We start from the raw sequence: 57,671 nt of genomic DNA, 5'->3' as shown, positions 1-57,671 counted from the left end.
CCCCCGTGGCTTCCAGGTGCAAAGTTCGGTTACGCTTAATTTGTTTGGATCTATTTAATGGATTCGCCCCATTTTAGTGCAAAATAAGGGGCCGGTCGCTTTTGCTGTAGTCTCAGTACTTTCCTATGAAGACCCAGAGAGTGTGACAGCAAAAAAAAGAGAAGTTGTCCTAACTATGCAAATTATATCGCATATAGGGGTGAGCAACCCAAAAAGCTGTGCGCGTATCGCACATCAGGGCGTCCCACACAGCTACCCCCTATTTTGCACAAGACCGTACAAAACTATGCGAACACACGGACAACAGATGATACGACTTTCACTCGCAACCCTTGCTTTGGCACTTGTATTCACGGGATGCGACCTCTTTGGGTCGAGCGACGACGATCCCGAAGCCAGTGAGGTAATTGTCATAGGAACAGAGGTCGATGCTGACTTTCTAAACACTGGGCGCTTTGGACTTTCGGCTACGCCACTTGATGTAGAAGGATCTGCAATCCTGAACGAGAACATTCAGGCTGAAGTCGAACTGCGTCCCGCATCCAACCAGGCTTCGGTTGAATTGGAACAGAGCATCGACATCGTCGCCAGCGTTGAGGTAGAACGGGTACGTCGCCCTTCGGGCAACGACCTGGTCGTTCCGGTCAATCTCGACGGAAGCGGTAGCATGTCGTGGACAGATCCCGACCGCAACCGTGTAGAGGCTGCAAAGGCGTTTTACGACGAACTGGAAACCATTAATGTCCCGTTTGAATCGGGGGTGTACGAGTTTCCGGGTTTCAACCAGGCTCCTGACTTCTCCTTCACGCGGGTCTACCAGGATCTAACGAATGATGTTGATGCCCTTCGCAATGCCGTTGACGATGCAAGAGCCTCGGGAGGCACTCCCATGTGGGAGTCGCTTGCTGAGTTGCTCATCTACTCCGAAGATCAGCGTCCCAATAACCAGTTTGAGAAAGCCATTGTGCTGCTTGGCGATGGTGCTCCTAACGGAGGCCTCGTGCCGCGCGACAGCGTTTGCAACGACGCGAACCGCAAAAACTCGCCGATCTTCGGCGTTGGGTTTGGCCCGGCCTCCGACGTGTCAAACTCGGCAAACAGCAGCGCCGTGGAGAACATGCGCTACATTTCTGACTGCACGGGCGGTACATACATCGGAGTGCCCGACGACGACGTAGAGTCGGCCTTTGCAGGCGCGTTCACAGGTTTTGCAACGGGTACGTCGCAAGGATCACTGTCTTTTGCAGTGCAGGTTGAGTCGGGCCTCGATGAGATCCGTAACCAGGGCATTCAGCGCCTGGAAGGCACCCTGCGTATTACTTCGGGCGGATCAACAGTAGAAGGCCCCTTCCTCTTTGGAGTGCCGGAACCTTCTGCCTCGGGTACCTTCATTCTTCGTTAAGGCGTAGCACCGCCTTCATGGCGAAGCCTTGCGTGGCGAAGCCTTGCGTGTACCTGGATTGGCTACAAAAAAGAGCAGCCGAGGTCTTCCATATTGGAAGCAACTCGGCTGCTCTTTTTGTTTGCTTCTGTATGTGAGGGTGTTATTCGCCGTCAACAAGCCACAGGTCGATCTCACGCTTATCTATATTGGCGCTTACAATGCGAACATGTACCGTGTCGCCCGGTCGGTAGGTCGTTCCCTTGTTCTTGCCACGCATGGTGTACGTGTCTTCATCGTAAACGTAGTAATCATCATCCATGTCGCGGACGTGAGCGAGGCCCTCAACGAGCAGGTCGTTCAATTCAACGAACACGCCAAACTTCGTGACGCCACTGACGACGCCCTCGAAGGTATCACCAATGTGAGCCTGTGCATACTCCACCTGCTTGAGCTTCACCGATTCGCGCTCGGCCTGTTCAGCGTCACGTTCTTTTTCGGAGCAGTACTCGCAGTGGTCATCCAACGCACCTACGTCTACAGCCGACCCGCCGCTGAGATACCGTTTCAAGAGGCGATGTACGATCAGGTCGGGATACCGCCGAATTGGACTGGTAAAGTGAGTGTAGTAAGAAAAGTTGAGTCCGAAGTGACCGATATTCTTCGTGGAATAGACGGCTTTAGACATCGCCCGGAGCGCAGCCCGCGTAATCACGACCTGTTCGGGTTCGTCTTTGATTTCATCGATAAGGGCGCCCAGGTCGCCGGGCGTCACGTTGCCGTCAGTCAAGGGGAGTTCATGGCCAAAGACCTCCACGTATGAAGAAAGCTTTTGGATGCGCTCCGAATCAGGCGTGTCGTGCACCCGGTACACGAATGGTTTAGGATCGTCGGTATCGGCGACGTGACGTGCAGCGGTGCGGTTGGCAAGGAGCATAAACTCCTCAACAAGCCGATTCGCAGGCATCCGCTCCTTAACTACGATGTCAACGGGATGGCCTTTATCGTCAAGCATGACCTTTACCTCATCGGTGCCAAAGTCAATGCCTCCCTCGCTCATGCGATTCTTAGTAAGGATGGACGAGAGCGAGTAGGCTCGTTTTACCGGCAGCGCTACATCGTCTTCTGCATTGTCGCCGTTAATGAACGCCTGGGCTTCGTCGTACGTCAGGCGCCGCTTCGAGTGGATAACCGTTTCACTGAACTCGTAGTCCACAACCTTACCTTGCGTATCAATCTCCATGATGCAGGAGAACGCGAGGGTATCTTCGTGCGGACGAAGCGAACAGACTTGGTTCGACAGCTTTTCGGGAAGCATCGGTATGGTGCGGTCAACCAGATATACGCTGGTTGCGCGGGTAATCGCTTCTTCGTCGATTGCTGTATCCGGCTTTACATAGTGGCTCACATCAGCGATGTGGACGCCCACTTCCCAGGTTCCATTCTGGGTTTTCTCGATATGGATTGCGTCATCGAAATCCTTAGCATCCTCAGGATCGATCGTGAAGATTTGCTTCTCGCGCAGGTCAAGGCGCCTGTCAATCTCCTTTTCCGGGATTGAGGTTGAGATCGCATCGGCCTCACGCTGTACCGGATCGGGAAAGTCGGTACGCACGTCCATGCTCATAGCCAGCGACAGCACCTGCACGTTGGGGTCATCCGCTGCACCCAGCACGTTCAGGATGCGCCCCTCTGGCGAAGCCCGTCGGTCGGTGAATCGGTCGATTGAGACCACAACCTTATCACCGTTCGAGGCGCCGTTGTAGGCATCTTTGGGCACAAACACATCCTGCAGGATGCGGTTGTCATCGGGCTGCACGATAGCATGAGAGCCCTGCGGACGGAACGTACCGACTACGCGGGTGCGTCGCCGTTCTTCTACTTCAAGAACCTCGCATTCTCGTTTCTTGTCGGGCTTCGACTGTGCACCTACGGCTACGCGTACGAGGTCGCCGTGAAGTGCCGTACCCATGTTGGATTCGCGAATGAAGTATTCTTCGCCGGTGTCGGCATCTTCGACGAAACCGAAGCCACGCGGGTGAGCGCTGAGAATGCCGATTGTACCGCGCTCGATCTTCTTATGATGGAACCTTTCCCCATCGCGCTCAATCAACTCGGCTTCGACAAGCCGTTCGAGCGTGCGTCCAAATTGGAGAAAGCGCTGGTTATCATCAAGCTCCAGCTCCTGAGCGATCTCATGGTCGCGAAAAGAGGTATCGGAGTGCTCCTCTAAAAAAGAGAGGATCGCCTGGCGCATGGGGGAGGGAGAAACAGAAGTAGACAATAGAGTACAGGGTGCTATGACAAAAACGATAACAAGGGGCAGGCAATCGGCATACAGAGACGACGCGCTGTGTGGCGTTGCTCGAAGCTATGCGCCTGCTAAAAAGACAGTAGTTTACAGAAAGTAGCAGTTTACGGGTCGACGCCCGAGTCCTCGACCTCCTCAAAAGTAATGACAGGCTCAGAGGAAACGTCGGGCGGGTCGAGTACAGGAGGCGGGTCGGCTGGGGATTCGGAGCGTCCCGTTACACGGCGCCAGAGCGACCCCCAGGTGTTGAACTGCGTTTGGTAAAATAGCCCGATTCCCGTCGTGCTGGTCAGCGTCTGACCGCGGGTAAGGTCGTCGCCTGCGCGACGATAGAAGACTTCCATAGACACCTGGCTGCTCAATCGAACCTCAACAGCGAACTCGCCCTGTGGACCAGCTTGTTGGGTACGCAGTTCATCATTACTTGTATACACGCCTTCGCCGCGAATGATTAGCCGTTCATCTAAAAGGCGTAAGGCCACCCCGTAAATGATGTCAAGGTCGTCTGTTGTTTCGCCCTGCACTCCCACATTAATGTCCACATTGGGCAGTGCTTCGCTCAAATACCGGTTGAGCTGGCTGGAGACAAGCTGTGACACGCTGTTGAAGGCAAGCTGTCCGCCGGTATCAGCCAGGCGACCTGGCTCCCCAGACTCCGACCCCGTACCTGCGATGTTCTCTGTGGTAAGGAGAAACGTGTTCGTGAGCAGCACGCTGGTCGCAAACTCCGTCATGCGATCCTCCTGGTTCAGCAGCGCGTCAAAGGTCTGCGCCCCGATGCGCTGGTCTCGCTGGTCGCGGTCGAGCGAAAGGCTGAGAGCAACCTCGGGCGTCTCCACCCGTCCGGTGATGTCAAGATCGATCACCACAGGAATGCGTGCGCTGCGTTCCGAAAAGCCGGGAAGGCCTGCCGGAGAGGCGCGGGTACGGAATGCTGCTTCAATATCAAGTTCGGCGTTTATCGGATCCCCATCCCACGAAAGCGAGCCCTGGTTGATGCTAAAGCGTCGCACAAATACTTCGCCAGCGGTAAAGAGGTAGGTGCCACCTACCACGTCGAGCGATCCAAATATTGAGAACTCTCCGTCTTCGCGCTGTAGCTGGACGCGCCCGGTGCCCTCGGTGGTGATCACGTCTCCGACGAGCGCGTCGAACACGATATGCAGGCGCCCTCCACGCGTAGCCTGAATGTTCAGGTCGATCTCCATTCCATCCAAGAACGAGGCCTCGCCCTCTGGGCGGTCGGCGAAGATGTTCGCACGGCGCGTTAGCTGCTCCCAGTCGAGCATCTGACTCGTAGAGTCTGCGTAGATCAGAAATCCGCTTGTCGGGTCGCCCTCGCCCTCCGTAACGGGGATGTACACCTCAGTATCAGAAGAGGTGCGGGCATCGTCAGATATAAGGCGTGTGTTCGACAGGGGGCCCTGCAACTGAAGCGGTCCGGAGGCGCGTATAAAACCGTAAAACGGCAGGTCGTCGGCGCGTGCTACGTCCATGATCGTCAGCTCATCGACCGTGCTCCGTAGGTCAAAAGAGAAAAACTGATAGTCGTTGAAAAGCACGCTCCCACCGATTTCAGCACGCCCCTCGTCCCGGTCTTCAAGTATCGCATCGTTGAGGTGAATGCCCGCCCGGTCGACCGATACCGGGCCGGCAAGCGTATAGGCCAGGTTGAACCGGGGGATGGTAAACGAGCCATCGACTTCCATGTCGGCGTCGAAGACGGGTCGCTCCCAGCGCCCGGTAATCGAGGACGATCCACGCGTGTATCCTTTAATGTCGCGCATCACATCACCAAAGACGAAGTCGAAGAAGAACAGGTCGGCCCGCTCCACGTCGAGTTGTAGGTCGATCCATTCGTCTTCTTCCCATGCAGGGGCGTCCTGCGATACACGCAGCCGTCCGGCGAGCGCAAGCTGGTTTTCGACGATCTGCTGGATGCCACCAGGAACGAGTGCCTGTCGGGCATCGGCGGGGACCTCAACGTCGGGGGTAGGGGCCAGGGCCAGGTCGAGCTCAAGGTCGGGAGCACCTATAACGTAATGAGCGCCCACGGTCAGGTCACCCAGCAAGCGCCGATCAAACGACCATTCGTCGACGCGCAGGTCCCCGCCTCCGACAGGGGTACGCCATGTGCCGCTGAGTTGCAGGTTGCCGTTCACGAGTCCCCCCAGCGGCTGTGACCATCCGGCCAGCTGCGAGAGGGGGAGCAGCTGTACGTTATAAAACTCGACGTTGAGGGCATCCTCCTCCTCAGGCGAGAATGCTCCGTCAATCACGATAGACTGGGTGGCGTCGTCGCCGGCAAGCGGAGCGTCGCTGGTCAGCTCCAGCGGGGCCCCCACAACACGGTTGCTGTAGAGCGTCCACGAGCTGGGGCGAACCGAGCGCCACTGGTGGTCACCCGCCTCGGCGCTGATATACTGCACAACCAGTTCGTTGCGCGTGTCGAAGGCACGCAGGTCGATCTCAGCCTGAATAGGACCGGTCTGTCCGCGCTCAACTGTTTCAAATAAGACGGAGCCCCGTCGCTCCTCGTAGCTGCCCCGCACGAGCGGTTCAAAAAGCGACGCAACCGGTGTGTCGATCTGATCGGCATAGCTGTTCACGAAGATCGAGAGGCGGTCAGGAAGACGGTCCGCATCGTCGGCGCCAACGCGCAGTTCGACATCGAGGTTGTCAGCACGTACCGAACCTGCGCGTAGCGCATCGGTGTTTAGCCGGGTCGTGCTGTTCATGGAGTCGGGCGCCGCATACACATTGGCCTGTAGATGCGTGTCACCGGCTACCTGGGGCAGCGCCGGCATCCACGCGTGTAACACGTCGGGGCGGTGGATGCGCAAGGTGCCACTGAACGAAAACGGACCGTCGGCTGCACCGGGAGGACGCCACATCGGGGCCGCAGGCTGCGCGGCTTCGACCGCAGATTCGACCGCAGCATCTATCTCACCAGGCGCGGTACCCTCTACGGCGTGCTCATACGCGATCGTCTCCGCCACGGCGCGTACCCATGCCGGGAGTAGCGAGGCACGGGGCCGGGTCCAGCCTGACCCACCGGCCGAAACGGAAAGCACATCGCCGCCGATAACGAGACGAGGCCCCCCCGCTTGCTGCCCCGTTTCGGGGTCGAGGGCTACATGCATCGTATGAGAGGGAATCGTGCGAGGTGCAGCCTCGGGCTGGTCTTCCGTGGGGTAGGGACGGACCGCCGACGTATCTACGTTAACCGACAGTGTGCCTTGTTCGATCGCATCGATACGTGTGCGTGCCTGCAGGTCGATCGTACCCGTGAGGGTCGTTTCTTGCCAGGGTCCCGCCCAGGGGCTCACGTCGAAGCGGCGGGTTTCGATCGAGGTCTCGATTTCAGTGATGCCGTCTTGGGGAACTATGCGCCACTCGGCGATCAACTCCTGGCCAGTGGCCTGGGTGAGCGCCGCCGTTCCCTGAAGCGTTCCTCGGCTGAAGCCTAACGTGCCGCTAAGCGCATCCACCGCGCCTCCAGCAAGGACGGAGGGAGACAATTCCACCTCCGCACGTGCCGTCGCTGAAGAGCGCGACGTGCCGGAGCCCTCCAGGTCGAGCGTGCCGGTAAGGCGCGTAATATCGGGTACGGTGCCGGGGGCAATCTCGTGAAGAGCCAGGTCGGTGGCCGTCAGCGTACCATCGTAAGCCAGGGGCGCGTCGGTGGCCCAGTCGACATTCATCGCAGCCACAACGTCGCCTGCCGCCGAGGTTATGTCAAGTTCGGTCTGCCCCGAGGCCGAAGCCGCCCGCCAGGCAGCCAACTGGTCTACCGTTTCGGCAGCGCGTACCTGTCCCTGCACATACACCTCGCCCGATAGCGGAAGCGCAGCGGGGCCGTTTTCTGGAAGGGGATCTGCCGACCAGGACTGCGCAACGGCCTGTGTCAGGTTCTCGACACGGAGGGCGGCCTCTACGTCCAGGTCGTGGGGAAACCCGAGTGCGGTGCCTTCAACAGAGAGGGTGGTGCCTCCTTGCTGCACACGCATCGTTTCGACGATGAGTGATGAGAGCGGGCCTCGCACAGCAGCATCGAGCGTTACGGGCTCCTGGTTCGGGACACGCGGGAAGACGGCCCCCCACTCGCCAAAGTCGAGCGGGCCGGCCTGCACGGCGGCTGAGAAGGGCTGATCGGCGTCTGCGCCCCGCTCCCACGTGCCCTCTACGCGAAGCTCCGAGCGGTCGGTCGTCAGAACCGTTGGGTCGAGTGCCCAGCCTGCATCGGTGCGAGACAGGCGCCCGGCAAAGCGTTCGACCGTGAGGTCAGTGTCGGGGTGATGCAGGCGCTCCAGTTCAATGTCGGCATAGCGCCCCGCGTCGCTCCACTGCAGGTTCAGGGCGGCGTCGGGGAGGTGGAACGTGCTGTTCCAGAAGTCGGTGAGCCAGCCGCTTGCGATGGCATCCGGCACCGTGCCTTCATTCCGTGTCGTGATGTGCGTATCGTGCAGGTGGATGCGAGGCATCAGCAGGTTGAGCGACGAGCCGTCTGCAGACCCCGATTCGGCATCGCGCTCGCGACGGTCCGTTTCCGGATCGGCAGGAGCGAAGGCGCGCGTCAGTGAGATGCCGTGCTCAGTGCGAACGGCTACCGCGTGGGTTGTGTGCACGTCGATACGCTGCAGCGCAAGCGTGCGGTTGAGCAGTGCCGACCAGGTGGGACGCAGCACAATCGAGTCGGCCCGCGCAACGACATGCCCTTCTGGGCTGCGCACCTGCACGTCGCTTGCGAAGAGGGTCTGCACGAAGTTGCCATCGAGCCGGTCGATGTGGAGGCTCCCTGCAAACTGTGCGTTAAACTGCCGCTCCAACTGCATGCGTACGCCATCCCGCCCGACCTCTGTGCGGGTCAGTCCAAAGAACACGACGATCCCCAGCAGGATCAGGGACAGCACGGCGGTAACCACCAGGCGGAACCAGGAAGACGAACGATCGCTGCTCACACACGAAGCCAGGTTAGAACGGGTATGCTTGGAGTAGCATACACGTCACATTCGGCATTTGGATTCGTCAGGATCTGCAGAGATACGGGCTTTGGTGCCTTATGCAAGCGATTGTTGCACGAAATCCCAGGCGCGCTTTACAGCAGGCTTTGCGCAGTCGTCGGCCACATATGGGTCGGCCAGTGCCTTCAGAAGCACGAAGCGGATGCGCCCGTCTTTGGTTTTTTTATCGTGGCGCATGGCCGTCCACAGCGCGTCGAAGTCGAGGTGCGACACATCAGGGAGAGGCAGGCGGGTAAGCAGCGTATCGAGGCGTTCGCGGTCGAGGGCATCGCTATGACGCTGCCACGACAGATAGAGTGCGGCCCGCATCCCGATAGCAACGGCTTCGCCGTGCGCAACGGTGCCGTACCCGGCGACCTGTTCGATGGCGTGGGCAAAAGTATGCCCGAAGTTGAGGTAGGCGCGCTTGCCGGCTTCGCGCTCATCGTGGCCAACGACCCGTGCTTTCACGGCCATGGCCTGTCGAATAGCCGGCACTGTTGCTTCCAGGCTATGGTGCCCAAGAATATCGACCAGGTGCTCATCCAGATAGGCAACGAGTGCGGCATCGGCAATGAGACCATGCTTGATCGTTTCTGCCATGCCGTTAATCCACTCGCGAGCTGGCAGCGTGAGCAGCGTTTCGGGGTCTACGAGCACGCCATGGGGCTGGTAGAAGCTACCAATCAAGTTCTTGCCGACGGCGTGGTTGATTCCGGTCTTCCCGCCGATTGAGCTGTCGACCTGTGCAAGCAGCGAAGTCGGCAGATGCACGAGCGGAACGCCGCGCAGAAGCGTGGCTGCTGCGAATCCCCCTAAATCGCCAACAACGCCGCCGCCAAGTGTGCAGACAGGGGTGCTGCGTTCAAGGCCAATGGGCAGCAGCGCGTCGTAGAGCATCTCCAGCCGTTCCAGCGACTTGCTTGACTCGCCGGGTGGAACGACCACCACATGGGGCACCCATTCGTCTGCTTCAAACGCATGCACGAGTGGACTGCGGTAATGAGCCGCCACATTCTCGTCGGTGACAATGACGACGTCGGGGCCGTGCAAGCCGAGGGTACGTAGGTGAGCGGGCACGTCGGCCAGCGAGACGAAGTCGATGTCGTACGTACGTGAGTCCGCCGGCACGGTGAGCGAGTCAGGGTGCAGATCTGAGGATGATGTGGGCATAGCGCGGAGACAGGTGGATAGAAGAGCGGGGAGACAGAGTACCCTTGAAATAGAAAACGCCTCGTGCTGCCCAAAAGAGCAGCGCGAGGCGTGTGGCGGTCCGGACGGGACTCGAACCCGCGACCTCTGCCGTGACAGGGCAGCATTCTAACCAACTGAACTACCGGACCGTGCTGAAGCGTATCCAGAAAAGGATATCTACGGGGCTTTGTTCCAGGCTGCGAATCTAAGTTTCAGGGAAGGGCACGCAGCGAGTAACGCAGCGCTCATGCAAAGCGATCGTTTTGCCAGGTCTGCTTTACTTAGGTCGTGTCTGAGGTAGTATCTGAAAAGCAAGCGCGCATCTCGCGGAGCGTGTTCAGACGCTGCTCAGTCAAACACCCAGGCGCAGCCCGGATATGACTGCCCCTCGTGCGTCAGCGCTGCGGTTGCCGGAAAGATATCGCCACGCATGGAGTCGTGGCACGGGGTGGGTTCAACCGTGAGCGTTACGGGCGCCCCATCTACAGTGAAGCGATAGCGCGTGGCACCATTGAGCGATTCTGCATCAGGAGCGGGTCCTGCATGCTCGGTCATGCCATAGTTGAGCAGCGTCATGAGCGAGTCACCGTGTGTCAGTGTCACCATCCAGCCGGGTTCGTTGCCAGCGGCACGCACGTCAACGCCGGCGTCTTTGGCATCGGCCCAGGGTCCTTCGGGAGTGCGCTCTGAGCAGCTGTCGTAAGACGCGTCATCTACAACCAGCCGAGCTTCATCTTCGCGGCTCCAGTAGGTTACGGATGGACCGTCGTAACGCGCTCCCGAAGCGGACTCGACCAGGGTGGCTACCCGCGTTTCGCCGGGCAGATGCAGTTGCACGCGGTTATCGGCTTCGCGGGTCACTGCAAACGACATATCGATGGTGCAGGTGTACATGCGGGGCGTGTCGAAGGCGGTAGCTTCGGCGTCTCGGGCGGACTCACTGCACTGCGTCCAGCCAGCTGTTGCAAGCAGGGCCCCGATAAAAACGAGCGCGATGCGGAGCGTCATAGTGTGTTGTGGGGTGTGTTGTAGGGGCGGGTGATGTGGAAACGGGCTGTGGGATGACTGCAGGCGTACCACGAGGCAGACGAAACCGGCGTGTTCTCAGCGTCCGCGTCCTGACTCGATTCAGCCCAACGTATTTGCCCAACCTACTCTTGCCACACATAGTCAAACAGGAGCACCGCGGCCGTGATCGTTGCGCCGGCAAAGCCAACCAGGGTGAGCAGCTCGTCCTGGGCGGTTATCCAGGTGCCGCCCGTAAGCGCAACGCGCGTCGCTTCCACAACAGAGAGCAGAAGGGGCATCAGCACGGGCAGCAGGAGCACGGGCAGCAGCGGGCCCCTCTGCGTTGCTTGGGCAATGAGGGCGCCCAGCAGCGTGGTAGCCCCCGAAAGCCCCAGCGCGCCCAGCACCAGCGTCACAAAAAGCAGTCCGGGTTCTTGCACCGATACGTTGAGCACGAAGATGAAGAGCAGCACCGCGACGGTGTTCAGGCCAAACACAAGTAATAGTGTAAACAGAAGCTTTCCGGCAAAGACCATGCTTCCGCGCACATGCAGCTGAAGAAGCAAAAGCGTACCCGACTCGGCTTCGCTCACGAACGTACGCCCCAGTCCGATAGATGCAGAGAAAAGAATTACGATCCACAGCAGGGCCGACTGTACGGGAGGACGCAGCGTCTCCTGTCCGACGGCAAAGAGCACGAGCGCCAGCGTCGAGAGTACAAACAGTCCCAACACGTTCAACGCTACGCGCTGCCGCAGCTCAATCTGTACGTCCTTTTGGAATACCGCCCAGGTACCAGCCAGCCAATCCGTCATGCAAAGATGCGTTGTTTGGTGATGTATTGTTTGGTGCGTTTGCCAGGTTCACGGCTTGGGGCGGAGCGAGCCAGGTTCAACATAACCCCTGCTGCATCGTATAGCACGAGCACTACATGGCGCGGTGCCTGTATCAGCTATGCGTATTACCTTATGCGTTGCCTGTGATACTACACCGATGCCCCATGCTTACGTTGCGCCTATTCACCATCTTCGATTCTGTATGACCTCCGATACTTGTCTCGGCACCCTGCTTGGCACCGCTGTGGGCGACGCACTCGGCATGCCTGTAGAAGGCCTCAGCCATCAGAACATTCGCACCTACTATAAAGGGATCAAAGAGTACCGCGACGATGATAAGCGGGGCGACTTCGATGCCGGACAGTGGACCGACGATACGCAGTTTACGTTTGCGGTAGCGCGAGTGGTGGCGACGGCAGCTCCCGCGCAGTGGCCCGCTGAAGTGGCTATGGAGTACACCTCCCTTCAAGATAAGGCGCGGCGCTGGGGGCCCACGACCCGGGCTGCCATTGAGCGCCTGGCGACCGGCACGCCTCCGCTTGAAGCCGGTAGCGCCGAGCGACCTACCGACGGCGCCGCCATGCGCGCGGCCCCGCTTGGCCTCTGGTGGGCGGCTACCGATGCTGATCGTAACGCGGCCTTCTCTGCCATCTCCAACATCCTGCGCGTCACGCACGCGCACCCTGCGGCGCTGGCCGCCGGGTGGGGACAGGCTGCTGCTACACGCTACTGCGCCACCCGCGCCACCCATCCGTTGGAGGACTTCGACTCTGCTGACTTCTGGTCGCATCTGGTGGATGCGACCGCCTGGGGGGAGTCGCAGCTGGGCAGCGATACCCGCGTGTCTGATCGGCTCAAGCGGCTCAGCAACCAGCTTCACGAATTTCCGCTTGACCTGCGCGATGAGTGCAACGGTGCAGGCATTGCAGCCGATGAGGCGTGGCCTTTTGCAGCGGCCATGGTCGCACGGGCTCCCGAACTGCTCGAAAACACGCTGCTTTCGGGCATCAACGTGGGGGGCGATGCCGATACGACCGGTGCTATGATGGGTGCTCTGCTTGGCACCTTGCACGGGTGGAATGCGTTTCCCGATGAGTGGAAAAACGGACTCGAAGCCACCGATCACCTCCGCCAGCAAGCCCAGACCTTCGCCAAAAGCATCTTGCGTTCTGCGTCTGCAGTCTGACTCGCACCTGTCGCCCACGCTCCGCATCCCCCTGCCCCTACCTTTGTATGCCTACAACTGATCATGCCGACCTGCGCAGCCTCCGCAACGCCTTCGTGCGTCCCGGCCCCGACGATGCAGTAGAGCTGCGTGCTTTTACGCACGGGCTCATGCCGAAGCGCGTGCCCGATATGCTGCAGCGCTTTGCTGAAGACTGGAGCCAGCGCGGCGTGGACGCTTGGAACGCGGTGCCAAATCATTGGCAGCCCGACGACCCAGAGCCCGACGATGTGGGGTGGTGGGCCCTCCCAATGTTTCTGGGGGATGCGTTCATTGCGCCGCTGCTGGGGGCGCCGCACGGCACCTGCATCATGCAGCCCCACGTGCATTGGACGATGCAGTGCCTGCTCTCTGCGCCTGAAGTCATCGGGCGCGGAAGCGAGGTGGTGTTGGTTGACAGCGCGTTTCCGTCGGTGCGGCACAGCGTACATCGGTGGCAGGCGCTCAACGGACTCGAACCGTCGGTTGTCACGCGTCCAGGAAGCGGGCATGTGGAGGTTGAGCATGTCATCGACCGCATGGGGGCCGACACGGCGATGGTGGTGCTGAGTCATGTAGGCTTTACGACCGGACAACGCATTCCCGACCATGCGCTCCGTGCCGTGGCCGACGCCGCGCATGCGCACGACGCGCTCTTCGTGATCGACGGCTATCACAGCGCCTGCACCTTCCCGATCGACGTTGTAGCGCTCGGGGCCGATGTCTACATGGGCGGACTGCTCAAGGAAGGCTGCGGGTCGTCGGGTAACGGGTTTGTGTATCTCCGTGAGGGCCTCGACCTGACGCCCCGCCTTACGGGCTGGTTTGGGAATGCCGAGCCGTTTGCGTTTCACGATACGCCGTCGCCGCATCCCGACGTGCGGCGACGCTTCCTGGGCGGTACCACCGCTGTGGCGTCGCTTTACCACGCGGTGGAAGGGGTGCGCCTGCTGCTCGATGCAGGGCTCGATACCGTGCATGCCCACACGCAGCGCCTGAGCCAGATCGTGGTTGACCGGGCTGGCGCGGCTCCGTTTTCTATGCGCTCGCCCCACCATGCCGACGAGCGCAGCGCGCTGCTTGTGCTGGAGGTCCCCGACGCTTACCAGCTCTGTGAGTATCTGAAGACCCGCCGCATCTACACCGATAGCCGTAAGAACCGGTTTATTCGCATGGCGCCGTTTGTGTGGAATACAGCTTCGGAAATGCACCACGCCCTCGATGTGCTCACAGATGCGATCGAGAGCAAGGCCTACTGCGACTTCACGCCCGAACCCGCCGGACCGGTTACATAACCGGCGTCTGTGCGGTTAGCGTCTCCTCACACAGCCGGAGTCCTCACTTCAGGATTTGCCTTCCTCTTCCGGGGTTTCTTGAGGCTGTTGCGAAGGGGGCTGTGTAGAGAGTTCCTCGCTGGGTTTTTCAGAGGGATGCGTGGGCGTCCAGTTGAACAGCGCGGCCATGGCCTCGAACAGCTCCGGATGTTGGCGCTTCATGGCATTGGGCTCTTCAAAGAAGTGCTCGACAGCTACAGCGAAAAACTCTGACGGTGCGGTGGCAGCATACGGGTCGAGCATCGAGGTGCCCTGTTCCACCTTGCGCATCTCCGTGCGGATGAGCGACTGCCAGGCCTCGGCCGAGCGGCCGTCTACAAACGAGGGCACCCCATCGGGGCCGGTATTGTCAAAGTCGAACAGGTGGGCCAGCTCGTGCAGCACTACATTGTTGCCATCGCCGGGGTGCATCCAGCTGGCCCGCACCGAGGGGGCAGACATGATGAGGGGGCCCTGCTCGTGAGCCATGCCGTCGTATCCAGCATCGCGCCCCCCACCGTACTCGTCGTCGAAGTGGGCCGGGTAGAAGAGAATCGAGCGCGTGCCCGGAAGCTCCCAGTCGGGGTGGCCGTGCAGCAGCAGAGCTGCTCCGGCAGCCACACTCAGGCAGAGCTCCTCGGTCGCAGATACGCCCCGGATGCCCTCAAAGTCGAACTCCTCCCTCAGAAAGCGCACGTCCTGCTCGAAGCGGGCTTTGCCCTCGGTATCGAGCGCTGCGTAGGGCGGTACATGGCGCTGCATCCAGCGGCGCCACGATTCGGGTACGCCCTGCCGTGCCCAGCGCCAGCGCCTATAGGGTGTGCGCAGGCTTACGTACAGCACGACCCCCGCCGCCACGCCCCCAACCAGCGCGCCCCATGGGTGCACCTGCGCCCCGATCGCAGCCAGACCGCCGCCCAGAATAAGCGCCAGTCCAGCCGCTGTCCAGATCGTTGAGGAGCGAATAATGCGCATAAGAGATATAGTGTGGCACAAAGATCGCGGGCACATTCTATACGGCGGGACAGTCGCATTATTCCCGCGGTCCCTGCCTGCCCGACTGCCTGCTCGAAGACGCGTCGTTGCAGCACACCCAGCAACATGGTGCTCCCAGAATGATCCTTGTTTGCAAGATTTGTTTACAAGAAAAGACAGAAGCGGCGTATGTAGACGAAGAACAGATGAGCGCGCCCTTCAGAACGGTACAGGAAAGAACAATCAAGAACGTGCCGTGTACATGACTGCTGCAATGTAGCCATTGACAAGATCGTCACATCCACCCACACCGAACCGACAGTTAACGTATGGGCGTCATGAATAAGCTCCGGGAAAACACCGGAGTCATCCTTTGGATACTCGTTATTTCGTTTGGCGTCATCTGGACGCTGCAAGACTCCGACGTGTTTAACACGGTTGGGCAGCCTACGGGCAACATTGCGGTGGTGAACGGTGCTGACATCACGTACCAGGAGTTCCAGCAGGCCGTAGAACAACAGATGCAGCAGGTGCGCCAGCAGGTGCAGGGCGATGTCACGCCGCAGATGCAAGACATCGTGCGTGAGCAGACCTACACGCAGCTGGTTAACGCACAGCTCATCCAGCAAGAGATGGATCGTCTGGGCATCCAGGTAACCGATGAGGAGGTCATGGACATGGTCTATGGCGATAATCCGCATCCGGTTATTCAGCAGCAGTTTGCTGACGAGACCGGCCAGGTCGATCAGCAATTGATCGCGAACCTGGCGCGGAATCCTGAGCTGCGTGAGAGCTGGCTGCAGCTGGAGCAGTTCCTGCGCGACGAACGGCGCGAGAACAAGATGAATACGCTCCTGCAGTCAACGGTGCACGTGTCGAACCGCGACGTGGAAGACGTCCACTTCCGCCAGAATGCCCGTGCCGACGTGCGGTACGTGGCGTTGAACTACGCATCGGTAAGCCGCGACCAGGTTGATCTGTCGGAGTCGGAGCTGCGCGACTATTACAATGCAAATCGTGAAGACTTTAGCCGCGAGCGCACCTACGAGGTGCAGTATGCTACGCTTCTGAAAGAGCCAACCGCTGAAGACTCGGTTGCAGTCGTCCAAGATCTGGAAGATCTGCGCGCCGGGCTTGAGGCGGCCGACGACGTGGAGTCGTTTCTGCAGCGTAACGGATCAGCAGTGCCGTATAACGACAGCTTCGTGACCGAAGAAGAGCTGAGTGCGCCGCTTGCCGAGGCCGTATTTGAAGACCTGACCCCTGGGCGCGTAACGGATCCGGTTTTTGCCGACGGATTCGCGCAGATGGCTCGCATCATGGATGCGCGCCCCGAAGAAGGTGAGGTGCAGCTTGCGATTATGGCACTGAACGTGCGCCCGAGCCTCGCCACGCTGCGTGAGTACGAGGACCGGATGGACGACGTTGCGTTCTACTCAGATTCGGGAGACTTCGAGGAAGAGGCCGCCCGTCAGAACGTGCCGGTGCAGCGCATGACCGTTGAAGATGGGGACGATACGTTCCCCGAGGTTGGACAGAGCCGGGCGTTGCGCGACTTCCTGAGCGCAGCCAGCCGCGGTGATATTAGCGAAGTGATTGAGCTCGACAACCAGTTTATTGTGGCACGCCTTGCATCGGTCCAGCAGGCAGGATACCGCGACTTTGAGGACGTGCGCAGCCAGATTGAGCCGCGCGTGCTTCGTGAGAAGCGCCAGGCCGTACAGGTTGAGCGCATGCAAGATGCCTTGCGCGGGGCCGCCTCGCTTGAGGAACTCGCTGAGTCGCTCGGCACGCAGCTACGCACCCGCTCGGTGTCGTTCGAAGACGATGTGATCCCAGGACTTGGACGCGACCCGATGTTTACGGGAACGGTCTTCGGCCTGGAAGAAGGCGAGCGCTCAGACGTGGTAGGCGGCGCCAACGCGGCCTACGTGGTTGAAGTTGGATCGTGGGATCGCCCCGGTGAGCTCAGCAGCAGCGAGCGCGAGCAGCTCCACCAGCAGCTCCTGGCTCAGCGCCAGCAACGTGTTGTAGAACAGTGGATCGAGTCGCTCCGCGATGCAGCTGATATCCGCGACAATCGCGGGCAGTACTTCTGATCGCTCTCCCATACAAAACCTATTTAGCGCAGCACGCACGGCCACACCGTACGCATTGCGCGTGAACACAGGCAGCTCCTCGATTGACTGAGGGGCTGCTTTTTTATTGGTTTCGTGGTTGGAAGCTCTCGGCGCAAAACCTAAAGTCCATCCGTCTTGCCACTCGTGACGATGATGTTTATCCGTCAGACATTGCACTTCGGCTGAATCTGCCTGTGGGCTGTTCTGGTACATATCCCGTGTTCGTTGGAATACATAGCGTAAGGCGTTTCAAAAGAAGCAATGACCCACGTTGTCTGGTACAAGCGCGACCTGCGGGTGCGCGACCATCGTCCGCTTATCGAAGCGGCGGCGCGCGGGCCCGTGCTGCCGCTGTACGTGGCCGAACCGGGCATTGCGGCGGCGGACGACTTCTTGCCGCGCCATTGGACGCTGATTCGTGAGGCCCTCCGGGCGCTACGCCGGTCGCTGTCGCAGCGCGGGCAGCCGCTCGTTGTGCGGTGCGGGCGTCTTCCTGATGTGTTCGAGCAGCTCCGGCAGCAGATCGGGGCGTTCCACCTCTGGGCCCATCAGGAAACGGGCAATCGACGTACCTTCAACCGCGACCTGCGGGTGCGCAGGTGGGCGAAGGCGCACCGCATCCCTCTGACCGAATATCCCTGCCGCGGCGTGGTGCGCGGGTTGCGCGATCGCGACACGTGGTCGGACCGGTGGGAGACCTACATGCGCCGCATGCCGCGGCCTGCTCCCGACACGCTACGGGCGGCTCCTGGCGACCTGGATCCCGGACGGCTTCCGACGCACCGCGAGATGGGGCTGGCGCCGTGCACAGCTGCCGTGCAGGCGCTGAGCGAGGACCACGCGCACCGCCTGCTGCACTCGTTTCTCCACGAGCGCGGACAGCGCTACCGCCGGCGCATGTCAAGTCCGCTTACCGGCGCGCGGAGCTGCTCGCGCCTCTCGGTGCACCTTGCGTATGGCACGCTGAGCATCCGGCAGACGGTACACGCCCTGCGCGAGCGCCAGATGGAGCTGGAGGGGGCCACGTTTTCGGGGGCGGCAGCATGGCGCAAGTCGTTGTCGTCGTTCGACAGCCGACTGCACTGGCACGGCCATTTTATGCAGAAGCTGGAAGATGCGCCACGAATCGAGCATGAGAGCTACATCCCAGCCTTTGACGCGCTACGTGCCGACGATTTCGACGTTGCGCTGTACCACGCCTGGAAGCACGGACAGACGGGATTCCCCATGGTGGACGCGTGCATGCGGTGTCTGCAACGCACCGGCTGGCTTAACTTTCGGATGCGTGCGATGCTCTGTTCGTTTGCCGCCTACGACTGCTGGCTCGACTGGCGCCGGTTTGCGCCCTACTACGGCGGACTCATGGCTGACTATGAGCCGGGCATCCACTACCCGCAGGTGCAGATGCAGGCGGGCACAACGGGTATCAACCGGCTACGTATCTACAACCCGGTGAAGCAGGGGCAGGAGCACGACCCCGAGGCGGTCTTTATCCGCCGCTGGGTACCGGAGCTGGCTTCTATCGACAACAATGCGCTGGTGCACGCGCCCTGGGAGATGTCTGCTTTTGAGCAGCAGGCCTATGGTTGCGTGCTCGGGCGCGACTACCCCGAGCGGGTGGTCGACCACCTGAAGGCGTACCACTATGCCCGCGAGCAGATCGAGACGCTACGCGAGGAGCCGCACATTCAGGAGCAGGCCGACCGGATTGTAGCCCAGCACGGAAGCCGGCGACGTCGCTAATCCGTCCTACCCACCCATATCCAGATCCGGTGCCCTGCCAAAAAGCGATACCGCGGTGCTGCAACCGAATGAGGGGATTAGAGGGGATTACGCCTCGCCTGCAGCCCACTCTGTTACGACGTTGATCTCGTTGTGCAGGGTGCGGTGCACAGGGCACTTGTTGGCAATCTCAAAGAGCCGTTCGCGCTGCTCTTTTGAGAGGTCGCCTGTTACGGTGAGGGCACGCGTAAAGCGGTCTACCTTGCCGTTCTCCGACTCGCAATCGGCACAGTCCTTTGCGTGGATTTTGTTGTGGCGTACTGCCACGTGCGCATCCTCGAGCGGCCAGCCTTTTCGGCGGGCGTACATCTGCAGCGTCATCGTGGTACAGGCGGCGAGGCCGGCGCTCAAAAACTCGTACGGGGTAGGTCCGGTATCGTCGCCCCCGACCGAAGCGGGTTCATCGCCCACGAGTGCGTGCTGGCGCGCCTGCATGGGCGTGCGATAGCCCTCGGGACCGGTAACGGCGGTTACGCCCTCTTCGGGCGCCTCGGGGGTGTCATCGGGGGCATTGGTGGGCGACGTGGCATCGAGGTAGCGTACGGCCCAGGCCGTAAGCACATGCGCTACGTAGGTTGCGTCGTTCGGATCGCTCAGCAGGTGGTCGGCCTGGTCGAGCGAGATGTAGCTCTTGGGGTGCTTGGCGGCTTTGTAGATAGCAGCGGCGTTTTCAACGCCCACGATCGCATCAGTAGGACTATGGAAGATGAGTAGAGGGCGCCCCAGATTGCCGATCGTGCTGCTCATCTGCTGCGCTTCCAGGTCGTCCAGAAACTGCTTCTTGATGGTGAACGACCGTCCGGCCAAGGTAACAGACGCCTCGCCCTGTTCGGTGATCGTGTCGATGTGGTCGTCGAGCAGGTGGGTCACATGATCGGGCTCGGCGGGGGCTCCGATGGTAGCAATGGCCTGCGCAGAAGGAATGTCATGCGCCGCCTGCAGCACCGCTGCACCGCCCAGCGAGTGTCCCACGAGAAGCGCCGGCGCCTCGTATCCCTCTTCCAAAAACCGGGCGGCAGCCACCAGGTCCTGGGCATTCGACGAAAAGTTGGTGTCGGCGAAGTCCCCCTGACTCTCCCCGAGCCCGGTGAAGTCAAAGCGCAGTACGGCAAAGCCCCGGTCGCACAGCGCCTTGCTGATGGTGCGCGCTGCGCGCAGGTCTTTTGAGCACGTAAAGCAGTGTGCAAAGAGCGCATACGCGGTGGGCGCGCCGCTCGGCGTGTCAAGTCGAGCGGCCAGTTCGTCGCCACGATCGTTCGTGAAGGTCAGTCGTTCGGTAGCCATAGCGTAGAGAAGGCAGGAAAGAGGAAAGTAGGATGCGAAGATCTACAGCGCTGCTGGTAGTACAGGCACACCGCCACCGGATACGTTGTGGGGCGGTGCCGGCTGTTACGACCTGCTTGCGACCGGGCGCGCAAGCGTCATGGGAAGCTATCACAGGGAGCTATTCGATCGTTTCGAAGCGGGTGTACGGGTGCAGCACTTTGGGCAGGGCGATAGTGCCGGCTTCGGTCTGATACTGTTCGATAAGCGCTGCCAGCACGCGGGGGAGCGCGAGTCCGCTCCCGTTCAGGGTATGCACGAGCTGTGGCTTCGCATCGGGCTCGGGGCGGTAGCGGATCTGCATGCGGCGGGCCTGAAACGCTTCAAAGTTTGAGATCGACGACACCTCCAGCCAGCGCTCCTGTCCGGCGCTCCACACCTCCAGGTCGTACTTCTTGGCCTGCGTAAAGCCCATGTCACCAGTGCACATAAGCAGGCGTCGGTATGGCAGTCCCAGCGCCTGGAGCAGCCCTTCGGCGTCGGCACACATCGCCTCCAGCGCGCGGTAGCTTTCGTCGGGCGGTACAAACTGCACGAGCTCAACCTTGTCGAACTGGTGCATGCGGTTGAGTCCGCGCACGTGGGCGCCGTACGACCCCGCTTCACGGCGAAAGCACGGCGTATAGGCGCAGTACTTTCGGGGCAGATCCTCGCTCGACAGAATCTCGTCGCGGTGCATGTTCGTGACAGGCACCTCGGCGGTCGGAATCGGGAAGAAACCTTCGCGTGGGATCTCGTACATCAGGTCCTCCTTGTCAGGCAGCTGTCCGGTGCCACGCGCGCTGTCTTCGTTGATGAAGAGCGGCGGCTGCACTTCGGTGTATCCATTTTCGTGAGCCTGATCCAGAAAGAACTGGGTGAGCGCGCGCTGCAGCCGGGCGCCCTTGCCGACGTAGATCGGAAAGCCCGCGCCCGTCACTTTGGCGCCGCGCTCAAAGTCGACAATCCCAAGCGCCTCGATCAGCTCCCAGTGGGGCTGGGCCTCAAAGTCGAACGTCGGCTTTTCGCCGACCTCTTCCTCGACCTCGTTGTCGTCTTCGGCGGCGCCGACCGGCACGCTCCGATGGGGAATATTCGGAAGCTGGAGCAGCATGCGCCGGGTGAGTGTCTCCTTTTCGCGCACCTGGTCGTCGAGCGTACTGATTTTTTCCTTCAGCGCGCTGGTTTCGTCGATGCGCTCCTGGGCTTCTTCTTGCTTGCCCTCCCGCATCAGCGCACCAATCTGCTTCGAGACGCGGTTCGAGCGCGCCTGTGCCTCCTGCAGCTCCGTAATCAGCGTGCGGCGCTCTTCGTCGACCTCCAGCAGCGCGTCGACCTGCTCGGGACGCTCTTCGCCTTTGGCGCGGATGGCTTCGCGCACGCGGTTCGGGTGGGCACGGACAAAATCAAGGTCAAGCATAAGGGATGCGGGTCGGGGTTCGCGAAATAGCAAGTAGACAGCAAAACCAAAAAGGCGTAGTCAGGCGGATGTGCTACGCATCCCTAAGAACGCCAATACGATGCGAAAAGGCAGCCTATCGCTGTTAAGAAGCTGTTTGGATGCGTGGCAAGAACGTGCAGAGACAGAGGCTACGATGCAACTCCAAGCTCCTCGCCGACTGAACGGAGTGCGGTACGCAGCGGCGTGGGCCGATAGCCCAGTTCAGTTTCTGCTTTCAGGGTGATAAACCCCGTGCGCGGCGGACGCGGCACGGCATCTTCGAAGAAGTCGCTGGTGACGGGGGTGATCAGGCGGGCGTCGTAGTCGCACACCTCGGCGACGGTGGTTGCCAGATCGTAAATCGACACGAGTTCGCGTCCGGATACGTGGTACACGCCGGTCTTCTCAAGGTGCAGCACGCGCTCAATCCCGCGAGCCAGGTCGTTCACGTAGGTGGGCGTGCGCCACTGGTCGGTGACGATGTGTACGGGTTCGCCTGCTTCCAGCTGCTGCATCAGCCACGTGACAATGGTGCCGCGTCCGAGGCTCGTGCCTGTGCCGTATACCAGCACGGTGCGCACGATGGCCCACTTGGCGATGCCAGATGCCCGCACGGCGTTCTCGCCAGCCAGCTTCGAGCGCCCGTAGTAGTTAACCGGATTCGGGCGGGCGTCTTCCCTGTAGGGGCCGTCTTCACCGTCGAACACAAAATCGGTGGATACCTGCACCAGACGCGTGCCGTGGCGCCGGCAGGCGTCGGCGAGGTACTCTACGGCAGTGGCGTTGGTAGCCCAGCAGGCATCTTTGTCTTCCGCACATCCGTCGACATCCGTCATGGCGGCACAGTTGACGAGCACGTTGGGTGTGAAGTCGTCGAAGAGGGCATCGATATCGCCGGTGCGGGTAATGTCGAGGGGGGCATATCCACACGAGCCGGTGTCAAAGCGGGGCGCGTCGTCGCGGGCAGTGGCCAGCACGTCGTACTCAGGAAGCTGGCTCAGGCGCTTCGTGAGCGCCTGCCCGAGCAGTCCGTTGGCGCCTGTGATAAGTACGCGGTTGTACAGCATAGCGATAGACGTACAGTCAAGGAGTTGCGGGCACGCATCCCAGAAAGCATACGGAATGCGTGTTCAACCGTTTGGAGGACAGGGGGGCGTTAAGAACCTGGAAACGTCAGAACCGGATGTAATAGCGGAGTCCGACGCTTCCGCCAAGTACAGGTTGCAGGGAAGGTAACGCTTCTATGCGGGGGCTGGCATGCAGGTAGATCTCTATACGCTCCGTATAGAAATTGAGTCCGACGCGTGCGCCAAGGCCGGTAACGACCCGCGAGCGGGCATCCAGGTCGCGGAGCCCGGCAAATGCGCTGGGTCCGATAAACCACCAGAGCGGTGCTTCGGGCAACGGGCGTTCACGGAGTAGGTGTCCGTGAAAGACGGTCTGGTCGCGGAAGTTCGTGTCGAGGCTAAGCACGCCGGCCCAGAGGCCGGGCACGTAGGTTTTGGCCGTGAAGCCACCGGGCTGTCCGGCCTGTGCACCTATGCCAATGGAGCCGGGCGCGCGCTGCGCCAGGAGCGGAGCGGCGAGAAAGGCAAGGCTGCTGCTGAGAAGCAACGTCATCAGAAAGATCCGCATGGCACGGCTCTGTGCTACTCAGTGTCTCGGTTGGCGGTGCCCACCGCGTTAAGCATGTCGGCCTGCAGGTGGTTGGCCTCGTCGAGCGAAAGGCGACCGGCGAGCACCAGGCGCACATCCCGGCGCTTGCCTGCCGCCTTAAAGCGGGCTTCCTGTTCGGGCGTTTCGGCGACCACCTGCGGCACCTCAATGGGATGGCCGTCTTCGCTTAGCGCAACGAATGTATAGAAGGCGCGGTTGCATTTGCGTCGAGTAGCATCGCGCGGGTTTTCGGCCCACACGTTCAGTTCTACCTCCATCGACGTGCGAAACGCCCGATTTACCTGGCTTTCGACCACCACGACGTTCCCCTCACGGATGGGTCGCTGAAACTCGACGTTGTCGACCGAGGCGGTGACGCACACGCGACGGGCATGGCGCTGGGCTGAGATGGCCGCGCACTTATCCATCAGATGCAGCAGGCGTCCGCCCATCATGTTACCCAGCCCATTGGTGTCGTTGGGCAAAACGATCTCGGTCATGGTGCAGTGCGAGTTCGCAACGGTGTGATTGGCCGACATGGCGTTGGGGCGTTAAGGGGAAATATGTGAGCTGTTGCATGGTGGGCGCCTGGCAAAGCAGGTGGCGCATGCGAAGGGCATCCGCAGCGTTCTGTGCCGCCCGCATCGCGCTATCTGCTGGTGTAAACGTATATAGCGCACAATCAGGCACTGTTTTTGTCTTAAAGACACAACAGAAAACAGCCGCCTTCCGCGGTGTGCGAAAGACGGCTGTTCGGAAAGCGGTGGGGGAGGGATTCGAACCCCCGGTACCCGTGAGGGTACTCCGGTTTTCGAGACCGGTGCGTTCAACCAGGCTCCGCCACCCCACCGGAGCATGTCTAAATGTTCGATCATGCTGTACCTGTGCTCTCAGGCGACGTTCCTGCATCATGCTCAAATTACGATGAACGGCGATCGCAACAGATAACGGCTTGGGCGCTTGCCCCGTAGCTAATGGAGTAAATTCGGCTACCGCGTAGGTCCGTGCGTCCATCCGTCTCTGACTCCTGTGATCTCCTACATCTAACCAATGCGATAAATAGCATCCCCTACAACGGTGAGAGGCTTACATAGGTATCCAGATTGAGTAGAATATACCGAACCCGGAGCAGTCGGTGTAATAGTTTGTCGCCCCTTTTTATTCTTGGTGCTTTTGTAGCGCTTTGTTCATCGATGTGTGAAAAGTGCAACGTTTTTTTGTCAGTACCTGTATGTCTTATGTATTCGACTTTCGGCCGGCTCGTTGGCGCTGTTCTTCTTGTGCTCCCCCTGCTTCTCTTCATGGGGTGTGATGGAGACACCGGGGTAAGCGACCCCGAAACGGATCCGGGTCCGCAAACCGGAACGGTAATCGGTGTGGTGACAGCCGCCGATGGCGAGACGCCTATCCAGGGGGTTACCGTCGGACTGGCGACGGACGAGGCGGCAGATGCTGCACAGTCCGGGAATGCTCTGCGTCCTCTTAATACAGTGCTCAGCCCCGTCTTCGCAGTACAGACCGACGGCCCGACGACGACAACCGACGCAGACGGAGCCTTTACGCTTGAGGATGTACCGACGGGAGAGCAGACGCTCATCGCGAAGCGGGGTGTCTTCGAGGCTACGTTTACCGTAACCGTCCCCCTCAACGACGTGATTGCCGTCGATGAGGTCGATCTCGACAGCGTACAGCCTCTCGGCTATGTACCCGGCGAATACGATAGCATCGAAGACGTCGTGCTCGGGCTGGGCAATGAGGATGTCGATGAGCTGAGTCCGGAGAGCCTGGGCGATGCAGATCTTCTTGGCGACTATGCCATGGTTTTTGTTAACTGTGGGAGCGATTCGTTTACCGAGGAACGGGCCGCTGTGCTGGCCGACTATGTAAACCAGGGCGGCACGCTCTATATCTCAGATCTCGAAGCGCCGTACGTGGAAGCGCTCTTTCCCGACGAGATCTCGTTCACGAACGACTCGTTTGCCGAAGAGCTTGAGGGACGCGTAACTGCGCAGTCGCTTCGCGACTGGATTCGGCGTGGGGAACTTACAATCACCTACGATGCCCCAAGCTGGAGCCGCATCACCAACCTGGAGGGCGACGCGGAGGTGCTCGTCCACGGACAGCCCTCGCAGCTCGAGGAGGGCAACGAGCCCCTCGCCATTACGTTCAGCCTCGGCAGTGGACGCGTGGTCTACACCACATTTCACAATACCGTAGGACTGAACATAGAGCAAGAGAGCGTGCTTCGTTACTACATCTACCTGGATAGTTAAAGCTTGCTTTGAGCAGTTCGCGGTTGCGTGTCACGTGCTTCCGCACCAGTTAACGCGGTGTGCAAGTTTTCCATTATCCTTTTGGGCGCATATCCCCCTTTGTGGCTACGCGACATTTCCCCCTTCGCGAAGGGGGAAATCCCGAACAGCGTGAGGGAATGGGGGATGTGAGGACCGCGCATTCTGCGACAAGGCGGTGATCAACAAAGGAGGAAGGAAACCTGCACATGCCGTCAGTTAAGACAAATGACTCAAACAAAAAGCGGCTGCCTCACAGTGTTGAGGCAGCCGTTTTGGTATGGTTCGTTTAGAAGAGGCATACATTGTACCCGATCACGGAAGCTAAAGCGACAGGTCTTGTAAAACGCTTTCGCTGAATTGTCCCACCTTCAACCGATTGGGTACTTCTGCGTCGGGATCTTGAAAATACATTTTCCGAGTTTCGGGGTGAATGCCAAACAATCGGGGCGTATCGATCCATTCGAAAAGTACATCCCCATCCAGGTTTACGGCAGCGAGCCGCCAGTTCGTAACAGAGCCGTCTTCACCGAACTCTTCAAGATCATTGTATTGGAGAAGAAGAACATCATCCGTCAGCCAAAAAACATCCGTAACAAAAGAATGCTCTAACATAAAACCGAACCATTCCTCGCGGGAAGATAATTGATCGGGTTTGGGATTTCTAAAGGTTTGGAGCGGAAAGTCAAGTCGTTCTACGAGTTCTCCGTCTATGTCGTAGATAAACAGTGAAGGAAGCACCCTAAAAGTGGCAGCAATGCGATCATTTCGGATGTCAACATTCGATATTTCCCCGAGCGTAAAAAGCAGACCGCCGTATTCGCCAAGAGGAATGGGGTGCGGAAAAAAGCTCTGTTTCACCTCCCCATCCTCTACACTGAAGCGATGAAGCAATGGGCTTGCACCGCCGCCTTCAACCTGGGCTGCACCGACCATTAGCACATCATCGGTACCTGGCAGAAGCGCTACCTCATGCGTTCCCGCTGGTGCTACTACGCGCGTATGCCGATTTAAAAAAGTACCATCCTGATCAAAAAGGCTGAGATTCCCAGTTAGTGCATCCGGCACAACGTAGGATCCACTCGAAAGTTGGATAGCTGGGGCTGGGAACCGTAGTGCACCAGGCGCTTCGCCGCCCGGCTCGCCCATTTGCATCAGCAGAGTACCGTCCAAGTCATAGATGCGGATCTGTGATTCATCGGCAACAATGAGCCGATCGCCGTCTACACGGATCTTGGGATTGACGACAAAAGCATCTTCCGTCTCTTCAATTTCTATGGTGTGCTCCCACTCAAAGGCACGTTGAGGTTCATCCGTGTCCTAAGCATAAAGGATGCCACTACCAAGAAAAAATATAAGTATGAATACGCGCACTACTTTATTCATTTTGGTTATAGTATAAAGTTAGCTTAATCATTTGAACGTAAGGTAGCCGTGGCCGACCAGGACCACGGCTACCTCAAAGCGAGCAATAATTCAAGAATTATGAGAGCTTTACGCCCGCCACGATGGATCTTCTTGTTCACTCGGTCCACTGCCACCCGATCCTGGGCACGAGCCCAGGCAACACATATCTGTTGCACAGGCCATACTAAAACACGTCATAGTATTCCCAATCACACCAAGTTGATATCTACAGGTGTCTACGTTGACTACGTTAGTTTCCAAGCTACATACTTGATCCTTATCTTCACCAAACTCAACTACTGAAGGATTGACGTTTTCAAGAACGATGACGGTATGACTGGCCTCGGACGGATTAACGATCTCTTCTTCACTACTTGCAAACCCTAAAAGACATATCGAACAAATTATTACCAATGAGAGATTTACTACAGCTGAAGTTTTCATAGGTTTGAGGTTGTCTTCGTTGGAATTGAATTATTGACATTATATGAAACAGAGGGGGGGGTGAAAGGCGATAATGTAAACTAAATGTTACGATCTATGATCAGAAAGTCTTTCATTCGTAGGAGACAATTTAATTGAAAGTACCCCAAACGGACCTGCTATTCAACATGTAAAGCCCCCTTAAGATTATCAGAACCGGGATGTATCGCACATCCGTAGAGGTAGAGCCGTTGGATTTCAACGGCTACCAAAAATCATCACAAAACCGATATCAATTCGGCACCACGCACCGTCAATTCCGAAAAGAGGACGCGCCACATATCGATCGCAACACAAAAAACAAGAGCAACGCATGGCACTATTCAAAGGCACCTACCGGATTGAATCGGCCCGGCACCCGACGTGGGATTATCGATCGCCCGGATGGTATTTCGTCACGATATGCACGCACCAGCGCACCCTTTTTTTCGGGACGATCCAGAAGGGCATCATGGGGTTATCGGAGGCGGGGTGTGTCGTTGCCGAAGAATGGCAACGGACCCCACAGGTACGCCCGTATGTGATGTTAGATGCATGGGTGGTCATGCCCAATCATTTTCACGGGTTGATCGGTATTCGGTCGGATTCGCCCGGTGTTTCACCCAATGTAGAGACGCCACGGCGAGGCGTCTCTACCGACAAAACTCCAACCCTGCATGCCCATTCGTTGGGCGCAATCATTGGCCAAATTAAATCCGCCTGCACCAAACGCATCCGGCGGGCTGGGCAACCCGATTTCGCATGGCAATCCCGGTATCACGACCGCATTGTACGTAACGAACGCGAATTCCACGCCATCCGCCAGTACATCGTAAACAACCCGGCGCAATGGACCCAGGACCGGTTGTATTCGCCCTGAATCGAGAATGCTACGGCTACGGGACAATCCCCTAAATGAGAGGCGGCATCACGCAGGCGAACCTGGGAACGAAAAAGGTCGTTGGAAACTAACTGACAATCAAATTCAACCATGCATGGCTGTGTCCATCTTCACATAAAGGGCACTCGCAGAGGTCTTGGTTCGGATTCTCCGTTCTTCCACAACCATCTTCAACATCATGGCGCATGACCGCATCACCAAAGATCCGGATGTGATGTTCGGGAAGCCTGTCATTAAGGGCACCCGGATTCCCGTGGAGCACGTTCTTCGCAAATTGGGAGCGGGGCAGACCGTCGCATCGATTCTCGAGGACCATCCTCATCTGGCGCAAGAAGATATTTTTGCCGCCGTCCGCTTCGCAGCAGATTATGTGGCAGATGAGACGGTAGTCCCTGTTGCGGAAGAGTCGCCATGAAGCTACTGGCACATGAATGCTGCGATGCCGGACTTGTTAAAGCCCTTCGCGATGAAGGTTACGACGTGACGTACGTCCTGGAATCCATGCGTGGGGCCTCTGACATCGAAGTGCTCCAACAAGCATGGAATGAGAAACGCATCCTGCTAACGGAGGATAAAGATTTTGGGACACTTGTCTACCGATTGGGTCGTCCCATGCAGGGAATTATCCTGTTGCGCTTTGCCCCAGAGGAGCGGGCGCTCAAAATATCTCAGCTACGAGCGCTGCTCAGCCGCGACCCTGAACGCCTAAGCGCATCTTTCGTGGTATTGGACGCCGAGAAAGCACGCATCCGCCCGCTGACCTGAACACAGATCACCCCACGCGCCCCCGCACCCAATCGGCTACCCCGTCAAGCGCAGCGGTGAGCTTGTCGCCGTGGCGTCCGCCTGCGGATGCGAATGTCGGACGGCCGCCGCCCCCGCCACCCAGTTTGCGGCCCAGATCGCCCACCAGGTCGCCCGCTTTGATGTCGTGTGCCGCCATTACATCGTCGGCAACAGAAGCCACCACGTACACTTTCTCGCTTTCGGGATCGGTGCTGCCGAGCACGCCCACGGCTCCAGCGCCCAGGCGATCGCGTAGCTGCTGCCCCAGGTCCTGCAGCAGATCCATATCCGCTTCGCCAATGGTCCCCGTGGCGACGGTGATGCCGTTCACCTCGGTGGCCTCTGCAATGATGCGGTCCAGGTGCTGCGCTAACTGGCCACGCTGCAAGTCCTGCACCTGCTCACGCAAGGCATCGCGCTCGGCCTTCAGCGCGGCGATTTCTGCATCGAGCGGACGCTGCAATCCCTGAAACTGTTTGCGGGCCTGATCTAACGCTTCCAACTCCTGCTCGACAAAATCGACCGCGGCATCCCCCGCCACCGCCTCAATCCGTCGGATGCCCGAAGCCACCGAGCCTTCCGAGAGCAGTCGCACAATGCCGATCTCTCCGGTCGCGTCGACGTGCGTGCCGCCGCAGAGCTCCATCGAGAAATCCGGGTCGAAGGTGATGACGCGCACCTCGTCGCCGTACTTCTCGTCGAACAGCGCCGTGGCGCCGCGCTCCATCGCTTCGTCCATCGGCACGCCGCGCTCTTCCTGCTGTGGGATGTTGCGCTGCACGGCCTGGTTGATCTGCACCTCCATAGCGCGGAGTTCGTCGTCGGTGACGGCCTCGAAGTGACTGAAGTCAAACCGCAGCCGGTCGGGCGCCACGAGCGAGCCTTTCTGCTGCACGTGGTTGCCCAGCGTGCGGCGCAGCACCGCGTGCAAGAGGTGCGTGGCGGTGTGGTGCTTCTTGATGTGCTGGCGGCGCGCGGCGTCGACGGTGGCCTCAACGGGTGCGTCGAGCGATTCGGGGAGGCGCTCCACCATGTGCACAATGCGATCGCCGATACGCTGCGTGTCGAGCACGCGCACGGTATCATCGCCCACAGTGAGCGTGCCGGTATCACCGACCTGACCGCCGCTCTCGCTGTAGAAGGGCGTACGATCCAACTCGATCTGCGCGGCGGCATCGGCATCTTCGTCAGACACCGTACGCACAGCACGCACTACGGCGTCGTCGATGCTGAGCGCATCGTATCCGACAAACGCCGAGCGCGGGCCATCGGACACCGTGTGCCAGTCGCCGTCGGTGTCGCCTGTGCCGCCAAACTGCGAGGCCGCACGGGCACGCTCCTTCTGGCGCTGCATGAGGCGCTCGTAGCCGTCCATGTCCACAGTCAGACCTTCCTCACGCGCCATGAGCTGCGTCAGGTCGATCGGGAAACCGTAGGTGTCGTGGAGCAGGAATGCGACTTCGCCCGCCAGCGCACCTTCTTCGGCTGTGGTGACAAACGCCTCGGCAATCGCCGTCCGGTCGTCGTGGTCGACGTAGGCATTGGTGAGCAGATGCATCGCCTTCGCATCCCCCTGTAGCGATTTGAGAGCAGCTTTCGCATCCTCCTGTGCCTGGTGGACATGCGGTACAAGCCCGGCGAAGAAGTCGAGTCCGGTGCCGAGCGTTTCCAGAAAGCTCTCCTCTTCGGAGCGAATGACCTTTTGGAGGTAGCTCTGTTTTTCGTCGATCTCGGGGAAGGCATCGCCCATGGCCTCAGTGAGCGCGGGCAGCAGCGCATGCAAGAACGGCTCGCGCAGTCCGAGTGTCTGATAGCCGTAGCGCACGGCGCGGCGCAAGATGCGACGGATGACATAGCCGCGTCCCACGTTGCCGGGGGTTACGCCGTCGAGAATAGCAAAGGCAATAGCGCGGATGTGGTCCACAATCACGCGCAGCGCAATGCGCACCGCCTCCACCTCGTCGGCATCGTCAAGCGCGATGTCGTTGTAGCCGCGTACGGCCTCACGGGGCGACGCATTGGCCACCGCCTGCAGGAGCGGCTCGAACAGGTCGATGTCGTACGTACTGTCTTTGCCCTGCAGCACCGCCGCAATGCGCTCAAAGCCCATGCCCGTGTCAATGTGCTGGTTGTCGAGCAGCTTCAGCGAACCGTCTGGCTGCGCATCGTACTGCATGAACACGAGATTCCAGATCTCAATGACCTTCGGGTGGTCCTTATTGACGAGCGTCTTGCCGTCCACCGCCGCGCGTTCCTCGTCGGTGCGCATATCCACATGCACCTCCGAGCACGGCCCGCACGGACCCGTGTCGCCCATCATCCAGAAGTTTTCTTTCGAGGGCTCATACAGAATGTGCGCTTCCGGAATGGTCGTCTCCTCTGCCCAGAGCGTGGCGGCCTCCTCGTCGGCCTCCAGTCCGAGTGCGTCGTCGCCTTCGTGGACGGTGGCGTACAGCCGCTCCGGCTCCAGGCCCCACTCATCCACCAACAGCTCCCACGCCCAGCGGATGGCCTCGCGCTTGAAGTAGTCGCCGAAGCTCCAGTTGCCGAGCATCTCAAAGAACGTATGATGGTAGGTGTCGTGGCCCACCTCATCCAGATCGTTGTGCTTCCCCGACACCCGCAGGCACTTCTGCGTATCGGCAGCACGCGAATAATCACGGGTGCCGGTGCCCAAAAACACATCCTTAAACTGATTCATGCCGGCGTTGGTGAAGAGCAGCGTGCTATCGCCCCCCGGCACAATGGAGGCGCTGGGAACGATGGCGTGGTCTTTCTCCGCAAAGAAATCGAGGAATTGCTGGCGAATGGCCGAAGCGGAGCGGTTGGGGGTAGACATAGACAGAACAGCCGGGTCAAAGAGTGCGAGATAACGGGATGGCCCAGGGGGATGCGAAGCCCTGCGCCCAGGCGAATGATAGGTATCCCGGCTCCGGGGGCTCCGTTCCACAAAGACAGGATGGGTGCCGCAGGCGAAAGGCCTTCATCACTCGGATGTGTGGGTGCGGCTTGTGGGGGACGCTGTGGCACCGGGGATGCAAGCCGACCTCGGCGATAGGTTTCCTTAGCTCGGGATCAGGAGCGAAGCGTATATCCCGGGCGCTCATCGAGGCCGGCTAAACAGATATTAAGGCAAAAGCCCCCCGCCGTTAGGAAGCCATTTAGAGACAGGAGAGAACAGGTTCTGTTGCTGAAGGCCCGGGCAGTGTAGGTCAGATGCCCGGGTCGAAATCAGCCTGCGTTTCTGGCGAGAAGATTAGCGCGCCGAGGGGGGGAACGACGACAGAAGCCGAGGCCGGCTGCCCGAGATACGGATGGCTCTCGGCCTGTACCGTTCCGGCATTGCCCACGCCGCTGCCGCCGTAGACATCCGCATCGCTGTTCAGGCGCTCAGTCCACATTCCCGTAGTAGGCAGCCCGATGCGGTAGTCCGTTCGCGCCACCGGTGTCATGTTCAGCACAAACACCAGCACCTGGTCGTCGCGTCTGCGCAGATAGCTGATCACGCTCTGGTCGCGGTCGCCGTAGTGAATCCACTCAAAGCCGCTCTCGGTGTCGTTCCAGAGTGCCGGACGGCCCTGGTAGAGGGTGTTGAGGTCGCGGACCCACTGCTGAAGGCCCGCATGCAGCCGCTTGTCGGTCAGGTCCCAGGCGAGGGGTTGGTCGTGGTTCCACTCATGGTGCTGCCCGAACTCGTTGCCCATGAACGAGAGCACCTTGCCGGGGTGGCCGTACTGGTGCGTATAGAGCACCCGCAGGTTGGCGGCATTCTGCCAGTCGTCGCCCGGCATCTTGCCCCACATCGATTCCTTACCGTGCACCACCTCGTCGTGCGAGAACGGAAGCATGAACTGCTCGGTAAAGGCCCAGCTGAGCGTCCACGTAAAATCGCCATGGTGGTACTTGCGGTGGATGGGCTCCTTCTCGAAGTACTCCAGCGTGTCGTTCATCCACCCCATATTCCATTTGTAGAGGAAGCCGAGCCCGCCCATATCCACCGGTTTGGTGACACCCGGAAAGGCCGTCGACTCCTCGGCGATGGTCATAGCGCCGGGAAAGTGCTTGTAGACCTGCGTGTTGGCATCCTGCAGCAGACGAATCGCCTCCAGGTTTTCGCGTCCGCCATGAACATTGGGCGTCCAGTTTTCGCCGCGCGAATAGTCGCGGTAGAGCATCGAGGCAACCGCATCCACCCGGAGCCCGTCGATGTGGTAGCGGTCGAGCCAGAAGAGCGCGTTGCCGATCAGGAAGTTGCGCACGCCGTTGCGCCCATAGTCAAAGACGTACGTGCCCCAGTCGGGGTGATTGCGCATCTGCGGATCGTCGTAAGCGAAGAGATGGGTGCCGTCGAAGTAGGTCAGTCCCTGTGGGTCGGTAGCGAAGTGCGCCGGCACCCAGTCCATCAGCACTCCGATTCCATTCTGATGCAGGGTGTCTACAAGGTACATGAAGTCCTGCGGCGACCCGTAGCGGAAGGTGGGGGCGTAGTAGCCCAGGGTCTGGTAGCCCCAGGAGCCGTAGTACGGGTGCTCGGCTACGGGCATGAGCTCGACGTGGGTGTAGCCCATATCCGTCACGTATTCCGCGAGCGGCTCAGCGATATTGCGGTACGAGAACGATTCGCCGGGGGCCTGGTGGCGCCACGACCCGAGGTGCAGCTCATAGATAGAGACCGGCGCGTCGAGCGTGTCGGGGCCGTTGCGAGCAGCCATCCAGTCGCTGTCGTTCCAGGTGTAGTCGTCTAAGTCGGTGACAATCGAGGAGATGCCCGCGTACGTGTTTTCGGCAGGCGGCTCCATCGCGAACGCGAACGGATCGGTGCGGTCGAGCGCTTCTCCGTTGGCGTTAATGCGATACTTGTACCGCGCACCGGGACGCGCCGAGCGCAGGTAGACCTCCCAGAGTCCGCCCCCGGCGTCACGGAGCGGATGCGCTTCCGACGACCAGTCGTTGAAGTCGCCCATCACCGATACCGAGTCGGCATTGGGGGCCCAGACGCGAAACCAGGTACCGGCCGGGTTGACCTGCGCGCCCATCCAGGTATAGCACTGGTAGTCGGTGCCTTCATTCCAGAGATAGCGTTGGTCGGCAGTAAGACGCGGCATAGACGGACGCGGTTAGGCAAAAAGGAATCGGTATGGGACCAACCAAGATACACGCTGCGCATCCATTGTCAACTCTGGCACGTGGAGCGCAGCCTCAGCCGCGGCTACAGTACCCCCTAACACCACCCGTGCGAAGCCTGTCCGCTGCAATCTATGGAATAGAGCGACGCCTGGTGGCATAGGAGCAACGCGGAAGAAACGATCTTGCGGGGGAGTGGCTTCAAGGATTGTCTTTACATCTGTTTGACTGAACCTTCCTACTTCATGCTCCATCGACTTATCGCCGCGTGTGCGGTGGCCGCCCTGTTATTTACTGGGTGTGCCTCCTCGCAGTCTGCGGTTTCCGACGATAACGATCAACCACCAACTTCTTCGTATGACGAAATTGTAACAGGCGCTGAATCCGACGAAGGGCTCTTCACGGCCCACACAAAAGACGATCAGCTCTACTACGAAATCCCCGACTCGCTGCTCGGCCGTGAGATGTTGATGGTGTCGCGCATTGCGCAGACCGCCAACAACATTGGATTTGGGGGCGAGAAGGCCAACACGCAGGTGCTGCGCTGGGAGCGCAACCGCGACAAGGTGTTGCTGCGGCGCGTAAGCTACGACAACGTGGCCGACCCTGACCTCCCGATCTACGGAGCGGTGCGCAACGCCAACTTTGAACCGATCATTATGGCGTTCGATATTGAGGCGCATAACGCCGATAGTTCGGCTGTCGTCATTGACACAACACCGCTCTTTACGACCGATGTGCCTGCGCTCGGCCTGCAGCAGAGCCGCCGCCAGCAGTATCAGGTGCGCCGCCTGGATGCGGAGCGCACGTTCTTGGAGCGTGCAGCCAGCTATCCTGAAAACATTGAGGTGCGCAACGTGCTCACGTACGATGCGCAGGAGCCGCCCTCGAACGGCTCAACCAACTCCATCTCGCTGAAGATGAACCACTCCATGGTGCTGCTCCCCGAGGAGCCGATGCAGGCGCGCCTCTGCGACGACCGGGTCGGCTACTTTAGCGTAAACCAGGTTGATTTCGGGCGCGAGGAGCATCGGGCTGTAGAGCGCTGCTACATCACGCGCTGGCGTCTGGAGCCGTCGGATCCCGAAGCGTACGCCGATGGTGAGCTGGTAGAGCCGGTGGAGCCGATTGTGTTCTACATCGATTCGAATACGCCGGAGCGCTACCGCGAACACCTGAAGCAGGGCGTTGACGACTGGCAGGTTGCTTTTGAAGCAGCCGGTTTCAAGAACGCCATCATGGCGAAAGACCCGCCTACCGAAGAGGAAGACCCGGAGTTTAGTCCGGAAGACATTCGCTACTCGGTCATCCGATACTTCCCGTCTGAGATCCCCAATGCGTACGGTCCACACGTGCACGATCCGCGCAGTGGCGAGATCCTGAAAAGCCACATCGGCTGGTACCACAACGTGGCAAATCTGCTGCGCAACTGGTACTTCATCCAGACCGCACCGGCGAACCCCGACGCTCGCACTGTCGACTTTGACGACGATGTGATGGGCGAGTTGATTCGCTTCGTGTCGGCGCACGAAGTTGGGCATACGCTGGGGCTGCCGCACAACTGGGGCTCCTCGCATGCCGTGCCGGTCGACTCGCTGCGTTCGCCAACCTACATGGCGGAGAACGGTACCGCCGCTTCGATCATGGACTATGCGCGCTTCAACTACATCGCGCAGCCCGAAGACGGGGTGGAGCACTTCGACCCCAAAGTGGGGCCGTACGACGAATGGTCGATCGAGTGGGGCTACCGGCTGCTGCCGGAGCACGACTCGCCCGACGCAGAACGTGAAACGCTGAACGCGTGGATCGTAGAACGCGCCGACGACCCGCGCTACTTCTACGGGGGGTCCAATCCGCTGGGAGCCGACCCGCGTTCGCAGCGTGAGGCGCTGGGCGACGATAACATGGAAGCAGGCGAGCTGGGCATCGCCAACCTGCAGCGTATCGTGCCGAATCTGATGTCATGGACCGCCCGCGATGGCGAGCTCTACGATCAGATGGGCGAGCTGTATGGCGAGGTTGTGACGCAGTGGAACCGATATCTGGGCCACGTGACCACCAATCTGGGCGGCGTGTTCGAAACGCACAAGTCGTACGATCAGGATGGGTTGGTCTACGAGGTGGTGCCGCCCGAGCAGCAGCAGCGCGCTATGGAGTTTCTGAATACCTACGCGTTTGAAACGCCTGAGTGGCTGATCGATGAAGAGGTGCTGCGGCGCATTGAAGGCAGTGGCGCGATCGAACGGATCCGCAACATACAGGTGGGCGTGGTCGACGATGTGCTCGACCCGATGCGCATGGCGCGTCTCATTGAGGCCGAAGCGATGCACGGCGCCAACGAGGTCTACACCGCGCTCGACCTGCTCGAAGGGCTACGCAGTGGCGTGTGGACCGAGCTCGCACAGGGCGAGGCTATCGATGCCTACCGCCGGGCTTTGCAGCGAGGTTATCTTGACCGGATGCACTACCTGCTCAACGAAGAGCCCGACATGCCATCGGGCCCCATCGTGGAGTTCTTCAACCTGACGCCGGTCGACGTGGCGCAGTCTGACATCCGCCCGTATGTGCGGGGCGAGCTGCGTACGCTGGAAGGCGAGATCCAGCGCGCGCTCAACCGCACGCCCGACCGGGCGACGGAGCTGCACCTGCAGGATGCGCTCGACCGCATCGCAAAGATGCTGGATGCGTAGCGTCCTGAACATCGCTGGCATACTACGGCGCCCCTCGTGCTTCTGGCAGGAGGGGCGCTTTTTGGTAGCGGCTCAATGGTAAGTGATTGCCATGTTAGGTTACTTCATCACGGTTCGCTGAAACCCCCTCTGTCTTCGAGCTTCGCCGCAGGCGTGATCCTGTGGACATCTCCCCCTTGGATAAGGGGGAGAAACCCGTAGGGAGAGGGGTTTCGACTGATAGGAGACTCCGGTGGCCAATTGCTTGATCACTTAGAGCCTGTTTGGGTTTTGGTTTGTAGGCGAGAGCGAGCGCCGCTGAGGCGAAAATTGGACCCCGATGGCGGTTCGTAGCCGGGGCTACGGGCCGACATTGGGGGCAATTTGCACCAGGGGCATGCCCTTCGGCCCCAGTCCAGCGCCGCCGCTCGGAGCCCAAATTAAGAAATCAAAACAGGTTCTTAGCGTCTATCCACTGCCCGCTTTTTTATGGATGCGGGGCTGTTCAGGGGCTGCTATGATGGAACGCGCGAGATCGCCACGTGGCGCTGGAGGGCATTGGCCTATGTGGGGGGAAGGATGCGAACACGCACTGCGCGAGGTTTGGAGAGGCGAGCGCGAACGGGTCGCCTGCAGTAAGGGGCATGCTGACGAGGATTAGCCTCCGAAAAGCAAGCGAACCACATACACCGAAGCGACCACCCCTACCGCATCCGCAAAAAGCCCAGCAGGCACGGCGTGGCGGGTGCGGCGGATGTTTACGGCGCCGAAGTAGACGGCGATGACATAGAACGTGGTTTCGGTGGAGCCGAACATGGTGGCAACCATCTTGACGATGAGGGCGTCTTCGCCGAACTGCTCGATCATGTCGGCGACGAGAGCGGCCGAGCCGGAGCCGGTGAGCGGGCGCATGATGGCCATGGGAAGCACTTCGGCGGGAATGCCAACGAGTCCGAGCACGGGGTCGAGCAGGTCCACGAAGAAGTCCATGGCACCCGAGGCACGAAACATGCCGATTGCAAAGAGGATGGCTACGAGATAGGGGATGATCATAACGGCGATCTCGAAGCCTTCTTTGGCGCCTTCGACAAAGACCTCGTAGACGCGCACGCCCTTGATGAGTCCGTACAGCGGAAAGCCGACGAGGATGGCGGGGAGCACGAAGTAAGAGAGGATGCTAACGGTGCTGCGAATAAGCTCAAGCATGTCGGTGTGTTGAGGGCGGGTGGGGCAGGAACGGCAGGGGGATGCGGTGCGGAAGCGGCTATGGCGACTGCTTCATCTGCTTCATCGGATTGGTATCGGCGAAGCGCTTCATGCGGCTCAGGTAGACGGCCCCGGCGATACCGGCGACGGTGGTAATGGCTGTAGCGATGGTGATGGAGAAGACCAGTTCGTTGACCTGCAGTCCCATAATGGCGATGAGCAAGACCGGGGGCACGAGCTGGACGCTCGACGTGTTCAGTGCCAGGAGCATGACCATGGAGTTGGTGGCGGTTTCTTCGGTCGGGTTCTCTTTTTGCAGCTGCTCCATGGCCTTGATGCCGAGCGGGGTGGCGGCATTGCCGAGCCCGAACACGTTGGCGAGCAGGTTCAGCGAGATTGTGCCCAGCGCCGGGTGGTCTTTGGGGAGATCCGGGAAGAGCGGGCGCAGCACAGGCTGCACGAAGCGCGTGAGCGACTGGATGAGCCCGCCTTCCTCGCCGATCTTGAGGAGCCCGAGCACGAGCGCCAGCACGCCGATGAGCCCGAGCGCCAGCGAAGCAGCGGTTTCGGCGAAGCTGAGCGCGGCAGCGGCGATGTCGTTCAGCTTGCGAAAGTGTACCGGTTCGAAGGTGAGCGCGGCCTGCACGGAGGCATTGGACATATCGACAAAGCGGGCCTCGGCGCGAATCGGGTCTCCGGTGTCGTCGCCATAGAACGCGCGCATATCTTGCCAGGGCTGCGGCAGCTCCGTTCCGCTTCCGAACACGACCTGGTTGCCATCTTGCGTCTGCACGAGGCGTCCGTCGTAGCGCGGCTCGGGCGGGGTCGTGTCGGGGTAGAACGTATGGAAGGCGGTGGTATCGAGGTGAACGGTGACGGCCTGGCGCCGCGCACCGGGGTCGTACGTATCGGGAAAGGTGACGGTGACCTCGAAGGCGTCGCCGTTGCGATGGCGGTCGGTCGAGAGCTCCCGGACATCGGTCGAGAGGGCAAACACCAGGCTGAAAATGATGAGCCCGGCCCAGATGTAGTTGAGCATGGGTGGTGGCGTGGGGAATGCGTGGCATGACGAACAGCACACAGCATACGGAACGATGCCCCACAAGCGCTACCGGGGTGGCAAGGTCCGGCCTACGATTTGTTCAGAAGAGAACGTGCTGGTGTGTTCGGGGCGCATAGGATCGTGACAAGCGCGGGGACGGTGTTGGGGCCTTTCGCCTGGAGGTGCCTGTCATCTGGAGGCGCCAGGATGCCAGTGTCGTGGCTGTACGCGTACCCCCGTCCAAGCCGTACCTCGGCGCGTCCTTGTACGGAAACGCGGATAGCGGTGCTGAAACTCCCCCGTAGCTGGTTGACGGCAGAGAGTCGGTTGAAGAAGCCCTCGTTGGCGCTGAGTACGGAGAGGCGCCCGCGCATCCGTGCGTAGAGATCGGCCGCTGTAGATGTCGCCCCCTTCCACAACGTCAATGCCCTTGCAGGAATGCACATCCCTGCAAGGGCATCAGCGTTAACGATGATTTTGAAGATGACGCCACGGGGTTACCGCACAACGGTGACGCGCTGGGTCTCGGTGTGGCCTGTGGTCTGCATGCGCAGGAAGTACGTGCCGCTCGCCAGGCGGCTCACGTCAAGCACCTGCTCCGTGCGCCCCTCCGCATCGGCGTTCACCACCGTCTGCACCCGGCGGCCCAACAGGTCGTAGAGGTCGATCCGCACCGCCTGCCGTTCCGGCACTGCAAAGCGCACGGTGGCCTGATGGCGTGCCGGGTTCGGATACGTGGGCAAGAGCTCCGCCTGGGTCACCTGCCGCGCAATCGTCACCGTCTCGCTCAAGGACGCGGTGCCGCCCGTGTCGACCTGGCGCAGGCGATACGAGAGGCTGTCCGCCGCATAGGGCAGGTGCGCATCTTCGAAGCGGTAAGATTGGGGGGCGTCGGTGGTGCCCGCGCCATTTAGGCGCGCGATCGTTTCCCACGTTCCCCCGGTAGAGACGTCCGACCCGGGCGTCTCCATTACGGATCCATTCACGGATCCATTCACGGGTCCATCGGCAGATCCCACCGCGCGCTGCACCTCAAACCCGGCGTTGTCGGTTTCGGAGAGGGTCTGCCACTGCACGGTGACGGATTCGGGGCCGGAGCGCTGCGCTTCGAATCCCGCCAGTTCGACCGGGAGGGGGTTGCCCGCGTCGCTGCTTCCAATCGCGAACTGGCTAAAGCCCACGAGGTCCTGCACCGCTACGAGGATACGATCTTCGTCCAGCACCAGACGTGCGCCGCTGAACGTATCGACGGCGTTCCACGTCTGCCCACCGTCATCGGACTTGTAGAGCATGAGCGCGCTGAAGTCCCCAATCCCGGAGAGGCTGCTCGCGTCGAAGACGAGGTCGTAGGTCGGGGCCGCGCTGAGCGACGCATCGACCGTCCATGTCACCGGGGCCACGTTATCGGGCAGATCCGGGCTCTCCGGCGTCTCCTCCGTGCGGGTGAAGGTGAGATCGCCACTGGCCGCGTCCCGGAGCAGGAGCAGCCCGCCAAAGCCGGTCGGCTCGACGTAGCCGACCAGACCCGTAGCGCCGGTGATCGGGTCGCTGGTGGCGGCGATGGTGCTCAGTTCGTAGGCCCCCAGGTCGGGGAAGAGCCCAAAGCGGCGGGCATCGCCGGCAAGGTCGGTCGTGACATCCTCGGCGATGCCGCCTGTCTCGAACGGCGCAAACGTGCCGCGTGCAATCGCGGGGGAGCCGGCGGTGAGGCGCACATCGCCCGCATCAGCATCGGCAAAAAGCGGATCGGCGTCGAGGTTGTTTCCGCCGTCGGTGTTAGCACCCCCTCCAATGCCCGAGCCGTTCACCCCGCCCTCAATCAGTGTGTGCACAAGGGTGGGCGTGGCATCTTCATTGTAGATCTCGTTGCCATCGTTGGCATCGTTGCCCCACAAGATGGTGTTCGTAACCACTGGGCTGCTCGTGCCAAAGCTACCATTGTTGAAGATCGCCCCGCCGGCGCTTGCAGCGTTGCCCGTGAAGGACGCGTTCGTAACCTGCGGGTTGCTCGTCCCATCGGCACCATTGTTGAAGATCGCTCCGCCGTCGGAGCCTGCAGAGTTGCGCGTGAAGGTCGCATTTGTAATCTGCGGGCTGCTCGTGCCGTCGAAGCTGCCATCGTTGTAGATCGCCCCGCCGAATTCTGCGGAGTTGCCCGTGAAGGTGAGTCCCGTAAGCGCCGGGCTACACGCGTTGCCGGTGCTCTCGCCGTCGCAGAAAAGCCCTCCTCCTACGTTATTGGGAAAGCTGTCGTTGGCGTTCCCGCCGGTGATGGTGAGGCCATCCAGCACCGTGTCGGTCGTGATGTTTGCGTTGACATCTGGGCCAATCGCATCGCCCCCGTTAAAGACGAGCACGTGGTAGGCATTGCCGGAGTCGTCACTTTCGTCGTCGTTGAGGTTGCCGGAGAGGATGGTTGCGTTAGCGGATAGGTTGCGGCTGTCCAGCGCGTCTTCCACCTCCGACACGTCGCTGAACGTTTCGCTTCCGCTCCACCCCCCGTAGATCTTGAGCCCATCCTGGGCGCCGGTAATCTCGAAGGTGGCCGTGCGGGAGTTGCCGGCATCAAGTCGTTTGCTGGGTACATACGTTCCAGCAGCCATCACGGTGACGTCGTTGCCCGTAGCTATGTCCAATGCGTCTTGCAGGTCGGTGAACGCGTCGTCCCAAGAGGCGCCGGTGTCGCCCCCCGAGGCCGAAGCATCCACGTACAGGATGCTGGGGGCGTTATCGTAGAGCGCAATCTCTTGGGGGGCGGTTTGGCCGTCAAGCGTGAATGTCTCGCTGGAGGGCTCTTCTGCGCGGGCCGTCCACGGCCCAGCCGGACCCGGACGCTCCGCGAGGCCCACCGTGCTGGGGTTCGGCACGGTCACATCGCTATAGCTGAGGGCCAGATCCGCCGCCCCCGTATTGCTGGCATCTGCATTGCCCGGCACCGCGCCCCACACGAGATTCGTCCGCTCAGTTTCTCCTTGTGGCAAGGCGTCTCCGTCGAACACATCGGCGGTGGCGTCGCCATAGCGGTAGAGGGTGAAGCGCTCGGTGGTGCTCGTTACGGTCGCGGTGAGGGCTTGCCCATCGGTTCCGATGGTTCCTTCGGTTTCCGGAGCGACCACCACACTTTCCTGCCCGAGCGGGGCGCCGCTGGCGGTCCACTGCGGATCGCCTTCAAACGTTGCATTCCGCCCGCCCGTGAGGTCATATGCCGTGATGCCGTCGTGATCTGCATCAAAGCGCTGGCTTGTCTGCGCCGCGTCGAAGCGATACGAAGCGACCAGCCCCGCCGTATTCGCCGGAATGGTCTGGTGCATTGTTGCCTGAATGTCGGTTTGGCTGCGCGCCTCCGTCCACATCCGCAGCTCGTCGAGCTCCACCGGAAGCCGGTCGCTGCCATCGGGCCGCTGCGCGAAAGACCACGCGCCGTCGTTGACGTTGAGCGTGCCTACGTCCGTACGCTCGTCTTGCAGTATCCCATCGAGGTAGACCTGCTGGACACTGTTACCGTCGTAGGTCACGGCCACGTGCTGCCACGTGTCAAACGCCACGTCCGCGGCGTACGTGTTGTCATTGGCCCAGTGGGCGACCTCAATGGATTGATCCGTGACCGCAATGCCGAGCAGGCGATTCTCCGACTGCGATTCCGAGCCTTTCCAGAGGTACCAGCCCTGGCGGTCTGCGCCCGAGGCGCTGCCATCGACCTTCGCCCAGAAGGCGATCGTCCACGGCGCGTTGCCAGAGAGGTCGGGATGGGCCTCGGCTGTGGCCCCGTCGTTGGTGCCGTCGAAGGCGAGGGCGGTGCCGGAGCCGTACGGCGCTTCGAGGAGGGCCCAGTCGGATGTGGCGTTGGCGGGGTCGGTGGCATCGGTGCCGCCGCCCTCGACGGTGTAGCTATCGGTGTCGAGCGTGGCGGTCAAGTCGAGCAGGCCGGGGTCAGCAAAGGCGTCTCGCTCGTAGGCGATCTGGACAGTGGCCGTGCCTTCAGCAGGCACGTCTACTGTCCAGGTGCCATCGCTGACGGTGCCTTCGCCGGAGATCGTTGTAGCAGATACCTCTGCGGGCAGTCCCAGGTCGACGTCGGCCCCGGTAACGCCTACGGTACCAAGATTAGCAAGTTGCATCGTGCCGGTTGCTGCAGCGGGGTGGGCCGTCAGGCGCAGTCGCGCATTGCCGAGGGTACTCTCGTACGCGCCGAGACTAGCGGTACCGTTCTGGATGCGCGCATCTCCCAACAGATCGGTGGTCACGGTTTCGGCGACCCCGCCAGGTTCGAAAGGTGCATTCGTGCCTGCATTAACCGCTGGAGCCCCCTCCAGGAGACGGAGGCCGTCGTCGATAGTCCCGAAAACGCCATCGTTGCCTGCCGGATTGCCGCCATTTACAAAGAACGGATCCGTGTCGAGGTTGTCTCCGCCATCCGTATTGTCAGTTCCTTCAACGCGGCTTCCGTTCACCCCATTCTCAATGAGGGTGTGCGATACCGTGGGAGCAGCGCCTTCGTTAAACATCTCACTGCCCCTACTGGCATTGTTGTCCCACAGGATTGCATTCACAATCTGCGGATTGCTCGTACCCGTGCCATTGACAAGATTGTAGAGAGCACCTCCGTCGTTGCTTGCATCGTTGCGCGTGAAGGTTACATTTATGAACTGTGGATCACTTATGCCATCATCACCCCCACTCCAAACGGCGCCTCCGTCGCTGCCTGCGGTGTTGCCGGTGAACACACTGCTCGTGATGAGGGGGCTACTCACCCCATCAAAAACACCGGAGTTGAATATCGCACCGCCGTTACTGCCGGCTGTGTTGCCTTCAAACACGCTATTTGTGATTTCTGGACTGCTTATCCCGTCATCGAACCCCGCATTGAAGACGGCGCCGCCGCTTTCGCTTGCCGTGTTGTTTATGAAGAATGTACCTGTGACACGCACGCTGCTTTCGCCATTGCGGCCCTGTGCGTAAATCGCCGCCCCATTTTCAGAAGAATTGTCCGTGAGCACGCTATTTGCGATACGCGGATTGCTTTCCCCACTGCTTCCATTGGCGTAGATCGCGCCCCCACGCCTGTCTGCGACATTGCCGGTGAACGTAGCGTTAGTAATCTGCGGGCTGCTTGTGCCGTTGGAGGGGCCCCCGCTGTAGATCGCCCCGCCCTCAAGACTTGCGGAGTTCCCGGTGAAGGTGAGTTTGGTAAGCACTGGACTGCACGCGTTGTTGGCGCCCTGGCCGTCGCAGTAAAGCCCTCCTCCGCGGCTACCGGTCGAGTCGTTGCCATTAGCATTACCGCCGGTAATCACGAGGCCATCCAGCACCGTGTCATTCATGATGGTTCCGCCAGAGGTACCATCGAGATACACCACCGTGTAACTGTTAGAGCCGCCAATGTCCGAAGCATCCTCGGTGATGCCGTTGGCGTTCGTATTGTCATTATTGTCAATGTCGCCGGATAGTACGGTGGGATTCGCCTCCAGGTCGCGGCTATCGAGTTTACTTTCCACATCGCTGATGTCCGTGAACGACTCGGCGCCACCCCAGCCGCCATATATCTTCAGACCGTCTTGGTCGCCGGTGATCGCAAAGCGCGCGTTGCGGTCGGATTCGTCATCAGTTGGCAGATAGCGCCCGGTGGCAATCACAATCACATCGTTCCCCGTGGTGCGGTTGAGCGCATCCTGTAGATTCGTAAACGCGTCGTCGAACGACGAGCCGTCGTTTTCGCCAGCTGTAGCGCTTTCATTTACATAGTAGATCGGGCCGGAATACGGGGCCTTGCGCTCATAGGCCCCAAGGCTGACAGTGCCGTTCTGAATGCGCGCCTCGCCCAACAGGTCAGTATCGACGCTTGAAGGCACGGCGCTATTATCCCCCGAATCCAGAGCCGGTGAACCGCTCTGCAGGCGCAGGCCGTCGTCCTCGGTGCCGAATGCCCCATCTTCTCCCGCGGGAGTATCTGCCTCGACAAAGCCAGGATCAACACCAAGGTTACCGCCGCCGTCAATGTTGTTGCTGTTTCCCCCAACGCCGGGACCATTGACACCGCCTTCGATAAGCGTGTGGCGGAGCGTTGGGGTAGCACCGAAGTTGTAGATTTCATCACCGCTACCGGCAGTGTTATTCCACAAGATCGCGTTGGTTATTACGGGGGTAGACTCATCACCGTATATCGCCCCCCCGTTCGTGTTTGCGCTGTTGCGGGTAAATGTCGTATTTATGATCTGGGGCTGACTTGTACCGCCAAGGGACGCCGTGTTGTACATCCCTCCCCCATTGGCACCTGCCGTGTTACCGGTAAAGATCGCGTTTATAACCCGGGGGCTGCTTGTGCCGCGCACCCCAATGTTGTAGAGTCCCCCCCCGAAGCGTCCGGCAGTGTTGCCAGCAAAGACAATATTTGTGAACTGCGGACTGCATTCGTTGTCGTTGCCGTTACCATCACAGTATGCCCCCCCGCCGGCCCCATTAGACCTTGGGCTGGATATGCGGATGTCATTGGCTTGCCCACCTGTAATAACAAGACCGTCGAGCACGGTACCCGTTGTGATCGTGCCGCCCGTCGTACCGTCCAGGTATACCACCGTGTAGCTGTTTTCGCCCTGGATGTCACTTGCATCTTCGGTAATGCCGCTCGTGGTAATGTCGTCGCCATCAATGTCTCCAGAGAGTACGGTTGGGTTCTGGCCCAGGTCGCGACCGGCCAGATTGTTTTCCACCTCGGCGATGCTACCGAATGAAGTACTGCCCGTCCACCCGCCGTAGACCCGTAGCCCATCCTGATTTCCAGTAATCTCAAATCGCGCGTCGCGGTCGGAGGCATTGCTTGTTGGCAGATAGCGCCCGGCCGCAATCACGATCACGTCGCTTCCCCCGGCCGTACTTAGCGCACCTTGCAGGGAAATGGCATCGCCGCTGCCGAACGAGGATCCGTCGTTGCTCGCGTCGCCGGTCTCCGTGACGTGGTAGACGGTTTGTGCCTGCGCAGTTGTGGGTGCGATGTACATGCCTACCAGAAGGACGAGCAGGCTCAAGACCCCCATCCAGTTCAATCCGCCCATCACCTGGACGAGCATGCCGTCTCTTGATTCGATGGGCCGGGTAGGGTCGTCCGCTACTGATGAGGTATTTTGTAACGTGGAGGTCATAGGGCAGGGGGATGCAGAGCACAGAGATCAATGCGGTAGCAACGTGCTCCAAAAGAGAAGCAGAGGGCCGCCGTTCGCGCATCCCCATAGTAGCCATTTATTCCCTTAACCGCTTTGGCATATGTGTCAAATGGTTCGTGATGTGTCTCAACTTAGCTCAAAATGATGAATATTAAGTGATTGAAATGTTAGATGGGTACTATTTACATACTTGATGCCGGTCTCAACATGCTGACTGGAATTGCTCTCTTAGGCCTCCGTTGGTTCTTCGTCCCGGTAGAAGTCCACGACCCTCTCTGCTTTGGCGGGGCCGACCACATCGGCAAGGGCCTCCGCATCCGCCTGCCTAACCTGCTGCACCGACCCGAATGCTTTGAGCAGCGTCTGTGCGGTCTTTTCGCCGATGCCGTGGATGTCGAGAAGCTCAGAGCGCAATGTTTTCTTCTTGCGACGCTTGCGCTGGTATGTGACGGCAAAGCGGTGGGCCTCGTTGCGCAGGTTCTGCAGCAGCTTCAGCGATGGGTGGTCTTTGCCCAGGTAGAGTGGGTCGGGGTCGCCGGGTTGAAAGATTTCTTCGAGCCGCTTGGCGATGCCGATGACCGGAAATAGGCCGTAGACATCCAGCTCCTTGAGCACGTTTACAGTGCTTGAGAGCTGTCCCTTGCCGCCATCCACCACAAGCAGGTCGGGCCAGGGGCCGCCTTCGTTCGCCATGCGTTTGTAGCGGCGGCGCACGACCTCGCGCATCGACTTGAAGTCGTCGGGGGTGCCGTCTTCCACAGAGCGGATCTTGTACGTGCGGTATTCGCTTTTGCGCGGCGTGCCGTTCAGGAAGACAACGCACGAGGCCACAGTTTCGGTGCCACCCAGGTGCGAGATGTCGATCCCATCGATGCGTTTGGGGAGATCGTCCATCTGTAGCGTTTCGCCCAGCTGTTTGACGGCTTCGGGAATGCGGTCGCGCTCGCGCTTCATGCGCTGCAGCTTATACTCGTTCACGAGCAGTTTGGCGTTGGAGCACGCCATCCGCACGAGGCTGGCCTTCTCGCCGCGTTGCGGCACGCGAATGGGCACCTGCCGTCCCTTTTTCTGGCGCAGGAGCTCTTCCAGTGGTACGGTGTCTTGGGTGGGGTGCTCGTTGGGGTCAACGGCCAAGAGCACCTCGTTCGGGTAGAAATGGGCGGATGCGTAGTAGTCCTCAATCAGCGAAAGCATCAGCTCCTCATCCGTGCGACCCTCGATCTGATGCAGATACGTGTGGCGTCGGCCGATCATCTTGCCTTCACGCACACGAAAGAGCGTCCCACAGCCCACGCCCTCGGCGCGATCGACATGGAGCCCGAAGATGTCGCGGTCTTCGAAGTCCTGGCTGACGATCTTCTGCCGCTCGGAATACGTCTCCAGCGCCTGAATCTGATCGCGCAGGCGAGCGGCCTCCTCGAAGTCCAAGTTGGCAGACGCTGCTTCCATCTGCTCCTTGAGATGCGAGGTGAGCGCCTTCGTGTGTCCGTTCAGCAGTTGCTCGACCTGATCGATGGTTTCCTGGTAGTCTTCTTCCGACTGCTCACCCACGCACGGACCCTGACAATTCTCGATGTGATACTGCAGGCAGACTTCGTGCTTGCCTGCTTCGACTTTCTTTCTGGAGAGGTCGAGCTTGCAGGTGCGCAGCTGAAAGACCGATCGAATGGCGTCCATCATTTGGTTGAGCTGCTTCACGTCGGTGTACGGACCGAAGTACTTCGAGCCGTCGTTGCGCACCGAGCGCGTTTTGAAGACGCGGGGGAAGCGCTCGTTCTTGATGCAGATGTACGGATAGGTCTTGTCGTCGCGTAGGTTGACGTTGTAGCGCGGCTGCAGCTCCTTAATAAGGTTGTTTTCGAGGATGAGCGCCTCCACCTCGGTATCGGTTACGATCACCTCCACATCGGCGATCTTCTTCACCATCACCTCAATGCGCCCTGAGCGCTTGCGCCCCTGCTGAAAGTATGAGCGCACGCGGGTTCGCAGGCTTTTGGCTTTGCCCACGTAGAGCACGGAGCCCTTGTCGTCAAGGTGCTTGTACACCCCGGGCTCGCGGGGCAGGTGGTCGAGCTTTTTCTGGAGGACGTCGGTCATGGGGCGAGACATCGTTATATATACAGCGCCGCTATAAAACGGCTATTGAAAGCTGCATGATTCGGGTGTAGCGTACGTATCTTGCAACCGATAGAGGCCTGCATGCTACACCGGTGCGTGGTCTATTGAGTGACGAGTTGGTGACTTGCTACCTTGCCGCGTAAGAGTACTGCGGGCATCTGGAAGAAAAAAACAGCGATGGGGGGCGCTAATCCTGAAGTGATGGGCCTTATCAGAGGGACGAATAGGTTATTTCGTGCGTTGCTTTGCTCGGCTCCAGATCAGGTCTGGGGCAGGTGAACGTAGTGAATAAAGATCTCCTACACGTACGGCACGGTCCCCCACCCGGCGGGCACCTACCACCCGAGGAGGAGCTGGATCGACGCGCTCCAGGCCCTGGTGGCCTCTGTGTGCACTCTGAAATGTGTGCATTCTGAAAGCACTTTTGGTTTGATCGATGTCGTGCAGCTCGTAGCCAAATGAGAGGGGCACCCACCAAAGATTAAACCTGGCAGGTCTTATGAGCCCTGCCAGGTTTTTTAGTGGCGGATGTTTGCGTCTACGTGAGCGGTTTCTAAAAGTCAACGAACAGCGGGGCATCGGGGCCGAGTGGGATACCGAAAAAGATCCAGACGGCGAGTATGATGGTGCCAATAAGACCAAACGCGATAGAGTATGGCAGCATGACAGCGATGATGCTTCCAATGCCTGCATTCTTGTCGTAGCGCTGCGCGAAGACAATGATTAGGGGGAAGTACGGTAGCAGCGGCGTTAAAATGTTAGTGAAGGAGTCGCCGATGCGATACGCGGCCTGTGTGAGTTCAGGCGAGTAGCCCATCAGCATCAGCATAGGCACGAAGGTGGGACCCATGATTGCCCACTTGGCAGAGGCGCTTCCGACAAACAGGTTGATAAACGCAGACACAAAGATAAACGCAATGATCAGAGGAATTCCGCTCAGACCCACCGAAGTCTCAAGCAGCTCCAGAAACTCGGCGCCTTTGATCGCGACGACCATATCGAGGTTTGACCAGCTGAACATCGCCACGAAGTGCGCTGCTGCAAAAGCGAGTACGATGTAGACCCCGAGGTCAGACATCGTCTCCGACATCATATCAGTGACATCCTTGTCTCGCTTGATTTTCTCGGTGACGAGTCCATAGACGAGTCCGGGCAAGAAGAAGATCACGACCATGAGTCCGACGATGGCGTTGAACGCGGGTTCAAACCCACCTTCAGGGCCGCGCAGCGCCCCGCCTTCTGGAATAATTAGGAGCGCAGCGCCGGCGATTGCGGCAAAGAAAGTGACGGAGCCCCACAGGAGGCCTTTGCGCTCGGTATCCGTGAGGTCGTCTGAGGTGCTTTCGTCTTCCTCAAAGTCCTCGGGTGGCTCGTAGTCTCCGAGATAAGGCTCCACCACGTAGTCGGTGATGAGCCACCCAACGATCACGAACGCAGGCACGAGCGCTACGATGAGGTAGTAGTTGGCCAGCGCGGTAACGACGTATTGGGGTTCAATGACATGGGCGGCCGGTTCGGTGAACGAGGCCAGCAATACGTCGAGGGCCGAAGGAAGCAAGTTTGCACTAAACCCGGCTGATACCCCTGCAAAAGCGGCGGCGAGTCCGGCAAGAGGATGGCGCCCAGCACCATAGAAAAGGAGGGCACCGAGGGGGATAACGACAACGTATCCGGCGTCAACGGCCATATTCGACATGATGCCTGTGAACACGATGGTCATCGTGAGCAGAGCGTTGGGCACGGCGCGCATGAACGACCCAAGGGCAGCGCCGATAAACCCGGATTTGTCAGCTACGCCGATGCCAAGCATCACCACCAGCACCAGACCCAGCGGGGGAAAGTCGGCGAAGGTATCCGCCATATCGGTAAAGAGGCGCTGGATGTTGTCGCCTGAGAAGAGGCTTTCGACCGTGATGATCTCACCGGTACGGGGGTGCTCTACGCTTACGCCCAGAGCGCTTACGATAAGCGACACTAGCATGGTGATGCCAATGAAGATAAAGAAGAGCGTAACGGGCTCTGGGAGCGCATTACCGGTACGCTCAACCATGTTTAGAAAACGCTCTGAAAGCCCAGAAGGCTGATCGGCGTCGGTCTCAGGGGATGCTTCGGTAGGAGGAGTGCGATCGGCCATGCGATGAGAGCGACTCGTGTGAGAAAATCATACAGGTTATGCAAGAGGCTGAATTCCTACGTACGGACAAGTACAAGGAAGACAGGCACCCTAACGTACAAACCCGACAGGATAATTACACACCGTATTGCAATGAGATAGGCCGTGGAAGATGATACAGCGGATAATACAATAGGAAAGCGCTGTCGCGAGAGGCGACAACGCTTCATAAAAACAGACAGGACGTGCAGCCAGGGCTGCTGTATAGTGTTCAGGCAACCTTGAGCGATGTGCTAAAAAAGTGCGCGAATCTCTTCAAACTTGTCGCGTTCGAACGAAAGGCTGTACTTTTCCGGTTCGTTTTCGTCGCCAACGGCGGTGAGCGGCTCGATATCGGATTTCTGAACCGTTTCGATGAACTTCTTAGGCTCGCACCCAAGCTCAGCTGCAAAGTCAGCAGCTGTAGCGGCGTAAATTCCTCCGTAGGTTTTGATATCGCCCGATGAGAAGTTATCTTCTCCTTTTGGTTTAAAGCTTACGCCCCGCATAGGATAACATGGCTGTGATGATCATGTAGTTACAGCATATAGCACTGAAAAACCTCTTGAGAGTTTCTACTACACCTGCAACGTTGCAGGTCGCGAACGATTGATGGAATGCGTACCTTTATGCTTCTGTAGTCCTCGGGTATACCGAGGGCACGCCGAAAACGGAGCGCACCGGACCGGTGCACGACGGTACCTGTGCACCGAATAGGTGCCATGTGGCTGTCAAACCGGTGGTTGACGAACCGGGTGCCGATGCCTACCTTTCACTGTGGTACACATTACGGGAAGCCAAACAGATGGGATCTTCAAAAGAACCAACCTCCGACATGGTTACCAGCATTGCCGCCCAGCTCATGATTTTGTATGACCAGGCTATGAGCGAGAAAAACCCCGAAGCAGCGCGGGCGTATGCGCTTGCGCTCAACCTGCTTCGGCGTGAGACAAAGGGGGTGAAAATCTCTTTTGACGGTCCACCTCCTACGTTGCGACGCATCCCGACCGTTCATTTCCCCGAAGACCTTGCCGACCGTCTACCGCCCAAGTACCGTCCGGAAACAACCGAGTAGTACCAGCTACCGGGTCTTTCGGTCTACGGGGCGATCGACAAGAGGACGCCGTGAGGGTGCGTTTCAGTACTTTTCAGTACGTGGCTTCGGGCCTGGCTACTGGTCGGACACACGCTCCGTGCGTTCGTCGGATGCAGGCGCTGCCGGATTCTCTGCCGGGTTGGATGCTTCGGGAACCGGAGTGCCGAACATGCGCAGGGCAACCGACAGGAGGATGGCGCCCAAGATGAGCGAAGCCCACCACGGGAATCCAAATCCAGCAGGGATAGTGCCCAGGGCAAGTGCAATAAAGCCGACGCTTAGCGCATAGGGCAGCTGCGTGCGTACGTGGTCGATGTGGTCGCATCCCGATGCCATTGACGACAGGATCGTAGTGTCAGAGATCGGGGAGCAGTGGTCGCCCCATACCGAGCCTGCCAGCACACACGACACTGCCGAGTACATGATGTGATAGTTGGTCGGATCCGCCATGTTGTTAGCTTGCAGCACCGCCCACACAAGAGGAATGACGAGCGGCATCAGAATGCCCATGGTGCCCCAGCTTGACCCTGTCGCGAAGGCGGTAGCAGCAGCAAGCACGAAGATAATAGCCGGTACGATGCCGGGATGCAGCGTTGTGCCGAGAATAGAGACCAGGTAATCGGCTGTGTGAAGCACCTCTGTAATGTCGGAGAGCGCCCAGGCCAGCACAAGAATGATCATCGCGAACAGCATGGACTTGAGCCCGCTGTACCAGGCGTCGACGGTTTCTTCGAGTGAGAGCAGCTGCTGGCCGATTGAAAGCGCAGCCGCAGCGATCACGCCGAGCAGCGACCCCCATAGCAGGGCTGTGTATGAGTCGGCTGCACCGATAATCTCGCGGATTGAAGCCTCGCTTCCCGCAGCGTCAACGCCTGTCCAGTACAGTCCGGCAAGCACGCTCCCCACCAGTACCACAATAGGGACTACAGCATTCAGTGCACGAAGTGGAATGCCCTCTTTGGGAGCCATCTCATCGTTGTCTTCCGCAGCGGCCTCGTCCAATTTAGCGTTGGGACTTGCCACTTGACCGGTGGTGCGCGCTCGGATCTCGGCGCGGGCCATCGGGCCGAAGTCGCGGTTCGAGTTGGCAACAACAAAAACGAAGTAGAGCGCCAGCCACGGGTAGAAGCTGTAAGCGAGCGAGCTTAGAAAGATCGAATAGGCCCCTTCGTTGAATCCGTCAATGGCCTCAACGGCCGTTCCAACCAGTCCGACCTGGTAGCCAATCCATGTTGTTACAAGAGCGACACAGGCGATAGGAGCGGCGGTTGAGTCAACGATGTATGCGAGCTTCTCGCGCGACACCTTAAGCCGGTCGGTTACCGGGCGCATGGTGTTGCCTACGACAAGCGTGTTGGCGTAGTCGTCGAAGAACATCCCCACGCCAAGCGTACCGGTAGCCAGTTGGGCACGTCGAGGCGTATTGGCCCAGGTTACGAGCCGCTCAACGATGCCATAGGTACCGCCGTTCTTGGAGATAATGCCCACCATCCCGCCGATCATCAGCGAGAAAAGGATGATTGCGACGTGCGATTCGTTGGCGAGTGCGCCAAGCACATAGATTTCAAGCGTTTCGAGGAGTCCAACAAATAAGCCGGAGATTGAAAACCCGGCGGCCATCCAGGCGCCTACCCAGATGCCAAGAAAGAGGGCTGGCACCACGCGTTTGAAGGCGAGCGCCATACCGATGGCCAGCAGCGGGGGAAGAATAGAGAGCCAGGCCGGAATCGCTCGTGAGCGGGCCTGGTCAAGCGTCTGTCCCCCTTGCACGAGCCGCACATCGAGAGCACCCGTGTCGCGCACGACAAGCCCTTCGGCGATCCACCCGCCATCGTCAGGTTCAAGCGTGGCTGAGGCCGAACCGACCTGCACCCGGGCCCCTGGCGTGAGGGCGTCGTCGGGGTCGTCGACGCGGATGTCGAAGGCGATGCCGTTTAGCACGACGCGGGGCGCTTCGACCGACTGGGCATGGGCGGGCGGAGCGTTCACAAGCAGGGCACTGAAGCAGCAGGCTGCAAGAAAGGCGAGCAGCAGGCGACCCGAAGGCAAAGAGGCAGGAAGCATAAAGTAGCGTACAGAGACGGGGCAGCAGAGAAACTACGCAGTGGTACCAAAGATGCGGTCGCCCGCATCGCCCAGACCCGGGCGGATGAAGGCGTTCTCGTCGAGCTCGCGGTCGAGGGTTGCGGCAACGATGCGAACATCCGGATGCGCCTCGTGAAGCGCACGTATGCCTTCAGGAGCTGCCACGAGGCACGCGAAGGTAAAGCGCTTAGCGCCTTCCTGTTTGAGGTGGGTAATCGCTTGCGTGGCGCTTCCGCCCGTTGCCAGCATGGGATCGACAACGAACACCTGAGCGCGGTCGACGCTATCGGGAATGTTCGCGTAGTAGTCGACCGGCTGGTGGGTGTCTTCGTCGCGATGCATGCCCAGATGTCCGACGCGTGCCTCCGGCACAAAGCGTACGAATCCGTCTACCATCCCGAGGCCCGCTCGCATAATCGGCACGACGATCACTTCCTCAGCAATGGCATAGCCTGTGGTTGACTCCAGCGGGGTCTCAATGGCGACCTCAGCCAGGTCGATCGGGCGAAGCGCCTCGTATGCGAGTACAGCCGCCGCATCCGACACGGTCTTGCGGAACAGCCCGTGTGCGGTGGTGCGGTCGCGCAGGAGCGTCAGGTCGCGCTTGAGCAGCGGATGGTCAACAACGGTGAGCGTGTCAATGTGAGAGACATCCATACCAGTACGTGCGTGTGGAATGTGAAGAGCGAATGTGCCAGGTACGGCTTAATCGTCATCAGACGCACTGATCTCGGTAGCGCCGCCGTTTTCCCAGGGCCGTCGCTCGAAGTAGCTGTCGGTTAGCTCGGTCAGCTTGCCTGAAAGCGCGATCAGTGCGATCAGGTTGGGCACCACCACCAGGCCAAGCGCGATATCGCCAATGGTCCATATCGTGGTAAGTGCGGTAATGGCTCCAGTGAAGTTCATGATCACGAAGATGACCTTGTAGGGCAGCACGGCGCTATCACCGAAGAGGTAGTGCGCACAGCGGTCGCCGTAGTAGCTCCACGATATTGAGGTGGAGATGGCAAACAGGATGACGCTAAGAATCACAATGTATCCTCCCCAGTCGCCAAGGGGAGACAGACCGCGCTGAAAGGCGAGTTGGGTAAGCGGGGCGCCGTTGCGCACACCGCCGCCGTAGAGGGATTCGTAGTTGGTGCCATCCTGGGCAATCGCGATGTTGTCGGACGGGTGGATGGTTCCCGTGAACGGCTCTGAGAGGTCGGCGTCTTCCGCGCAAGGACCCGTGCACTCAATAAAGAGGCGATCAACGACTGCTTCGTTCCAAGCGAGTGCGGGTTCGCCTTCGGGCACGCGCTGCACGCCGTCTTCGACGCGTATGCGTTCAGGGGCGTCCTCAGTGAAGAGTCCCCCCTCGTCTTGCACGCGATACGATATGTTACCCGAATCCAGATCGAACTGTGTTGGCACCGGATCGCCCCATACGCCGGTTACCAGAATGACCATGGCTGTTAGCGTACAGATGATAATGGTGTCGATAAACGGCTCCAGCAGAGCCACAACGCCCTCCGACGACGGCTCGTTGGTCTTTGCTGCCGAGTGCGCAATGGGGGCCGAGCCCTGTCCGGCCTCGTTAGAGAAGAGGCCGCGTCGCACACCGTACATAAGGGTAAGTAAGAAAACCCCTGTTCCTGTACCTGCAACTCCCGCCGACGGATTGAATGCTTCAGTGAATACGCTGGCGAAGGTAGGCAGGAGTTGGTCGTAGTTAAGCGCCAGAATAACAACAGCGCCCAGCACGTAGATGCCAGCCATGACGGGGGCTACGATGCCCGTTACTTTACCAATGCGGGTAATGCCTCCCAGAATGACGAGGGCAATGACGGAGGCCACAACGAGCCCTGTAATCCAGGGCTCAATGCCAAAGTCGGCACGCATCGTATCGGCAACGGTGTTTGATTGCACCGCGTTGCCGGTCAAGAACGACGTGGCGATGAGCATAATCGCGAAGAAGACGGCTGCGGGCTTCCAGGCGCTACCCAGTCCGCGTTCGATGTAGTACATCGGACCTCCAGACACGGAGCCCATCCATGATTTGAGGCCTTCGGTTTCTTCACGCACGTCGCGGTAGAACTGAGCCAGCGTCACTTCGCTGTACTTGGTAGCCATCCCTACGAACGCAGTAACCCACATCCAGAACAGGGCACCGGGGCCGCCAAAATGGATAGCGAGAGCGACCCCTGCGATGTTACCGATTCCGACTGTGGCAGACAGGGCCGTGGTTAATGCTTGAAAGTGGGGCACGTCGCCCGGGTCGTCGGGATTGTCGTATTTGCCGGTGGTGACCCAGAACCCGTGTGCGAGCTTCCGAAACTGGATAAAGCCCAGTTGAAACGTAAGGTAGAACCCGGTACCCAGAAGGAGAATGACAACCCAGGGAATCATCTGGCCGTCGCCCACAGGGACGCCGTACGACCAGACCAGGTCGTTTAAGAACTCAACGGTGCGCTGAAACCACATAAAGCAGACAAAGACAAATGGAGAAAACACACAAAATCAGGGTGCGCCGGACGGCTACAGCAGGCTGCGTGCCTGCAGAGGCATGGCGCCTGCTAAGATACGTGGCGCACGGTGCCTGGGTAGAAAGTACGACGGCATACGGCTGTGCCGATGCACACCGCTCTGGCAAAAAGAGCAAACAGAGCGTCCTCACTACCCATCGCAACCGATATACAGGAGACGCTCGAGCGGGATACGCTTCGGTGAGAGACGCACGGCATACGTACACCTGTTTCAGTTGGAAAGAGCACGGGTAGAGACACGGTGGGCGTTTGAAGAACGCAGTTAGATTGCCGGATGCATTATAACGGGCAGCAGGCTATCTCGCAAGTCTGAATCATACAGAAAGCGGTTCCGGAAGTGTTATTGGAGCCGAGAGTCCGACGAATCAAGCAAAATGGAAGACAGGACGCCGTGCAAGACTGCGTTCATATCAAGACGTCTGTGCTTCATGCGCACTGTTTGTGCACGCTGGGGGTACCAGACACGCCTGCTTGTGCGCGTGGTGGGCTCAATCTGAACCTGCACCTCAGCTATCTACTTCGGCTATGCAAATCAGGTATGTACCCGGACTTCCCCTCTCGACTTTTCCGGGAAAGCGCAGTAAAACGCTGTTCTGGCTACTCGATAACCCCGCGCTCAGCCAGCGACGTGTGGGTGGTACCTGCAATGATGATATGATCGTGCACGGGAATCCCCATCAGCTTGCCGGCTTCAACCAGTTGACGGGTGATGCGGACGTCTTGCCGGCTCGGCTCGGGGTTGCCTGAAGGGTGATTGTGAAGACAGATGACTGAAGCCGCGTTGTCGAGAATAGCCTGCTCGAAAACAGCCCGTGGCTCCACAATGCTTACCGCAAGTCCACCCTCGCTCACGGTATAATCGCTGATAATTGTGTTTGCTGTGTTGAGGTGAACCACCTTGAAGATCTCTTTCTTTAGGTCGCGCATGAGAGGACCGTAAACCGCGGCAACGTCGTCGGGGCATCCGACCTGGACCTCGTTTCCGGCGCGCTGCGAGGCGGCACGCCGCCCTGCCTCAAAGGCGGCCATGAGCCGCGCTGCCTTCGCCGGACCAACACCGCTCACGCGCACGAACTCCTTGAGTGGACGCCGCGACACGTCGAAGAGCGACCCGAAGGCCTGCA

General features: G+C 59.7%; 36 protein-coding genes and 2 tRNA genes (1 of these 38 only partly in view). 11 read left to right on the top strand and 27 right to left on the bottom strand.

From position 1 onward, the window contains the following. Positions 1 to 307 precede the first annotated feature (307 nt). The gene (locus ACZ48V_RS12440; RefSeq protein ID WP_464539587.1) at positions 308 to 1,402 is read left to right on the top strand and encodes a vWA domain-containing protein; all 1,095 of its coding nucleotides are present in this window, start codon (positions 308 to 310) and stop codon (positions 1,400 to 1,402) included. Positions 1,403 to 1,544: 142 nt separating this feature from the next. On the opposite strand, the gene rnr is transcribed toward ACZ48V_RS12440, so the two are convergent. From rnr to ACZ48V_RS12410, 6 genes are all read right to left on the bottom strand, one after another. Then, positions 1,545 to 3,665 carry a ribonuclease R gene (rnr, locus tag ACZ48V_RS12435; protein WP_464539585.1) on the bottom strand — a complete coding sequence of 707 codons (2,121 nt, stop codon included), beginning with the start codon at positions 3,663 to 3,665 and terminating at the stop codon, positions 1,545 to 1,547. A gap of 131 nt (positions 3,666 to 3,796) precedes the next feature. Beyond that, positions 3,797 to 8,653: a translocation/assembly module TamB domain-containing protein gene (locus ACZ48V_RS12430; protein WP_464539584.1), complete on the bottom strand. Its 4,857-nt coding sequence runs from the start codon at positions 8,651 to 8,653 to the stop codon at positions 3,797 to 3,799. 99 nt (positions 8,654 to 8,752) lie between these two features. After that, on the bottom strand, positions 8,753 to 9,868 hold the full coding sequence (aroB, locus tag ACZ48V_RS12425; RefSeq protein WP_464539583.1) for a 3-dehydroquinate synthase: 1,116 nt from the start codon (positions 9,866 to 9,868) through the stop codon (positions 8,753 to 8,755). A gap of 93 nt (positions 9,869 to 9,961) precedes the next feature. Beyond that, positions 9,962 to 10,038, bottom strand: a tRNA-Asp gene (locus tag ACZ48V_RS12420). 199 nt (positions 10,039 to 10,237) lie between these two features. Beyond that, positions 10,238 to 10,897 carry an MliC family protein gene (locus ACZ48V_RS12415; RefSeq protein ID WP_464539581.1) on the bottom strand — a complete coding sequence of 220 codons (660 nt, stop codon included), beginning with the start codon at positions 10,895 to 10,897 and terminating at the stop codon, positions 10,238 to 10,240. 143 nt (positions 10,898 to 11,040) lie between these two features. Continuing rightward, a complete protein-coding gene (locus ACZ48V_RS12410; protein ID WP_464539579.1) occupies positions 11,041 to 11,712 on the bottom strand; it encodes a heme exporter protein CcmB in 672 nt (223 codons plus the stop codon). Positions 11,713 to 11,935: 223 nt separating this feature from the next. Here ACZ48V_RS12410 and ACZ48V_RS12405 point away from each other — a divergent pair, with 223 nt between their 5' ends. Continuing rightward, positions 11,936 to 12,919 carry an ADP-ribosylglycohydrolase family protein gene (locus ACZ48V_RS12405; RefSeq protein WP_464539578.1) on the top strand — a complete coding sequence of 328 codons (984 nt, stop codon included), beginning with the start codon at positions 11,936 to 11,938 and terminating at the stop codon, positions 12,917 to 12,919. Positions 12,920 to 12,966: 47 nt separating this feature from the next. Further along, the gene (locus ACZ48V_RS12400; RefSeq protein ID WP_464539576.1) at positions 12,967 to 14,232 is read left to right on the top strand and encodes an aminotransferase class V-fold PLP-dependent enzyme; all 1,266 of its coding nucleotides are present in this window, start codon (positions 12,967 to 12,969) and stop codon (positions 14,230 to 14,232) included. A 48-nt stretch (positions 14,233 to 14,280) separates the two neighbouring features. Here the strand turns inward: ACZ48V_RS12400 and ACZ48V_RS12395 are convergent, their stop codons facing one another. Next, entirely contained in the window at positions 14,281 to 15,225 is a 945-nt protein-coding gene (locus tag ACZ48V_RS12395; RefSeq protein WP_464539574.1) for a M90 family metallopeptidase, read from the bottom strand. 338 nt (positions 15,226 to 15,563) lie between these two features. On the opposite strand from ACZ48V_RS12395, the gene ACZ48V_RS12390 reads away from it, so the two are divergent. Beyond that, positions 15,564 to 17,324 carry a peptidylprolyl isomerase gene (locus tag ACZ48V_RS12390; RefSeq protein ID WP_464539572.1) on the top strand — a complete coding sequence of 587 codons (1,761 nt, stop codon included), beginning with the start codon at positions 15,564 to 15,566 and terminating at the stop codon, positions 17,322 to 17,324. A gap of 282 nt (positions 17,325 to 17,606) precedes the next feature. Next, positions 17,607 to 19,088 carry an FAD-binding domain-containing protein gene (locus tag ACZ48V_RS12385; RefSeq protein ID WP_464539570.1) on the top strand — a complete coding sequence of 494 codons (1,482 nt, stop codon included), beginning with the start codon at positions 17,607 to 17,609 and terminating at the stop codon, positions 19,086 to 19,088. 87 nt (positions 19,089 to 19,175) lie between these two features. Here ACZ48V_RS12385 and ACZ48V_RS12380 read toward each other — a convergent pair whose 3' ends face one another. The 6 genes from ACZ48V_RS12380 to ACZ48V_RS12355 all read right to left on the bottom strand — a co-directional run bounded on the left by ACZ48V_RS12380 (position 19,176) and on the right by ACZ48V_RS12355 (position 24,376). Next, positions 19,176 to 20,411 carry a bifunctional alpha/beta hydrolase/OsmC family protein gene (locus tag ACZ48V_RS12380; protein WP_464539568.1) on the bottom strand — a complete coding sequence of 412 codons (1,236 nt, stop codon included), beginning with the start codon at positions 20,409 to 20,411 and terminating at the stop codon, positions 19,176 to 19,178. Positions 20,412 to 20,571: 160 nt separating this feature from the next. Next, positions 20,572 to 21,849, bottom strand: coding sequence for a serine--tRNA ligase (gene serS / locus ACZ48V_RS12375; protein ID WP_464539566.1), 1,278 nt, complete (start codon positions 21,847 to 21,849; stop codon positions 20,572 to 20,574). Positions 21,850 to 22,019: 170 nt separating this feature from the next. Continuing rightward, the gene (gene rfbD / locus ACZ48V_RS12370) at positions 22,020 to 22,937 is read right to left on the bottom strand and encodes a dTDP-4-dehydrorhamnose reductase (protein ID WP_464539565.1); all 918 of its coding nucleotides are present in this window, start codon (positions 22,935 to 22,937) and stop codon (positions 22,020 to 22,022) included. 106 nt (positions 22,938 to 23,043) lie between these two features. After that, positions 23,044 to 23,490 (bottom strand): RNA polymerase subunit sigma-54, encoded by a 447-nt coding sequence (locus ACZ48V_RS12365; protein ID WP_464539563.1) that lies wholly within the window; start codon positions 23,488 to 23,490, stop codon positions 23,044 to 23,046. Positions 23,491 to 23,519: 29 nt separating this feature from the next. Continuing rightward, entirely contained in the window at positions 23,520 to 24,065 is a 546-nt protein-coding gene (locus tag ACZ48V_RS12360; protein ID WP_464539561.1) for an acyl-CoA thioesterase, read from the bottom strand. Positions 24,066 to 24,287: 222 nt separating this feature from the next. Beyond that, positions 24,288 to 24,376, bottom strand: a tRNA-Ser gene (locus ACZ48V_RS12355). Positions 24,377 to 24,764: 388 nt separating this feature from the next. Here ACZ48V_RS12355 and ACZ48V_RS12350 point away from each other — a divergent pair. Next, complete coding sequence (locus ACZ48V_RS12350) at positions 24,765 to 25,799, top strand: hypothetical protein (protein ID WP_464539559.1); 1,035 nt, start codon at positions 24,765 to 24,767, stop codon at positions 25,797 to 25,799. A gap of 342 nt (positions 25,800 to 26,141) precedes the next feature. Here ACZ48V_RS12350 and ACZ48V_RS12345 read toward each other — a convergent pair whose 3' ends face one another. Beyond that, entirely contained in the window at positions 26,142 to 26,990 is an 849-nt protein-coding gene (locus ACZ48V_RS12345) for an NHL repeat-containing protein (RefSeq protein WP_464539557.1), read from the bottom strand. A gap of 1,030 nt (positions 26,991 to 28,020) precedes the next feature. On the opposite strand from ACZ48V_RS12345, the gene ACZ48V_RS12340 reads away from it, so the two are divergent. The 3 genes from ACZ48V_RS12340 (at position 28,021) to ACZ48V_RS12330 (ending at position 29,352) form a co-directional block, all read left to right on the top strand. After that, positions 28,021 to 28,566, top strand: coding sequence for a transposase (locus ACZ48V_RS12340; RefSeq protein ID WP_464539555.1), 546 nt, complete (start codon positions 28,021 to 28,023; stop codon positions 28,564 to 28,566). Between the two features lie 199 nt (positions 28,567 to 28,765). After that, entirely contained in the window at positions 28,766 to 29,002 is a 237-nt protein-coding gene (locus tag ACZ48V_RS12335; RefSeq protein WP_464539553.1) for a DUF433 domain-containing protein, read from the top strand. Beyond that, positions 28,999 to 29,352: a DUF5615 family PIN-like protein gene (locus tag ACZ48V_RS12330; protein WP_464539551.1), complete on the top strand. Its 354-nt coding sequence runs from the start codon at positions 28,999 to 29,001 to the stop codon at positions 29,350 to 29,352. The genes ACZ48V_RS12335 and ACZ48V_RS12330 overlap by 4 nt, the downstream gene beginning before the upstream one ends. A gap of 7 nt (positions 29,353 to 29,359) precedes the next feature. Here the strand turns inward: ACZ48V_RS12330 and alaS are convergent, their stop codons facing one another. Beyond that, positions 29,360 to 32,212 (bottom strand): alanine--tRNA ligase, encoded by a 2,853-nt coding sequence (gene alaS, locus ACZ48V_RS12325; RefSeq protein WP_464539550.1) that lies wholly within the window; start codon positions 32,210 to 32,212, stop codon positions 29,360 to 29,362. A gap of 373 nt (positions 32,213 to 32,585) precedes the next feature. Then, on the bottom strand, positions 32,586 to 34,478 hold the full coding sequence (glgB, locus tag ACZ48V_RS12320) for a 1,4-alpha-glucan branching protein GlgB (RefSeq protein WP_464539548.1): 1,893 nt from the start codon (positions 34,476 to 34,478) through the stop codon (positions 32,586 to 32,588). A 264-nt stretch (positions 34,479 to 34,742) separates the two neighbouring features. Between glgB and ACZ48V_RS12315 the strand changes: the two genes are divergently transcribed. Continuing rightward, on the top strand, positions 34,743 to 37,187 hold the full coding sequence (locus ACZ48V_RS12315; RefSeq protein ID WP_464539546.1) for a zinc-dependent metalloprotease: 2,445 nt from the start codon (positions 34,743 to 34,745) through the stop codon (positions 37,185 to 37,187). A 636-nt stretch (positions 37,188 to 37,823) separates the two neighbouring features. Here ACZ48V_RS12315 and ACZ48V_RS12310 read toward each other — a convergent pair. From ACZ48V_RS12310 to ACZ48V_RS12280, 7 genes are all read right to left on the bottom strand, one after another. Continuing rightward, on the bottom strand, positions 37,824 to 38,372 hold the full coding sequence (locus ACZ48V_RS12310) for a spore maturation protein (RefSeq protein WP_353563227.1): 549 nt from the start codon (positions 38,370 to 38,372) through the stop codon (positions 37,824 to 37,826). 58 nt (positions 38,373 to 38,430) lie between these two features. Then, a complete protein-coding gene (locus ACZ48V_RS12305) occupies positions 38,431 to 39,411 on the bottom strand; it encodes a nucleoside recognition domain-containing protein (protein WP_464539544.1) in 981 nt (326 codons plus the stop codon). 92 nt (positions 39,412 to 39,503) lie between these two features. Continuing rightward, the gene (locus tag ACZ48V_RS12300; protein WP_464539542.1) at positions 39,504 to 39,839 is read right to left on the bottom strand and encodes a hypothetical protein; all 336 of its coding nucleotides are present in this window, start codon (positions 39,837 to 39,839) and stop codon (positions 39,504 to 39,506) included. 72 nt (positions 39,840 to 39,911) lie between these two features. Then, positions 39,912 to 46,550: a T9SS type A sorting domain-containing protein gene (locus tag ACZ48V_RS12295; RefSeq protein ID WP_464539540.1), complete on the bottom strand. Its 6,639-nt coding sequence runs from the start codon at positions 46,548 to 46,550 to the stop codon at positions 39,912 to 39,914. Positions 46,551 to 46,799: 249 nt separating this feature from the next. After that, positions 46,800 to 48,668 (bottom strand): excinuclease ABC subunit UvrC, encoded by a 1,869-nt coding sequence (uvrC, locus tag ACZ48V_RS12290; RefSeq protein WP_464539538.1) that lies wholly within the window; start codon positions 48,666 to 48,668, stop codon positions 46,800 to 46,802. A gap of 574 nt (positions 48,669 to 49,242) precedes the next feature. Further along, positions 49,243 to 50,823 carry an AbgT family transporter gene (locus tag ACZ48V_RS12285; RefSeq protein WP_464539536.1) on the bottom strand — a complete coding sequence of 527 codons (1,581 nt, stop codon included), beginning with the start codon at positions 50,821 to 50,823 and terminating at the stop codon, positions 49,243 to 49,245. A gap of 272 nt (positions 50,824 to 51,095) precedes the next feature. Then, positions 51,096 to 51,350, bottom strand: a complete 255-nt coding sequence (locus ACZ48V_RS12280) for a hypothetical protein (RefSeq protein WP_464539534.1) — start codon at positions 51,348 to 51,350, stop codon at positions 51,096 to 51,098. Positions 51,351 to 51,565: 215 nt separating this feature from the next. On the opposite strand from ACZ48V_RS12280, the gene ACZ48V_RS12275 reads away from it, so the two are divergent. Further along, positions 51,566 to 51,916 (top strand): hypothetical protein, encoded by a 351-nt coding sequence (locus tag ACZ48V_RS12275; RefSeq protein WP_464539533.1) that lies wholly within the window; start codon positions 51,566 to 51,568, stop codon positions 51,914 to 51,916. Between the two features lie 96 nt (positions 51,917 to 52,012). On the opposite strand, the gene ACZ48V_RS12270 is transcribed toward ACZ48V_RS12275, so the two are convergent. The 4 genes from ACZ48V_RS12270 to radC form a co-directional block, all read right to left on the bottom strand. Further along, positions 52,013 to 54,001 carry a Na+/H+ antiporter NhaC family protein gene (locus ACZ48V_RS12270; protein WP_464539531.1) on the bottom strand — a complete coding sequence of 663 codons (1,989 nt, stop codon included), beginning with the start codon at positions 53,999 to 54,001 and terminating at the stop codon, positions 52,013 to 52,015. Positions 54,002 to 54,034: 33 nt separating this feature from the next. Further along, complete coding sequence (upp, locus tag ACZ48V_RS12265) at positions 54,035 to 54,664, bottom strand: uracil phosphoribosyltransferase (RefSeq protein ID WP_464543133.1); 630 nt, start codon at positions 54,662 to 54,664, stop codon at positions 54,035 to 54,037. Positions 54,665 to 54,727: 63 nt separating this feature from the next. Next, a complete protein-coding gene (locus tag ACZ48V_RS12260; RefSeq protein ID WP_464543131.1) occupies positions 54,728 to 56,410 on the bottom strand; it encodes an alanine/glycine:cation symporter family protein in 1,683 nt (560 codons plus the stop codon). Positions 56,411 to 57,144: 734 nt separating this feature from the next. Next, positions 57,145 to 57,671 carry the 3' portion of a RadC family protein gene (radC, locus tag ACZ48V_RS12255; protein ID WP_464539529.1) on the bottom strand. The gene runs 283 nt beyond the window's last position, so only the last 527 of its 810 coding nucleotides appear in the window; the start codon falls outside the window, past its right edge; the stop codon is at positions 57,145 to 57,147.

Source organism: Longimonas haloalkaliphila, from assembly GCF_055379825.1.
The sequence above is the reverse complement of the archived record's forward strand: the minus strand, read 5'-3'. Positions and strand labels throughout refer to the sequence as shown.

Bases quoted from the DNA above. Each gene is read 5' to 3' on its own strand.
- aroB (WP_464539583.1), bottom strand. From the start codon at position 9,868: ATGCCCACATCATCCTCAGATCTGCACCCTGACTCGCTCACCGTGCCG.
- ACZ48V_RS12310 (WP_353563227.1), bottom strand. From the start codon at position 38,372: ATGCTTGAGCTTATTCGCAGCACCGTTAGCATCCTCTCTTACTTCGTG.
- ACZ48V_RS12340 (WP_464539555.1), top strand. From the start codon at position 28,021: ATGGCACTATTCAAAGGCACCTACCGGATTGAATCGGCCCGGCACCCG.
- uvrC (WP_464539538.1), bottom strand. From the start codon at position 48,668: ATGACCGACGTCCTCCAGAAAAAGCTCGACCACCTGCCCCGCGAGCCC.
- ACZ48V_RS12400 (WP_464539576.1), top strand. From the start codon at position 12,967: ATGCCTACAACTGATCATGCCGACCTGCGCAGCCTCCGCAACGCCTTC.
- ACZ48V_RS12260 (WP_464543131.1), bottom strand. From the start codon at position 56,410: ATGATTCCCTGGGTTGTCATTCTCCTTCTGGGTACCGGGTTCTACCTT.
- ACZ48V_RS12385 (WP_464539570.1), top strand. From the start codon at position 17,607: ATGACCCACGTTGTCTGGTACAAGCGCGACCTGCGGGTGCGCGACCAT.
- ACZ48V_RS12270 (WP_464539531.1), bottom strand. From the start codon at position 54,001: ATGCTTCCTGCCTCTTTGCCTTCGGGTCGCCTGCTGCTCGCCTTTCTT.
- ACZ48V_RS12335 (WP_464539553.1), top strand. From the start codon at position 28,766: ATGGCGCATGACCGCATCACCAAAGATCCGGATGTGATGTTCGGGAAG.
- ACZ48V_RS12280 (WP_464539534.1), bottom strand. From the start codon at position 51,350: ATGCGGGGCGTAAGCTTTAAACCAAAAGGAGAAGATAACTTCTCATCG.
- ACZ48V_RS12330 (WP_464539551.1), top strand. From the start codon at position 28,999: ATGAAGCTACTGGCACATGAATGCTGCGATGCCGGACTTGTTAAAGCC.
- ACZ48V_RS12360 (WP_464539561.1), bottom strand. From the start codon at position 24,065: ATGTCGGCCAATCACACCGTTGCGAACTCGCACTGCACCATGACCGAG.
- alaS (WP_464539550.1), bottom strand. From the start codon at position 32,212: ATGTCTACCCCCAACCGCTCCGCTTCGGCCATTCGCCAGCAATTCCTC.
- glgB (WP_464539548.1), bottom strand. From the start codon at position 34,478: ATGCCGCGTCTTACTGCCGACCAACGCTATCTCTGGAATGAAGGCACC.
- ACZ48V_RS12315 (WP_464539546.1), top strand. From the start codon at position 34,743: ATGCTCCATCGACTTATCGCCGCGTGTGCGGTGGCCGCCCTGTTATTT.
- ACZ48V_RS12305 (WP_464539544.1), bottom strand. From the start codon at position 39,411: ATGCTCAACTACATCTGGGCCGGGCTCATCATTTTCAGCCTGGTGTTT.
- ACZ48V_RS12395 (WP_464539574.1), bottom strand. From the start codon at position 15,225: ATGCGCATTATTCGCTCCTCAACGATCTGGACAGCGGCTGGACTGGCG.
- ACZ48V_RS12405 (WP_464539578.1), top strand. From the start codon at position 11,936: ATGACCTCCGATACTTGTCTCGGCACCCTGCTTGGCACCGCTGTGGGC.
- ACZ48V_RS12390 (WP_464539572.1), top strand. From the start codon at position 15,564: ATGAATAAGCTCCGGGAAAACACCGGAGTCATCCTTTGGATACTCGTT.
- rfbD (WP_464539565.1), bottom strand. From the start codon at position 22,937: ATGCTGTACAACCGCGTACTTATCACAGGCGCCAACGGACTGCTCGGG.
- ACZ48V_RS12440 (WP_464539587.1), top strand. From the start codon at position 308: ATGATACGACTTTCACTCGCAACCCTTGCTTTGGCACTTGTATTCACG.
- ACZ48V_RS12410 (WP_464539579.1), bottom strand. From the start codon at position 11,712: ATGACGGATTGGCTGGCTGGTACCTGGGCGGTATTCCAAAAGGACGTA.
- ACZ48V_RS12285 (WP_464539536.1), bottom strand. From the start codon at position 50,823: ATGGCCGATCGCACTCCTCCTACCGAAGCATCCCCTGAGACCGACGCC.
- serS (WP_464539566.1), bottom strand. From the start codon at position 21,849: ATGCTTGACCTTGATTTTGTCCGTGCCCACCCGAACCGCGTGCGCGAA.
- ACZ48V_RS12295 (WP_464539540.1), bottom strand. From the start codon at position 46,550: ATGACCTCCACGTTACAAAATACCTCATCAGTAGCGGACGACCCTACC.
- ACZ48V_RS12350 (WP_464539559.1), top strand. From the start codon at position 24,765: ATGTATTCGACTTTCGGCCGGCTCGTTGGCGCTGTTCTTCTTGTGCTC.
- ACZ48V_RS12415 (WP_464539581.1), bottom strand. From the start codon at position 10,897: ATGACGCTCCGCATCGCGCTCGTTTTTATCGGGGCCCTGCTTGCAACA.
- ACZ48V_RS12365 (WP_464539563.1), bottom strand. From the start codon at position 23,490: ATGACGTTGCTTCTCAGCAGCAGCCTTGCCTTTCTCGCCGCTCCGCTC.
- ACZ48V_RS12380 (WP_464539568.1), bottom strand. From the start codon at position 20,411: ATGGCTACCGAACGACTGACCTTCACGAACGATCGTGGCGACGAACTG.